Raw genomic sequence first — 57,671 nt, 5'->3', positions numbered from 1 at the left:
TGTGCTGGAGGGAACCAAGGATAAGGCGGCCGAAGGTGTGGCACGCGGTGCCTACATCTTGCGCGAGGCATCCTCCGGCACGCCGGAGGTGATCCTTCTGGCGACCGGCTCCGAGGTGCAGCTGGCCGTAGAAGCCGCTGAGACTCTCGAAGGTGAGTCCATCCCAACTCGCGTGGTCTCCGTTCCATGTATGGAATGGTTCCTCGAGCAGGATCAGGCATACATCGATTCCGTGCTTCCTCCAGAAGTCACTGTCCGCGTGTCCGTGGAGGCCGGTATCGCCATGCCGTGGTTCCGCTTCACCGGCACCAAGGGCCGGAACGTGTCCTTGGAGCATTACGGTGCTTCCGCTGACTACCAGACATTGTTCAGGGAGTTCGGTATCACCGCAGACGCTGTAGTTGCAGCAGCGAGGGAATCCCGCGAGGCCTAACCGCAGCGTGACTGACGCTGTGTAACCCTCCCCTCCCTGTCGAGGCGGAGGGTTTTTCATTACCATCGAACGTTAGCCCCCGTCGTGAAAGGTCAGCATGAATACTCCAGTGTCACCACGCATTCCGCAGCCCGAAGCCCTCACCCCTCCCCAGCCGGTGAGCGATCTGGAACAGGTGGGAACGTCTGTTTGGCTGGATGACCTGTCTCGCAATCGGATTGAGTCCGGCAACCTCGCCGACGTCATTGAGAACAAGGGCGTGGTGGGAGTGACTACCAACCCAGCGATCTTCGCCAAGGCGATGTCCCAAGGCACTGCCTATGACGCGCAGATCAGTGAACTGTCCGAACAGAAGGTTCCAGCCAGTTCCGCAGTGTTTGCCATGGCCATTGACGACGTGCGCGCAGCCTGTGATGTCTTCGCGCCTATCTTCAACGCCACCGAGGGCAAGGACGGTCGCGTGTCATTGGAAGTCGATCCACGTCTAGCAGGTGACCGCGAGGCTACTGTTGCCCAGGCCAAGGACCTTGCCGGAGCGGTTGAGCGCGACAACCTCATGGTGAAGATTCCCGCCTCGGAAGAATGCCTTCCAGCCATCACCGATGTGCTTAGTGCCGGAATTAGCGTGAACGTCACTCTGATCTTCTCCGTGGCACGTTACCGCCAAGTTATGCAGGCGTTCGTCGACGGAATCAAGCTGGCAGAGAGCAATGGACATGACATCTCCAAGATCCACTCCGTGGCCAGCTTCTTCGTGTCCCGCGTGGACTCTGAAATCGACAAGCGCCTGGACACGATTGGCAGCGATGCAGCCAACCAGCTCAAGGGCAAGGCCGGTATCGCCAATGCACGGATGGCCTATGCAGCTTTCCAAGACATCCTGGTGAAAAACCCGGAATGGAAGACGCTTGAAGACAAGGGAGGACGTATTCAGCGCCCGCTGTGGGCGTCGACCTCGGTGAAGAACCCGGACTACCCAGACACCATGTACGTGACCGAGTTGGCCGGACCCAACACTGTCAACACGATGCCTGAAGACACCTTGGATGCGACCATCGATCACGGCGAAGTCCACGACGATGCACTGGCACCGAACGTGGACAGTGCCCAGCAGATTTTCCACGATCTTGATGAGATCGGCATCGATCTGTGCGACGTGTGGGAAGTCCTCGAAGACGAAGGTGTGCAAAAGTTCGTGGACTCGTGGGACGAGCTGCTGCAGACGATTAGTCTCCAGCTGAATAAGTAATATAGTTATCGGCATGTTAACTCCGGATCCCGAGCAGTGGCACAACCCCCTGCGTGACGAATTCGATAAGCGTCTCCCCCGCATTGCAGGTCCTTCCGGCCTCGTGATCTTTGGAGTGACCGGCGACTTGGCGCGCAAAAAGCTCCTTCCTGCCGTCTATGACCTCGCCAATCGAGGTTTGCTCCCCGCTGGCTTCAGCATGGTGGGCTACGGACGCCGCGATTGGACCAAGGAAGAGTTCGAGGCCCAGGTCAAGACGGCCGTCCAGGAGCGCGCTCGTACCCACTGGCGCGAAGAAGTATGGGAGCGTCTGGCGGAAGGCATCTTTTTCGTCAAGGGCGATTTCGTCACTGACGAGGCCTTCGATGATCTCGCGGCCAAGACCCGCGAGATCGACGAAACCCGTGGTACCGCAGGGAACTGGGCGTACTACCTGTCTGTGCCTCCCGAGCACTTCACCAACGTCTGTAACCAGTTGGAACGCAGTGGCCTAGCCGATGGCAACGAATCAGGTGGATGGCGCCGCGTGGTCATCGAAAAGCCCTTCGGGCACGACGAACGCTCCGCCCGCGAGCTCAACGAAATCGTCAACAGCGTATTCCCCGAGTCCAGCGTTTTCCGCATAGACCACTACCTAGGCAAGGAAACAGTGCAGAACATCTTGGCGCTGCGCTTTGCCAACCAGTTGTTCGATCCGCTGTTTAATAGCCACTACATCGACCACGTGCAGATCACGATGGCAGAAGACATTGGGTTGGGCGGACGCGCCGGCTACTACGACGGCATTGGCGCCGCACGCGACGTGATGCAAAACCACCTGCTGCAACTACTGGCATTGGTGGCTATGGAAGAGCCGGTGGAGTTTAGCCCTACCGAGCTGCAGTCTGAAAAGCTCAAAGTGCTCCGAGCGACCCACCCCGTGGGGCCTTTCTCCAAGTCCACCGCCCGCGGCCAGTACACCAGCGGTTGGCAGGGTTCTCAGCACGTGGTGGGCCTGCGTCAGGAGGAAGGATTCGATCCGGAATCCACCACCGAAACCTACGCAGCTGCCACGTTCGAGATCTCCTCACGCCGTTGGGGTGGCGTGCCCTTCTACCTGCGTACCGGCAAGCGCTTGGGGCGCCGTGTCACGGAGATCGCGCTGGTATTCAAAGAAGCACCTCACCTGCCGTTCGGCCCCGGACAGACCACCGCCCAGGGCAACAACATGCTGGTCATTCGCGTACAGCCGGATGAAGGCGTGTTGATGCGCTTTGGTTCCAAGGTGCCTGGGTCCGAAATGGAAGTCCGTGACGTGAACATGGACTTCTCCTACTCCGAGGCCTTCACAGAGGAATCCCCAGAGGCTTACGAACGCCTTATCTTGGATGTACTCCTTGACGAAGCGAGCCTGTTTCCTACCAACCAAGAGGTGGAACAGTGCTGGCGTATTCTCGATCCGATCCTCGAGCACTGGGCTCTGCACGGACGCCCAGACGACTACCCGGCGGGCACGTGGGGTCCACGCTCTGCAGACGAGATGCTGCAGCGTAGTGGGCGGACGTGGCGTCGACCTTAACGGTTCACACACAAGCACCTACACACCGCACCGATCACCCAAGGACAGCGAGCACACGTTCATGATCATTGATCTGGCCAACACCAAGACCCACGCCATCACCACCCGCCTGCGGGAACTACGCGAAGAGCGCGGCGAGGTGGCCACCGGCCGCGTCTTGACGTTCATCGTGGTGGTCAACGCTGCCGAAGGGCACTCCGCCCACCTCGACCGGGTCATTGAATCCACCTACGACGCCTCCCGCGAGCACCCTGCACGCGTGATCGTGCTGGTCAGCCACCGCGATGTGGAGGAAACCCGCTTGGATGCAGAGATCCGCCTGGGCGGCGATGCCGGCGCCTCAGAGATCATCGTGATGCACCTCAACGGCGAGCTCAGCGCCCAACGCGCCAACGTTGTCACTCCCCTGCTGCTGCCGGATACTCCCGTGGTGGTGTGGTGGCCCGCGAATGCGCCACGTAATCCGTCGGCCGACCCGATCGGCGCCCTGGCGACTCGTCGTATCACCGATTCCTTTTTCGACGCAGACTCCGATGCCATCTACCGCCGTCGCATGACCTACACGCCGGGCGATTCGGACTTGGTGTGGAGCCGGATCACCCTCTGGCGAGGATTGCTGGCATCCACGCTGGATCAGCCGCCGCACGAAGAAATTCTCAGCGCACAGGTCCACGGTCCTGAGGGCGAACCCTCGATCGACATTGCCGCAGGGTGGCTCGCCGACCGGCTGGATGTCCCCGTGACCAGGCACGTGCGGGACACGGACTCCTCCCGGGACTGCGTGTCTGTGTACAAGGTAGAACTGCAGCGCACAGATAGCTCCATCGTGGTGGAGGAAGTCAATGCCACCACCGTGTCTGTGACCGTGAGTAGAGACGGCGAGGACAAGCAGTCCTTCGTCACGATGTCCCGCCGCGTGACCGGTGATTGCCTAGCTGAGGAGCTGCGCCATCTGGACCCCGATCGCGCGTTTGGGCACGCCTTGCGCGGTTTGGTGAGAGTCAACCGTCCGGACCGACGCGGTATGTACAGTAAGGCTATGCGCGCCAACAGCGAGTACTTCGATGGCCCGGCACATGCAGGAGATTCTGCGTACGACCAGGCGTCCATGCGCTAGCTTTACTAGTTACTGGCTGTGGGCGTGGCCGTAATTGCCTTGGGAAAGGAAGATTGTCATGACCCAGCGGACTGTTAAGCGCTTCCGGGATGACGATGCCGTGGCGACTGGCGTGGCCCGGAGCTTGGTCCACACTATTTCTGAGCTGCAGCGCAACGGTGGAACTGTCACAGATGATGGCATGGTGCGATTGGTACTCACTGGTGGATCCGTGGGTATCGGGACTTTGCGCCAGCTGCTGATGCTTGACCATGCGGCCAAGGCCAGCGCGGAAGACTTCCCCGTGGCGGCGATCGATTGGGATCGCGTCATCATCTTCTTTGGTGACGAGCGCTTTGTTGCCGCCGACGACGCTGAGCGTAACGAGGTGCAGGCGCGTCAAGCGCTGCTGGATCACGTGGATATGCCCCGCTCGAACATCATCAGCTACGCAGCTCCCGCTGCGGACGAGGCTTTCGATGGCGATGCCTTGGACCGAGCGGCCGTGTCCTACGCACACATGATTGAGCGTGAGGCTCCGGACGGCTTCGATATTCACCTGTTGGGCATGGGTCCGGAAGGCCACGTCAACTCGCTATTCCCCCACACTCCGGAGTTGCTGGATCCGCAGTCTGCAGTAGCTGCGGTACGCGAGTGCCCGAAGCCGCCCGCAAACCGAGTGACCTTGGCGCTCCCTGCGGTAAATAGCTCTCAGCGGGTGTGGCTGGTGATTGCCGGCGCAGAAAAGAAGGAAGCCGCCGAGCACGCGCTGGCGGCTGATTCCAGTGGCCAGTGGCCTGCAGGAATGGTTTCCGGAACAGCAGAGACTGTCCTATGGGTGGACGCGGCTGCGGATCCGGAAAGCTAGATTGCAGCAAAAAAGGGGCAGGAAGATTTTTCTTCCTGCCCCTTTTTTGAGGTGCCGATTAAAGGTTGAAGTTCAGCACCAAGTTCAGTCCGACGATCGACAGGAACCACAACACTGCCGCGACGATGGTCAGGCGGTCCAGGTTCTTCTCAGCCACCGTGGAGCCGGACAGATTGGATTGCATTCCGCCACCGAAAACGGCGGACAGGCCGCCACCCTTGCCCTTGTGCAAGAGCACGGAGAATCCCATGAGCAGGCTGGTGATCACCAAAATGATCTGCAGTGTGAGGATCAATGTCCTACCTTTGTTTCACATCGTCGACTATCAACTGGTTCATGTTATCAGCAAACGCGCCCATGCCGCTAAGAATGACGCGGGCGCGTTGTGCAGGATTGGGTTCGCTCTAGCCGGAGTTGCGCAGCGCGGTGGCCAGACCGTTCATCGTCAGCTGGATCCCGATGCGGATCTTATGGGAATCATCGCCCTCGCGGAAGCGCCTCAACAACTCCACCTGCAACAGGTTCAGCGGAACCAGGTACGGGAAGCGATTACGCACAGAGTTTGCTAGTTCCGGGTTCTCCGCGAGCAGAGAGTGCTGATCAGTGACCTTTTGGAACACATCCACCGTGGTGGTGTACTCCTCGCGGATGATTCCAAAGATCCGGGCAGCATCCTCCTTATCGGCCACCAGTGAGGAATAGAGCTCGGCCAAGGACATGTCTACCTTCGCCATCACCTGCGCCATGTTGGCCATCACAGATTGGAAGAATGGCCACCGCTGATGCAGTTCGCGCAGGAAAGCCAAGCGCTCCTCTGGGCTTCCTTGAACCGACGTGCCCGATTCCAACCACCGGCTGATCGCGCTACCGACTCCGAACCAGCCCGGCAGCATGACGCGAGACTGTGACCAACTCAGCACCCACGGAATGGCGCGCAAGTCGGTGATTGCTTCGGTCTGCTTCCTGGAAGACGGACGCGAGCCGATGTTCAAGCTACCGATCTCCTCCAGCGGCGTGGACGCAGTGAAGTAGTCGATAAAGCCCGGATCGTTGTGCATCAACGCGGCGTAGGAGGTCAGCGAAAAGTCGCTGATTTCCTTCATCGTGGCGTAAGCCCGTTCGGTGTCCTCTGGTGCAGGTATGGGCAGCAGGCTGGCCTCCAGCGTGGCTGAGGCAAGCGCCTCCAAATTCCGGCGGGCATTCGCCCTATCGCCGTACTTCGCGGAGATGATCTCGCCCTGTTCCGTGATTCGCAGAGATCCTTGGACAGCACCTTCGGGTTGGGCGAGGATGGCGTCGTAAGAAGGACCGCCACCACGACCCACCGTGCCGCCGCGGCCATGGAAGAGACGAAGCCGCACGTCGGCCTGCTTCGCAGCCTGGACGAGTTCCAGCTCGGCATCGAACAGGGCCCAGTTGGCGGCGAAATAGCCACCGTCCTTGTTGGAATCCGAATAGCCCAGCATGACTTCCTGCTGGTTATCCAACTGGGAGACGTACGCACGGTAGAAAGGCAGGGCCCACAGTTCCTGCATGATGCCAGCACCAGCCTGCAGGTCCTCGATGGTCTCGAAAAGCGGGATGACATCCACCGACCCGGTGGGATGTTCGCCCTGCGCGTTGAAGAGACCGGCTTCCTTCAGCAGGATCATCGGCTCGAGGATGTCAGAGACGGAGGTGGTCATGGAGACGACGCAGTGCGGCACCGCTTCCCTACCGAAACGCTCCGTGGCAAAAGCTGCAGCGCGGAAGATGCCTAGTTCACGCTCAGTAACTTCGGACCATTCTGCAGCAGAATCCGTGAGCGGACGCGGGTGAGACAGCTCGGCGACCAGCAAGGACACCTTCTCCTTCTCGTCCAATTCGGCGTAGTTGTCCGAGACCCCAGCACGGGAGAAGAGTTCCGTGAGCACTTCTTCGAAGGTCTCAGAATTCTGCCGCAGATCCAGACCGTAGAGGTGGAAGCCGAAGCTGTGCACGGAGGAGACCAGCTCGGCGAGTGTATCGTCAGCCAGCGTGGGATCGATACCTGCGCGCAGGGAGCGATCCACCACCGCGATGTCCGTCAGGAATTCCTCCGGATCCGCGTAAGGCTCATGGCTTTCGTGCACGCCACCGGGCATGATCGGTGTTCCCAAATTGCGCACGGCCGTGGCGGCGATGCGGCCGCGCATACCGTGCAGTGCGCGCCGGTAGGGCTCGTCGATGCGGGAAGGAACGTCGTTGTGCCCCCGCTCCGCCAATGCCTCCAACTCGCGTGTGACCTCAGAAATGCGGGTGGACAGGCTTAGTTCCTGTTCCAGCTTGTAGAGGATCTTGCCGTAGCGCTCGAAGATTGTTTGCGCGGCCAGCGATGTGGCTTGCTCCACTGTCTCCGCGGTCACGTATGGGTTTCCATCGTGATCGCCACCGATCCACGAGCCGGGGCGAATCATCGCCGGGGCGGAAGTCTGATCCCCGAACCGCTGCTTAACGTTATTAACCACGTCTCGGTTAATGGCGGGGATCTCTTCGAGCAGGCTCAGAGAGTAGTAACGCAGACCCACCTTGATCTCGTCCTCGATGCGCGGGCGCACGCTGCGGATCAATGCCGTCTGCCAGAGAACGGTAATGCGACGGCGAATGAATTTGGTGATCTCATCCAGTTGCTGCTGGCTGCGGGCCGTGGTGCCCGCGTTGAGGATGCGTCCCCGGCGCCGCATGTAGTGGGCGATGTCCGCCTGCACGTCAAATACTGTCCGACGTCGCGTCTCCGTGGGGTGCGCGGTCATGACCGGTGCCACGTAGATGTGTTCCATCGTGTCGGAGACGGCTTCCGGCGAGACCTGGTTTTCCTCGAGCTTTTTCCACGTGTATTCCAGCGTGGACGGTGGCGCTGGCTTGCCCTCATCGATGGCTATATCCCGTAAGCGCTCTGCGTAGAGATCCTCGGCGAGATTGGCCAACAACGCGAAGTGAGAAAAGGCACGAATGACCGGGAGCGCGTTTTCCACCTCCATGTTGGCGAACTGCTCGGCCAGCTCAAGAGCGCTGAGTTCGCCGTAGCGCACATCCAAGGAGGTGGTGCGGATGTTTTCGATTAGGTTGAAGACGTACTCGCCCTCTTGTTCGCGGATGACATCGCCCAAGATTGCACCCAGGTAGCGGATGTCTTCGCGAATGGGTGGGTTGATGGAAGGAGCCTCGGAAGACTCCGTCGCAACTGGAATGATCGTTCCCGGGATCGTTTGATGTTCTGGAGTTTCTGCGGCCATGAGGTGTCCTTCCACCTGGTCGTGTGAGGGTGCGCCCCCAGATTGCCGTGGGCGCGGGCTAAACTAGTGCAGGTCTATTGCACGGCCTTGGCGGCCGCGGCCACCAGACCAGCGAAGTCTTTGCCGTCCAAGCTGGCGCCGCCGACGAGTCCACCGTCGACGTCAGGCTGCGAAACAATCTCGCCCACGGAATCGGACTTCACGGAGCCTCCGTAGAGAATGCGCAGATCCTCGGCGGTCTCGGCGCTAGCCATCTGGCCGATGAGTTCGCGGATAGCCTTGCACACTTCTTGTGCGTCAGCGGCAGAAGCTACCTTGCCGGTGCCGATTGCCCACACTGGTTCGTAGGCGATAACCACCTGAGCCAGCTGCTCGGCGCTCAGTCCCTCGAGAGAGGCTCGTGTCTGATCCACCACGTACTGGACGTGTTCCCCTGCTTCGCGAACCTCCAGCGGCTCGCCCACGCAGACGATGGGCTGCATTGACTGGGACAGGGCTGCCTTGGCCTTGTTTGCCACAACTTCGTTGGACTCGTTGTGGTACTGGCGACGCTCTGAGTGCCCCACGACCACCCACGTGCATCCCAGAGCGGAGAGCATGTCCGCGGAAACTTCGCCGGTGTACGCACCGGACTTGTGCTCGGAGATGTCTTGTGCACCGTAGGTGATGAGCATCTTGTCTGCGTCCACCAGGGTCTGCACGCTGCGGATGTCGGTGAACGGAGGAATGAACGCTACGTCCACGTGGTCGTAATAATCCTTGGGCAGGGAGAAGTCGAACTTCTGCACCACGTGGATTGCTTCCTTGTGGTTGAGGTGCATCTTCCAATTGCCCGCGATCAGTGGGGTGCGCTTAGCCATGCGGAGCTCCTTCTAAGAGGTGTGTCAGAGGTTCACGAATTGTGTGAAGTGAACGAGGGATTAGGACTCAAGGACGGATACGCCCGGGAGTTCCTTGCCCTCGAGGTATTCCAGGGATGCGCCGCCACCGGTGGAGATGTGGCTGAAGCCTCCTTCATCTAATCCCAGGGTGCGTACGGCCGCTGCGGAGTCTCCGCCGCCGACCACGGAGAATGCGCCATTAGAGGTTGCGGAGATGATGGATTCCGCCACTCCCCGGGTGCCTGCGGCGAAGTTCTCGAATTCAAATACGCCCATGGGACCATTCCAGAAGATGGTCTGAGCCTGGTTCAAGATCTCCGCGAATTCCTTGACGGACTCGGGTCCGATGTCCAGGCCCATCCAGCCTGCGGGAATGGAATCCACGGCTACCGTGCGGTGATCGGCATCCTTGGCGAAGGCCTCCGCCACTTCTACGTCCTTCGGCAGGACAATGGAATCTCCAAAGCGATCCAGCAGATCCTTGCAGGTATCGATCATGTCTTCCTGCAACAGTGATCCGCCAACTTCGTAACCTTGCGCGGCCAAGAAGGTGAAGCACATTCCGCCACCGATGATCAGGTTGTCCACCTTAGGAGCCAAAGCTTCGATCACGCCGAGCTTGTCAGACACCTTGGAGCCGCCGAGTACCACGGCGTAAGGGTGTGCTGGCTCGTCAGAGACCTTCTTAAGTACCTCAAGTTCGGTCTCCACCAAGCCACCGGCGTAGTGAGGAAGCTTCTTGGCGACGTCGTACACAGATGCCTGCTTGCGGTGAACTACGCCGAAACCATCAGAGACGAAAGCGCCGTTGTCTGCGGTCAACGCAGCCAAAGCGTCTGCAAACTCGGCACGCTCGTCTTCCAGCTTGGAAGTTTCGCGAGGATCGAAGCGGACGTTTTCCAGCAGCAGAATATCGCCATCATCCAGTCCGTTAGCGCGCTCGTGCGCATCCTCACCGGTGACATCGGCGGCGAGTGGCACGTACATATCCAGGCGCTCAGACAGAGCCTCAACGACAGGAGCCAAAGAGAACTCAGGGTTAGCCTCGCCCTTCGGGCGGCCGAGGTGAGCGGTGACGATGACGCGAGCGCCGGCATCGAGGAGTGCGCGCAACGTCGACACGGAAGCATCAATTCGGCCGGGATCGGTGATGTTACCGTCGGACAAAGGAACGTTGAGGTCAGAACGCACGAGGACGTGGCGTCCTTCAACGCCCTCTGCGATGAGATCCTGAACGGTCTTGACTGCCATGTCTGCTCCTTGAAATGAAGTGTGTGTGCGACTTCAGCACGAGCCGAAGGTCGAGTTCTTTCGTTTACGCCCCTTTAGTCTACGAACTATCGGGACGACGGTGCGGTTGCCACCACGTATGGGTGACGATGTGTGAATAATCGCTAAAAGAAATCCGAGGTAAAGGCACCTCCCGAAACCTAGCTTCGGTCAGTTCTTTCCTCGGAAGTCGCCCAGTAGCGAGGCTGTTCCTGCCACGCTGCCAAGCCTGCGATGTAAGTGAGTCTCTTAGAGACGCTCGCCCACGTAGACGGTCAGATCAACGAGACGGTTGGAGTAGCCCCACTCGTTGTCGTACCAAGACACAACCTTGACCTGGTTGTCGATGACCTTGGTCAGTCCGGAATCGAAGACGGAAGAGTGTGGATCCGTGACGATGTCGGTGGAGACCAGTGGCTCGTCGTTGGAGTAAGACAGGATGCCCTTCAGCTCGCCCTCGGCAGCCTTCTTGAGAGCAGCGTTGACAGCCTCGACAGTGACTGGCTTCTTCGCCTCAAACGTCAGGTCCGTGACGGAACCGGTGATGACGGGAACGCGCACCGCGTAACCATCCAGCTTGCCCTTGAGCTGTGGAAGAACCAGAGCAACAGCCTTGGCAGCGCCGGTAGAGGTAGGAACCAAGTTGACGGCTGCAGCGCGGGCGCGACGAAGATCCTTGTGCGGAGCATCGTGCAGGCGCTGGTCACCAGTATACGCGTGGATGGTGGTCATCAGACCACGCTCGATGCCGAACTCGTCATCCAGCACCTTGGCCATAGGAGCCAAGCAGTTAGTGGTGCAGGATGCGTTGGAGATGATGTTGTGCTTCTCCGGATCGTAATCAGTGTGGTTCACACCCATCACGAAAGTGGCATCCTCGTTCTTCGCAGGAGCGGAGATGATGACCTTTTTGGCACCGGCATCGATGTGGGCCTTGGCAGCCTCTGCGTCGGTAAAGAAGCCGGTGGACTCAATGACCACGTCAGCTCCCAGATCTGCCCACTTGAGGTTCTTCGGCTCGCGCTCCGCAGAAACGGCGATACGCTTTCCGTCGACGGTGATGGACTCATCGTCGTAGGTAACGTCCGCATCCAGGCGGCCGACGACGGAATCGTACTTCAGCAGGGTGGACAGGGTCTTGTTGTCGGTGAGGTCGTTGATACCAACGATCTCAATCTCGGCTCCGTTTGCGCGTGCTGCGCGGAAGAAGTTGCGACCAATACGGCCAAATCCGTTGATACCTACGCGAATTGTCACGTCGTGGGCTCCTATTCAATGTTTGAGTTTGAGGTCATCACTGCACATTTTGTCTTGCATGAACTACTCAGTGAATCTCTTCTCACAGTTACACTTTCGACACTACCTAGGTCACAAAAGGTCTGCAGAAGAACATGCACCCGGTTTCGGGCGACAGTGTGCAACCCCAGATATCCACCACCGAATGGAGCATGGGAACTAATCTAGTACTAATCCATATCGTGGAAAAGTTCCTCCGTCACCGCGATGTTCGTATCTTCCACTCCCAGCTCTTCGGCGCGCTTGTCCGCCATCGTCAACAGGCGGCGGATACGCCCGGCAACGGCATCCTTGGTCATGGCCGGCTCGGCGAGTTGCCCCAGCTCTTCCAAAGAAGACTGGCGGTGCGCCACACGGAGCTGGCCAGCTTGAGCCAAATGCTGTGGCACATCGTCGCCCAGCAGTTCCAGGGCACGTTCGACGCGAGCAGCAGCAATAACCGCGGCCCGGGCAGAACGGCGCAGGTTGGCGTCGTCAAAGTTCGCCAAACGGTTCGCCTTTGAACGGGCTTCGCGGCGCATGCGCTGCTCTTCCCACTTCAACCGCGTATCGCGGGCACCCATGAGGTTGAGCAAGGCATCGATGGAGTCTCCGTCGCGGACGATGACGCGGTGCACACCCCTAGCTTCCTTCGTCTTGGCCGTGACATCGATGCGCCGAGCGGCCCCCACTAGCGCCAGTGCCGCCTCGTTGCTTGGGGTGGTGACCTCCATGGCAGAGGAGCGTCCGGGCTCGGTCAGCGACCCGTGCGCGAGGAACGCTCCACGCCACGCAGCCACGCACTGATCACGCGTGCCGCCGATGATGAATCGCGGCAAGCCACGCACGGGGCGCCCCGCACGGTCAATCAATTCCGCGCGGCGTGCCAGCTCCGTGCCCCCTTGCGCCCATCGCAGCACGTAGCGGGAATTTTTCCGCAGGTTATTTGAGCTAATGACCTGGACTTCCGCCTCGAGGTTGAACAGCTGCTCCACGAAGCCCGCGATGCGCCGAGCGGTGGCCGAGGAATCGACTTCTGCTTCCACCACGATCTGCCCGCCCACCAGGTGCAGTCCTGCGCAATAGCGCAGCAAGCTGGAGACCTCGGCGGTCATTACGTCTGTACGACTGACGTTGACTTGAGCTAGTTCAGCCTTAACCTCTGCGGTAAGAGCCACGATTGGCCACGTCCTTTCGAAGAATTGTCGATCTTGACGGTATCACTAGCCGTTGTTGGCCAAAGTGCTGGGCAACGAGTCAATCGGTGTGGACAAGATCTCTTGGAAGACGGCCGCCATTTTCGCTGGCTTATGTCTATCCCCGAAGCGTCCGCGCGCATCATCTTCGCGGACATCGCGGTAGATAACCTTGGCGCCCAGAGCTTGTGCCGCCCGCTCCACGTGCGTGCGCTGGGCAGGCCGTGGCATGACAGTCATGTCCACCACGATGACGTCGATAGCCAACGATTGCGCGTGCTGGAACACCATGTGAATGTGGTGCTCCATGGACATGCCCGCGGTCTCTCCTGCTTCGGCCACCAGGTTCATGATCAATACCTTGGGCGCCTTGGCTGCGTTGAGCGCGTCCACGAGGCCGGGCACAAGGATGTGTGGGATGACGCTAGAAAACCAGCTGCCCGGTCCTAGCGTGATGAGGTCCGCGTTCTCAATCGCAGTCACCGCCTCGGGTGTGGCTGCTGGCCGGTGCGGGATCATGCGTACGCGCCGTACCTGCCCCATGGTGGTGGCCACGGCCACTTGTCCGCGCACCGGGACCACCTCGCGGGGATCCTCCTCCAGTCCGGATACCTCCGCTTCCAGGTCCAATGGTTCAGGGCACATGGGCAGCACACGTCCCTTGACTCCCAGCAGTTTGCCCATCTCATCGAGCGCACGAACGAGGGAACCCAGAACCTGTTCCAGGCCGCTGATCATGAGGTTTCCCACGGCGTGGCCCTTCAAGGCGCCGTAGCCACCGAAGCGGTGTTGGATTGCCTCTTCCCACAGCCGCCCGCCCTCCGAGTCCTCGGTCAAGGCAGCCAGTGCCATGCGGAGGTCGCCGGGTGGGATGGATCCCAATTCTCGACGCATGCGTCCGGAGGATCCGCCGTCGTCTGCCACAGTGACGATGGCTGTCACATCGTCAGCGACTACTCGCGCCCCGCGCAGGGTGTTAAACAGACCGTGTCCGCCGCCTAAACTGGCAATACGAACCTGACCGGGATGCTCAGAAAGTTCACCTTCAACTGCCTTATCGGGAGCATTGTGGGTCGCCGAAGTATGGCTAGATCGTGACGTGTTCATGGTGTGTTCAGCGCTCCACATCTCGGTGCAGTACGCGAACGTCCACGCCGTTATCCTTCAACCGGTGTGCCATTTCTTCTGCAACGGCCACGCTTCTGTGCCTGCCTCCTGTACAGCCCACGGCGAAAGATACGTACTTTTTGCCTTCGCGCTGGTAGCCCGGAAGCATCGAGGTCAGCATCCTTTGGGCGGAATCGAGGAAGTCCACTGCGCCTGGCTGAGTCAGAACGAAGTTGGAGACTTTGGGATCCAAGCCACTGAATTCGCGCAGATCTTCTTCCCAGTGTGGGTTCGGCAGGAAGCGGGCATCTAGCAGGACATCTACGTCATTTGGAGCGCCGTGCTTAAAGCCGAAGGACTGGATGTTTACGCGAACGGACTGCTGGTTCATGTTGGAGAAATACTGCTCCAACACTCGGCGGAGATCGTGCACGCTGGTGTTGGTTGTGTCTAGGACAATGTCCGCCCGGTTGCGGATGCTCTGCAGCAGCGCGCGCTCCCGATCAATGCCCGTTTGGACGGTCCCATCCCCCTGCAAAGGATGGGTACGACGTACCGTGTCGTAACGCTTGATGAGCTCGGTATTGGTGGCGTCGAGAAAAAGAACAATCGGCCGGCGACCGGACGCGTTGAGCTTGTCCAGAACGTCCGACAGGCTGCCGGCAAAATCGCGGGAGCGCACGTCGGTGACGATGGCGAGACGCTCGATCGGGGAATCGTCCTCGAAACTCATCTCGGCCATGCGCACGATGAGCTCGGGCGGCAGGTTTTCTGCCACGTACCATCCCAGTTCCTCGAGGGCTGCGGACGTTGCGCGTCGCCCAGCGCCGGACATACCCGTGATCAAAATCAACGACGGCATGGCAGCAGGGTCGTGCGTCTCTTGATTCACCGAGTGTTCGTTCGCCGGGTTGTGCTCAACCGAGTCCTGATTCACCATGACCCCGAGCTTAATCGGAATTTTGCGCTGGTTGGTGCAGAGCGTCGTAAATCTTCTGCGCCAGGCTCGGGCCGAATCCGTTCAGTGCGGTGAGATCCTCCACGCTGGCTTCCTTGACCTTTGCTACGGAGCCGAAAGTAGACACCAATTGCTTGCGGCGGGCCGGTCCCAAACCGGGGATATCGTCCAGCTTGGAGCGTCGCATCCGCTTGCTTCGCTGCTGCCGGTGGAACGTGATGGCAAAGCGGTGGGCTTCATCGCGCAGGTATTGCACCAGGTAGAGCGCATCTGAGGTGCGCGGCATGATCACCGGGTAGTCCTCGCCCGGTACCCAAATCTCTTCGAGTCGTTTGGCGATGCCCACCAAGGTGACATCCGTGACGCCCAATTCGTCCAAGACTTGTTGCGCTGCGTTGACCTGGGGCAGGCCGCCGTCGACGATGAACAGTTGCGGTGGGTAGGCGAATTTCTTTGTCGACGCCACCTCGAGCTCTTCTTCACCTTCCAGAAGATCTCCACCGTCGTCCCCCATGGGCATGGCCGCCTGGTCCTCGTGGTGGCGCTTGAAGCGACGTCGCACCACTTCGGCGATAGAGGCGACATCGTTGGAGTGGCCGTCTCCTGCGGCTTCCTTGATCTTGTAGCGGCGATAGTCAGACTTCTTCGGCAGTCCGTCCTCGAAGACCACGAGGCTGGCCACCACATCCGTGCCCTGAATATGAGAGATATCCGTGCACTCGATGCGCAGCGGAGACTCGTCCATCCACAGCGCTTCTTGGAGCTGCTGCAATGCAGCTGAGCGGGTGGTGAGGTCACCAGAGCGCTTGAGTTTGTGCTGGGCCAAAGCTTGCTTGGCGTTTGACTTCGCCGTTTCCATGAGGGACTTCTTGTCTCCCCGCAAGGGGCGGCGGATGGTCACTCGGGAGCCGCGCAGCTCAGTGAGCCACTGGCTGAGCTCATCCGCGTTATCCGGCACGGATTCCACCAGCACCTCCCGAGGCACCGGGGTGACCTGTACATCTCCGACCAAGTCCCCCAGCTCCGCGCGGGCCGCAGGATTGATGGCCGCGGCCAGTTCCCTATCGACGGGCTGCGAAGAGGCTCCAGCAACAGCAGACTCTGTAGCGCGGGCCAGCTCGGCCTCGTCCCCATAGAACTGGGTGAGGAACTGGCCGGTCAGGTCGGCGTCGGAGACTTCATCGCGCTCCACGACCCACCCACGTTGACCGTGAATGCGACCGCCGCGCACGTGAAAGATCTGCACGGCGGCTTCCAATTCATCTGAGACCACAGCGATAACGTCCGCGTCCGTGCTGTCCGAGAAGACTACGGCCTGCTTCTCCATGGCCTTGTCCATTGCGGCCAACTGGTCGCGATAGCTGGCGGCCCGCTCGAAATCGAGATCCTCCGCAGCTGCCTCCATTTCCTTGCGAACGCGGCGCTTCACCGGCTCGGTATTACCGGCCAAGAAGCTCGAGAACTGATCAACAAGCGCCCGGTGATCCTCCACGCTGATATTGCCCACGCACGGTGCAGAACAGCGATCAATGTAGCCCAATAGGCACGGGCGGCCGAGAGCAGCATGGCGCTTGTACACCCCGCGAGTACAGGTGCGGATGGGAAACACACGGGTCAGGGATTCCAGAGTGTCACGGATCGCCCAGGCCTTGGGGTATGGGCCGAAGTAACGTACACCCTTGCGGCGGGGACCGCGGTACACGAAGGCGCGGGGAACTTCTTCCTTCGCGCCGATGGCCAACATCGGGTACGTCTTATCGTCCCGGTACATGACGTTGAAGCGCGGGTTAAAGCGCTTGATCCATGTGTACTCGAGGTTAAGGGCCTCGAACTCACTGGAGACCACAGTCCACACCACGCGATTAGCAGTTTGCACCATGGCGCGGGTGCGGGGATGTAGCTGCGAAAGGTCTTGAAAATAATTGCTCAGGCGGGCGCGAAGATTCTTCGCTTTGCCCACGTAGATCACGCGATCGTGCGCGTCACGGAACGTATAGACCCCCGGATCCGTGGGGATGGTCCCCGGTTCCGGTCGGTAATCAACGGTACTTGCCATAGACGTCTCTGGATTCGAGTCTGTGGGGCTAATCGAGCGGCATGTAGCGGTCTTCCAGCTGACGGAAAGACTCGACAGTGTCTGCGATGGTCTCGCGGTCCCGGATGTGCATAGCCATCATCGGCACGAACTCAAAGTCCGGCAGCTCCAAGCGAGCCGTCTGCGCCTGGGTGGGGAAAGACAGTCCATGGACGATATCCCACGGGTAGAACTGCGCGTTGGCAATGTTGCGCACCTCCACGCCTTGGGCGCTGACCCGCACGCGTGGGCGAAGCAGGGTCAGGCAAACAAGGGAAAAGATCAGGCCGATGCCGATGAATCCCAGACGGTCCGTCAGAGTCACCGCCACGCCGGTATCGCCAATACCCACTACCACGGCGAGGAAGATGTGAACAAGCATCACCACAGCCACGCCCGCGTACGCGAGCTTTTTCAGAAACGGAGAAGTAACCACCAGCAGCCAGTCATCACCAGTGCTGGATTGCGGCGCATGGGCATTCTCTGCTTCGGTAGGCATCGAGTGGTGCTGTCCAATCTCCGAGTTATTCACGGCATTCACGTTACTCCCGATCCGATGCAAGGAAAAAGTCCCGCAGAACCAATCGGATCGGGGTGGGGATGAGCTGCTAGCTGTTGGCGATCTGCTTGAGCGTCAACGCCGCCTGGATTGCGGCGAGAGCAGAATCTGCTCCCTTGTCTTCTGCTGCGCCTTCTCCGCCTGCACGGTCGATAGCCTGCTGCTGGTTTTGCACCGTCAGCACGCCGTTGCCCACGGGTACCCCAGAATCGATGGGAATTCGGGTCAGACCGTAGGTCACGGCATCGCAGACAACGCGGAAGTGCTCGGTTTCGCCTTCGATGACGCAGCCGGTGGCCACCACGGCGTCGAAATGCTTGACGGCTTCTGCCACCACGACGGGCAACTCGAGTGCTCCCGCAACCCGCCACTCGCTCACGCTGGCACCGGCTTGCTTGGCGCGGTTGATGGCGCGGGTGTGCAGCGCATCGGTGATTTCGGCGTTCCAAGTGGCGCTGATGACTGCTATGCGCATGCCGGCTGCTTCGCCGTCGCGGACGTGCAGTTGAGACAGTCCGTCGTGTGCCATCGGGGTCCTTTCGGTCAGTGTGTGCGGGGGTGGTGGGGTCTATTTCTTCGACGCCCACCTCGTGGCTTATTAGCTCAGCGAATCCAGCTGGTGCCCCATGCGGTCACGCTTGGTGCGCAGGTATTCCACGTTGTTGGGGTTGGCCGGGAGCTCCACGGGGACGCGTCCGGTGATGTTCACGCCATAGGCAGTGAGCTTGGCTTTCTTGTCCGGGTTATTGGAGATCAGCTGAATAGATTCAGGGCCGAGATCCTGAATGATCTGCGCCGCCGCGGAGTATTCCCGCAGGTCCGCGGGGTATCCCTGGGATACGTTGGCATCCACCGTGTCTTGCCCCTCGTCCTGCAGTACGTAGGCGCGGAGCTTGGGGACCAGACCAATCCCACGGCCTTCGTGGCCACGGATGTAGATGAGAATGCCCTGGCCTTGCTCGGAGATATAGCGCAATCCGGCATCCAGCTGCTCACCGCAGTCGCAGCGCAGGGATCCGAAAACATCGCCGGTGAGGCACTCGGAGTGCACGCGCACGGGTACGTCTTCTTGGCCGGAGACGTCTCCAGCGACGAGGGCGACGTGCTCGATGCCGTCGACCAGGCTGGTGTAACCCACGGCTTGGAATTCGCCGAGCTTTGTGGGCAGTCCGACCTCGACGCTACGCTCCACCACGGGAGTGTTAGCGCGGCGCCACTCGACGAGCTGCTCGATGGAGATCAGTGCGAGATCGTGCTTGTCCGCGAAGCGACGCAGCTCCGGCAGGCGTGCCATCTCAGTGGGGTTTTCTTCGCTGACAACTTCACACAGCGCACCGGCGGGGCGCAGGCCGGCAGCCTTGGCGAGATCCACGGAAGCTTCGGTGTGTCCGGCGCGGACCAGCACGCCCCCGTCGCGAGCGCGTAGAGGCACCACGTGACCCGGACGGTTCAGATCGGTGGAGACGGACTCAGCAGCAGACAGCGTGCGCAGCGTGTGGGCACGGTCGGTTGCGGAAATACCCGTGGTGACGCCCTCGGCGGCGTCCACGGTCACGGTGTAGGCCGTATTGCGCACGTCCTCGTTGCGGGCGACCATTGGGGGCAGACCTAGGCGGTCGCAATCTTCATTGGACATGCCCACGCACACGTAGCCGGAACTGTAGCGAACCATAAAGGCAACGAGTTCGGGAGTAGCAAGCTCGGCCGCGAAGATTAGGTCGCCCTCGTTTTCCCGATCTTCGTCGTCAACCACAACGACTGCCTTGCCCGCGGCGATATCTGCGATGGCGCGCTCCACATCATCCAACATGGTGGACGATGACGTGCCCTGAGGAGTGTCTTCCATTTCTCTAACCTTATCTACGTACAAGTCCGGACGCGCATTGGGTCCGCTCTCAGCGTTGACCGTTCAACCGCTCCACGTATTTTGCCAAGACATCGCACTCAATGTTGACCGAGTCTCCGATGCTCAAGTCCCCCAACATGGTGTCCTCCAAAGTGGTGGGAATCAGCGAGATTCCAAACCATTGCTGCTGCTCGCCAAGCTCAGAGGCTTCAGCCACGGTCAGCGAGGTGCCGTTGACAGCGATGGAACCCTTTTTCACTAGGTACTTCGCCAGCTCTGGGTTATCCAATGTGAAGCGAAAGATTTCCCAGTTCTCACTAGGAGTGCGATTCACCAAGGTGGCAGTGCCATCGACATGCCCTTGCACCACGTGTCCGCCGAAGCGAGATTGGTGTGACATCGCCCGCTCTACATTCACGCGAGAACCTTCTTCCGCGGAACCAAGAGCGGTGTAATCCAAGGTCACCTGCATGACGTCGGCCCAAAAACCCTGCGCATCGAAATCGGTGACGGTCAAACACACCCCATTGATCGCGATGGAATCGCCGTGATGTGCATCCTCCATGACCTCTGGAGCTGTCACGTGCATGCGGATGGAATCCTCCGCACGCTCGATGTCAGAGATGCGTCCGATGGTTTCGATAATTCCTGTAAACATCTATCTAGCCTTCCGTGCTAGCTCTTTGTGGCTGGTTCCCGAGGATCCCGCCCGCCGTCAACGGGATAACGTCCATAGCGTATCGCGTCCCAAGACACGCATCTGTCGCGGATTCAGTTCCCGAATATCGGACATGGACGTGCTCAAGTTAACCGGCGCAATCATGCTGGGTTGTCCGGCGCGCAGTAGTGATGGGGCTTGATAGAGCTCAATGCGGTCCACTACCCCAGCGTCCAAAAAAGCCGTGGTGATGTGGGGTCCGCCTTCCACCAACACGTCGACCATTCCGCGGGAATGCATTTCCTGCAGAACCACCCGCGGATCGTGCTCCCGCAGGTGCAATGCCTGGCCTGGAGGGTGGTGGATCGCGGCGTCGTCGGGAATGGAACGCCATCCCATGACCACCCGCAACGGCTGCTGCGGCATCGGCTGACCAGATTCATCGCGTGCGGTGAGGCGAGGATTGTCCGCAGCCACCGTGCCCGTGCCCACCACGATGGCATCTCGGCGCGCGCGATCCTCGTGGACGTACCTGCGAGCAGCCTCGCCGGTGATCCACTGACTGGTGCCGTCTGTGGCGGCGATGAAGCCGTCGATGGTGGAGGCGAGTTTCAGCGTGACGTGCGGGCGAAGGTGCACCGCAGACGTCAGCCACGTTTCCACCGCGAAGATTGGCACCCATTGGGTGGGAGGTTCGTCTTCCTTGTGTGTTGGGCTCAGTGCAGGTCCATTGACCTCGACGCCATGCGCACGCAAATAGTCCGCTCCGCCCTGTGCCTGCGGGTTGGGGTCCGCAAAGAGGTAGTCCACCCGGGCCACACCAGCTTCAGCCAACGCATGGGAACACGGACCGGTGCGGCCGGTGTGGTTGCATGGCTCGAGAGTGACTACCGCCCGGCTCCCCCGCACGTCCTCGCCGTGAGTCTGTGCGTCTGCCAGTGCCATCACCTCGGCATGCGCGCCACCGGCTGGCTGCGTGGCGCCCTGGCCAATGATCCGGCCTGTGTCATCGAGCAGGAGGCAACCGACTGCTGGGTTGGGCGAAGTGGTTCCTGCCACCGCCCACGCCAACTCGTCAGCGTGGAAGAACAGGCGCAGCTCCTCGGAGCGGGAGGCACCGAGGTGGTTGAGCTCTACAGACACTTACTGACCATCGGCGAGCGCAGCCTGGGCTGCCTCGCGGATCGCGGTGACCTGCGTGGCGGGCGCCTCGTGGCCAAACACACTGGAGCCGGCCACAAAAACATCCACGCCCGCTTCGGCCGAGGGTGTGGTGGATTCGATTCCGATACCGCCATCGATCTCGATGAGGGTGGAGAGACCATCCGCATCGATGCGTTCGCGCAGTGCGCGGACCTTGTCCAGCACCTCAGGCATGAACTTCTGTCCACCGAAGCCAGGCTCCACGGACATGACCAGCACGATGTCGAACTTCTCCAAGTGATCCAGCAAGGGCTCCACAGGAGTATTCGGCTTGATGGAAATGCCTGCCATCGTTCCCACGCCACGCAGCTTGTCTGCCAGTGCTACTGCCTCGTCGACATCCTGCACGGCCTCCAAATGGAAGGTGACGGACTGGAAATCATTGGCGTAGTCCGGTGCCCAGCGGGCGGGGTCCTCAATCATTAGGTGCACGTCAAGGTGCTTATCCGTGTGTGGAACCAGCGACTTTGCCACTGGCAGGCCAAAGGAGAGGTTGGGAACAAAATGCGCATCCATGACGTCGATGTGCAGCCATTCCGCGTTGTCCACGCGAGCGATTTCCTCGGCCAAGCGGCTAAAGTCCGCGGCCAAGATTGACGGGGCGATGATGGTCTTTTGACCGGCAGGATTCTCAGACATAGTTCCTCAGTTTACGCGGGGGTGTAAATGGGCAAGGGCTTGCGCAGCGCGGCGATGAACATCGCGTCCGTGCCGTGCTTGTGTGGCCACATCTGGACAAAAGGTCCCGCGGCGGAAGCGCCCTCGTTGGTCAACTCCGGGAGGACGTCGAACAGATTGAGCGTCTCCAATCCCGTCTCCTCGGCCACGAAACGCACCACCGCGGAGGTCTCCTTGAGGTGAGGAGAGCACGTCGAGTAGATCACCACTCCGCCCGGTGCGGTTGCCTTGATCGCAGAGCGCAGTAGCTCTCGTTGCAACGAGACCAACTCCGGAATATCTGTGGCGGCCTTGCGCCAGCGCGCTTCGGGCCGCCTGCGCAGTGCGCCCAAACCCGAACATGGCGCATCTACCAGCACGCGGTCGAAGCCTTCGTCAGGTGCGTCGAGGCCAGCCACGGAAGTCACGTCGCGGCCGTCGCCGGTGTGCACGCGCACGGGCAATCCCTTGGTGGAGTTCTTCACCAAAGTCGCACGGTGCGAGGCCAATTCCACCGCATCCACGGTGGCCGAGTCTCTCTGAGCCCACGAGCCCAAGAACGCGGTCTTGCCTCCCGGACCTGCACAAAGGTCCAGCCACCGGCCGGCATCATCACGGTTCAGAGGAGCACGGGCCAGCGCCAGGGCGATCATCTGACTGCCCTCGTCTTGGACGGAGGCTAAACCGTCGCGCACAGGCTCAAGTTCTCCCGGGGCACCCTCTTCCAGGTAGACCGCGTAGGGAGACCACGTGCCCTCCTCGCCACCGGTGACCAGCGCAAGTTCTTCCGCGCTGATCTGCCCAGGGCGCGCGGCGAGGTGCACCACCGGGCGCTTGTCATCGGCCTCCAGAGCCGCCTCGAGTTCGGGGTGGATTTCCTGTGCATCCGCGCGGTGGTGCAGTGCATCGTTGAACGCTTGCGCGATCCACGCGGGGTGGGCGTTGCGCAGCGCCAGGTCCTCCAATTCCGATCCCCCAGCAACCTTGTTGATCCACTTTTCCGCGGAGGTGCGGGTGATAGTGCGCAGCACGCCGTTGATGAAGCCGCTGGCCTGGCCGGCGGCATTGGCCTTCGCCAGTTCCACCGAGGTGTTGACCGCCGCATGGTCATCCACGCGCGTGCGCAGGATCTGATATACACCCAAGCGCAGAATATCTAGCGCCACTGAGTCGATCTTGTCCACTGGGCGCCCCGCTGCCTCGGCGATGATCGCATCCAGCAGCCCGGTGGCGCGCAGCGTGCCGTAGGTCAGCTCTGTGGCAAACGCTGCATCGCGACCGGTCAGGTTCGCGTCCTTGATCGCGCGTGGGAGTACGAGGTTGGCGAAGGCCTCGTTGACCGTCACCTCGCGCAGCACCGAAAGCGCCACGTCGCGCGCCTTATCGCCACTGCCTGCCTGCCTTGCCTTAGCCTGACGATGCTCCGGCCGACGCTGTTGGTAGCCTTTCGAAGCCTTGCCGTTGCGGTCGTTGCGCCTCGTTGAGTTCTTTCCCGACGCCGACCTCTGCCCTGATCGGCCGTCATCGGAGCTGCCAGCCGTGCGCTTGTCCGGTGAGCTGTTGCGGCCAGACTGATTAGGCCCAGACTGATTGCGCCCAGAGCTGTCGTGTCCAGCGTTTTTGCGTTCTGGCTCCTGCGGCTGCGATGACTCAGCGCGCGAGCGAAATCCTCCCATTAGTGATCCTCTTCCTGACCGGATTGTGCAGCGTCGAACTGCGGGCGTTGTTCCATGAGCTCTTGCTGACCGCGTGCCCAGTCGGCAGCGTTCATCATCTTCTTGCCGGGTGGCTGAATCGCGGTGATCTCGAGGACGTTCTGGTCTCCCGCGCCCACGATCACGCGCTTGTTACATACGCAGATCTGCCCGGGCCTCAGCGCGGGCACTTCTTCCCCGTCGGACCATGGAAGCATCATCCCGATCTTAAATCTCTGCTCGTTCAGCAGCGTCCAGGCTCCCGGTGCTGGTGTGTGGGCACGCGCCACGCGCTGAATGACGTCCGCTGGTGCGCTCCATTCGATTCGGGCATCGGCAGAGTGAATCTTGCCTGCATGGGTGGCCAAAGATACATCTTGCTCTGTCAGCGTGGCCGTGCCCTCATGCAGCGAAATCAACGTGTCCGCCAGCAGCTCCCGGCCCTGCAAGGTCAGGCGCGTCAGCAGATCATCGGCCGTGTCCGCAATGCCAATCTGCTCGTCATAGGAGCTGAGCATCGGGCCGGTATCCAGACCCTCTTCGATGCGAAAGATTGTGGCGCCCGTGATGTTATCTCCGGCAGCGATGGCGGCCTGCACGGGAGCTGCTCCCCGCCACCGCGGCAGCAGAGAAAAGTGCAGGTTAAGCCAACCGAACTCGAAAGCATCCAGGAGATCAGACGGAATCAGGTTGCCATAGGCCACCACGGCCACGGCAGTCACTCCCTGATCTGCATAGCTGGCCAAGACAGCGCGCGGATCTTCTGCCTGCTCCACACCGGTCTTCAAGGACGGCCACTTATGCACCGGGATGCCGTGCTCGTCGGCTACTTCAGCGACCTTGCTGGGGTGCAGGCTGCGCCCCCGGCCACGGTTGGCATCAGGTTGGGTGATCACTCCGACCACATCGAGGTTTGCGTCGTCAATTAAACGACGCAGCGCATACGCGGCGGGTTCGGGCGTGCCTGCAAACAGGATCTTCATTGCGCTCATGCGTTCTGGAACCAATCGGCCGTGCGGATGGCGGACATCGCTTCCTTGCGTTCCTCCGGCGACAAATGCTTGAGGAACATCACGCCGTCGAGGTGGTCCGTTTCGTGTTGAACGCAGCGCGCCAACAGGCCTGTGACTTCGCGGTCCACTGGCTCGCCGTCCACGGTCAGTCCCTGCACGCGGACCCGCTCGGCGCGTGTCACGGTACCGCCGATTCCTGGAATAGACAGGCACCCTTCGGTGCCGGTTTGGGTCTCGTTATCGATCGCCGTCCACACGGGGTTGATGATGTGGCCGCGGTCGCCTTCGCAGTCGTAGACGAATACGCGCTGGGTCACCCCCACCTGATTGGCGGCAAGGCCAACGCCACCATAAGCATCCATCGTCTCCAACATGTCTGCTACCAGCGTCTTTGTTGCTGCCGATCCCACCTTGTCCTCGGCAATGGGGTCCGAGACAGTGCGGAGTACGGGGTCGCCAAAGTAACGCATGGAAAGCTCAGTCATAGCGACAAGGTTAGCCGATGCGTACTGGGTTCATAATCACCCGTAGCGGCCCGGCGTTCTTCTGCGTGGCGCGTACCGCCTGCGCCGTCTTCAGCGCACTGCCCAGAGCAATCGCATCTTCGTGGGGAACGCGCACGATGAGTCTGCGCGCGCTGTCTGCCTCCGACTTATCCATTCCCGCGGGCAGCCGCACTCCAGGGGGAAGCTCCACTGGGCCGAGCAGTTCGGTTGTCACAGGTAGTTCTGCCAGGTCGATGAGGTTTTCGATGCTGGCTGCGGTTCCATCGACTGCAGCCACGGTTGCTGCCGGGGGAAAGTGAGCTTCCTTTCTCGACGCCAACTCCGACATCGCCGCTCTTTCCGGATCCCAACGGATGACCTGCTGCACGGAATGCAATGACGCATCCGCGGTCAGTACGGCCAGACCACCGTGTGCGTGTGGTTTGACCAGGGAGATTGCCTGCATCCACTGGCGCACGGCATTCTCGTTGGCCCGCAGATCTTCTTTACCCAGTACAATCCATGGATCCAGCATCACCGCAGCGCCGTAGAGGCCGACGAGGCTGTTCTTATCCTGCGGTGCTACTCGAGGTTCGGCACCCGGGGTGGCCACCACGATGCTGGGTTTGTGGGGAACTTCGACCCGCACCGACTCCCCGCCGCTGGAGATGATGGGCACCCCCGGAAAGGCGTGGCCCAGCTCTTCGACCGTGCGGTCCTGTCCGATGACGGACATGCGAACCGAATTATTACCGCAGGCCGAGCAGGTGAATTGACCTGCTGATGCGCCGCACCACCGGCAGCGAGGAACGGCAGCCTCCCCGGAGGCGGGCAGTTCCAGAGGACCATTGCAATGTCGGCACCGAGCTGGCGTGCGACAGCGAGAGCACGACAGCGCCGGGGCATAGCCCCTACGCGGAACCTGGACGAGTACTGGTTCGCTCGCATCGAGCGCGTGCCGGATGGCATGGAAGGCCAAAGTGGGCACTCGGGAGCCACGAGAATAGGCCTCGCGCTCGCGCTGCAGATCTGTCTCCCCCAACGCCCTGATCAGCGGAAGATGTTCGCCGACTGTCGGTCGCGGTACGGAAATGGACTGCATCTGTCCTGCCTCAATCCACTGCTGGATCTCTGCCGAGCGATGCACCCCGACCGTCACCAGGGCGGCCTCAGATTCCTCCGCGCGGAGCTTGGCCACGTCCCTGGCGTGCAAGTACGGCGCACGCGGATCCACCAAGTTGTCATCGGACTCCCCCAGCACCACGATCAACTTCAGGTTCTGTACCGGAGCCAGAACCGCTGAACGCGTGCCCACAACCAAGCGAGCCTGCCCGTGCAGAATAGAGAGGAACCTCCGGTAGCGTGCGTTGGGGCCTTCCGCGGCCGTCATCTCCGTGATCTGCGCCGCCGATACCCACGTCCGAAGATAGGCCCCCACGCGGTCGACTACCTTTTGCGTGGGCGCGACGATCAAGACACCAGCTTGCTGCCCATTCCACGCTGTGGCGGCGGCAAGAACCGCCGCCAGGAAAGCGGAATCCTCACCCGGCAGAGTGAGAACACTGGCGGAATTGGCCGTTCCGTGAATCACGGAAGAGACGTACTCCGGACCATTGCTGTAGCTGGAGAAGGCGGAGTTGGCGTCGGACAAAGAGGACTCGCACAACTGCTCCACGGGAACCAACGAACCATACAGATCCACCCACGAACGCCCATCGCCAAACAAGCCCGCCTTTTCCGCGGCGGCGTGGCGGGGCGGGATGGCCATGCGCACGATATCCGAGCGGATGCCTGCGCTGCGCTCAGCAATTTGATCGATCAGGCGAAACATATGCTCGTCGCACACCACATCAGGGCTGATCAAGCGCTCGATCGGACGCAAGCTGCCCGCGTGATCGCTAGTACGGCGGCGCTGAACCACCAGCGCATCCACCAAACGGCCCGCGAAGCGAACACGGACGCGCATCCCCGGCTGCACCGTGCTCTGCATTGCCTCTGGGATGGAGTAATCGAAAAGCCGATCCAAATGCGCAACGCCCAACAAAGGCAGAACCCGGGCGATGGGTTCCGACAATGCAGGGCGTTGGGTAGTCACGGTCACCTAGTGTAACGAGTGGCCAGACAGCGCTGGTTCAGGTGCAACGCATGAGGCAGAAAACCACCCGCGAGCAGCTATCGACCCAGTGCGGCCTTGAGCTCATCCACGCGATTGGTGCGCTCCCACGGCAGGTCCACATCCGTGCGACCAAAGTGCCCATAGGCAGCGGTTTGGGCGTACAGCGGACGCTTCAGATCCAGCTCGCGCAAGATCGCGGTAGGACGCAGATCAAAAACCGTCAACACGGCCTGCTGGATCTGCTCGTCGGTCAGATCTGCAGCTGCGGTACCGTGAGTATCCACATACAGGCCCACCGGCTTGGCGCGGCCAATGGCGTACGCGATCTGTACTTCTGCCTTTTCCGAAAGACCGGCGGCCACGATGTTCTTCGCCACCCAGCGCATCGCGTAGGCACCGGAACGGTCCACCTTTGAAGGATCCTTACCGGAGAATGCGCCGCCGCCGTGGCGAGCCATGCCGCCGTAGGTGTCCACGATGATCTTGCGGCCGGTCAGACCAGCATCGCCCATGGGGCCACCCAGCACGAAGGAACCGGAAGGATTGACCAGCAGGTTCACATCGGCGTGCACCAAGTGCTGGATTCCGGCCTCGGCCACACAGTGATCGAGCACGTGATGCTTCAGCGAGGCAGCCAAGCTCTGACGCTGCGCCTCGCCCACCCAGGACTCGTCGTGCTGCGTGGAGATCACCACAGTATCCAGCTTGACGGGCTTTCCCGCTTCGTCGTAGGCGAAGGTGACCTGGGTCTTGCCGTCCGGGCGCAGGCCCGGAACGATGTTCTCGTTGCGTACCTCCGCCAGGCGGTGCGCTAGGCGGTGAGCCAGGGAAATAGGCAGAGGCATCAGCTCTGCGGTTTCGTTGGTGGCGTAGCCGAACATGAGTCCCTGATCGCCTGCGCCCAGCTGATCGTCTGCGTCTAGCTCGCCGGTCGAGTGCTCCCGGTGTTCGATGGCGGTGTCCACGCCCGCGCCGATCTCCGGAGACTGCTCACCGATGGAGATGCTCACGCCACAAGTCTTGCCGTCAAAGCCCATGTCAGAGCTGGTGAAGCCGATCTTGGTCAGCGTATTGCGGACAATTTGGGGGATCTCCACATATGCCTTGGTGCGCACCTCTCCCACCACGTGCACGAGCCCGGTGGTCACAACCGTCTCTACTGCCACGCGAGCCTCTGGGTCCTGCTCCAAGAGGGCATCCAGAATGGAATCGGAGATGGCATCGCAGATCTTGTCTGGATGCCCCTCAGTGACGGATTCGCTGGTAAACAGTCGCAGGGACAACGTAGAGACCTTCTTTACTGTGTTGATTGTTCGCGTGGGCTATCGGCTATGGGTGGCAGCTTAGGTCACGGCAATGATTTAAGAACAGAACTTAGATACTAGACCAAGCTGTCTGTATTTGTCATTAATGTGGGGTCAGCAGGGTTTCTGCTTCGTCGAGGATGCGCGCAGCCACATCCAATTTAGGTCCCGAAGGCACGTCAATCACGGTGGGATCTTCCCGGCCTTCCGCACCTGGAGTATCGCGAGCGCTCAGCAACCAGCCCGCATTGTCCTCCTGGCCAAAGACCTTGCCCTCTCCCACCGCATTGCACATCAACAGGTCGCAACCCTTGCGCAGGAACTTGCGCTTAGCGTGCTCGAGAGGACTACTCTTCTCATCCCCCGTCTCCGCAGCAAAGCCCACGATGACCGTCTCGGAAGGGATCTCCCCCTCCCTCCGTGCCTGAACGAGGCCCGCCAGGATGTCCGGGTTCTCGGTCATCTTCAACGTGGAGAAATCGTGGTCGCCGTCCTTCTTCATTTTCGACGCCGCCACTGACTCTGGCCGATAGTCCGCCACAGCCGCAGCCATAACCATCAGATCTGCGTGGGGCGCAGCTTCCTGTACCGCGGCTTGGAGTTCCAGAGCAGTGCGCACATGCACTACCTCTGCCCCACTGGGTGTGTGCAGTACATCCGTGCTAGCGGAAATGAGGGTCACGTCAGCGCCACGTTGCGCGGCGATATCAGCCAGCGCGTATCCTTGGCGTCCAGAGGACGCGTTGGTGAGAAAACGCACGGGGTCGATCGGCTCTTCAGTGCCGCCTGCGGTGACCACCACGCGCTTGCCCACCAAGGATTGCCGGAATATCTCGGCGTGTTGGTTGCGTGCCACCGCCAGTGACAGTGCCCCGATGTGATCGGGTTCAGGCAACCGGCCTGGACCGGAATCCTTCCCCGTCAGACGGCCATGTGCCGGCTCGATGACGGTGATGCCGCGCTCCCGCAGGGTGCGGACATTAGCTTGTGTTGCAGCGTTCTCCCACATCTCTGTGTGCATTGCCGGAGCGAGGACGATCGGGCATGTTGACACCAAGCAGCTCGACGTCAGCAGGTCGTCTGCCCGTCCGGTAGCCAGACGCGCAAGTAGGTCGGCAGTCGCTGGAGCGATGACAATCAAGTCAGCCTCTTGGCCCAGGCGCACGTGCTGCACCTCATCCACATTGTCAAAAACATCGGTGGACACGGGATTGCCACTCAAGGCCTCGAACGTCGCTGCGCCAACAAACTTCAGTGCGCTGCGCGTCGGGATAACGTGCACTTCATGGGAGGATTCCTTGAAGTAACGAACCAGGTGGGCAGCTTTATACGCTGCAATGCCGCCCCCAACGCCTATTAAGACGCGGAGCGGCATTTTTTGCGCAGAGCCGTTGGGTGATCCGTTGGTTGAATTACTCACACGGACAGCCTAGCGGGTCTAACCCTCGGTGTGCTCCAAGAGATCCTGGTTGATCTCGCGCAGAGCAATGGACAAAGGCTTTTCCTGCACGTCTGGGGTCACCAGCGGGCCAACAAACTCGAAGACTCCCTCATCGATGGTCTGGAAGTAATCGTTGATCTGTCGCGCACGCTTAGCGGCTAAAATCACCAGCGCGTACTTAGAAGAAACCTTGGTCAGGAGCTCATCGATCGGCGGGTTGGTGATTCCTACTGGTGGATCGAACACCGTCTCGTTCGAGTTCACGTCCTGATTTTCCACGTTGTACACCTTCTCTTTTAAAATACTTCAAGGGGCTGTGCGGTTCTCACGCACGCAGCGGGCTGGTTAGGAGCCCTGGAGGATTCCAGAGATCTCAGCTACTGCCGTATTGAGGTCGTCGTTAACCACTACTCTGTCGAACTCATCCTGAGCGGCCATCTCAACGCGCGCGGTTTTTAACCGGCGGTCGATCACATCTTGGCTCTCGGTGCCACGTCCAGTCAGCCGGTCTACCAGGATCTCCCACGACGGTGGGGCTAGGAAGACCAGTTCCACGTTTGGCATGAGGCGCTTGATGTTGCGCGCGCCCTCGAGGTCAACCTCGATGAGCACGGGGCGGCCCTCAGCGATTGCTTCTTCCACTGGAACGCGCGGCGTTCCTGAGAGCTGCAAGCCCCCATGGATTTCCGCCCATTCCAGCATCTTGGAGGCCTCGATGGCCTCACGAAAATCCTCCCGGGAAACGTAGATGTAATCCTGCCCATCTACTTCTCCCGGACGGGGATCGCGAGTGGTCATCGACACACTGAAGAAGAGTCGAGGGACGTCGTTTCGCAGCTTGGACACAACAGTGGATTTACCCACTGCAGATGGTCCAGCCAGAACAACGACCCTCCCCTCAGCTGTGTCGTTGGTCACCGACTTACTCCTCGAAGCCGAAGTGCTCCAGGAGTGCGCGACGCTGGCGGTCGCCCAGGCCGCGCAAGCGGCGGGTAGGAGCGATCTCCAGCTGGTTCATGATCTCCTCTGCCTTGACCTTGCCCACCTTTGGCAAAGATACGAGCAGTGCGGAAACCTTCATCTTGCCCAGAATCGGGTCGGTTTCAGCGTCCTTGAGCACCTGCTTGAGATCGGTGCCGCCTCGCTTCAGCTTCTCGCGCAGCTCCGCGCGTGCCTTACGAGCTTCTGCAGCCTTCTTGAGTGCTTCTGCACGCTGCTCCGGGGTCAACTGGGGAAGTGCCACGGGATCCTCCGTTGTAGGTTCTAGTCGAATGTCTTGTACGTAACTACGTCTAGGGTGTTGCAGAAACTCATGGGAGTAGCAGCAACGATGCTGACGAACTTACACGAAGTACTCGGTAAGTTCGTACAGGCAATACTCAAGGCGAGTTATCTATGCCGCAATTCAGCGATCTGTGTGCCGAATCTGAGTGTTTACCCTCGTGACCACGAGGATCACCGTGCGCTCAACAGCCCTAACCCGAGAAAGTGTACCACTACTCATCAGCGCTATTTCAAATAACTAGCACGCATTTCCATCACTGCGTCAGATATTTCGCCCACGTCAGGCCCTCGCTTGAGCACTCCGCGGGAAACATTTGGACATGCCAGTGCCTCGGCGGCACCGGCTATTCGCTCCACATCTGCGAACGATCCGCCCTGGGCTCCCACTCCCGGCATGAGAATCATGCCACCAACTTCATCGAGTTGAGGTGGATTATCCACGGTTGCGCCCACCACCACGCCCAAGTTGCCAGGACCCTCATGAACAGCATTTCGCTGCGCAACCTGGTTGACGATGCTTTGTGCAAGGGTGACCCCGCGCACGTCTGCCAGCTGCACAGAGGGAGCCTCAGGATTCGACGTAGCAGCCAGAACAATCGCTCCCCTATGAGATTGTTCCGCCGCCTGCATTACCGGCTCCAAGGAACCGAAGCCCAACCATGGCGATACCGTGACCGCGTCTGCGCACAAGGGCGAGCTGTCATCCAACCACGCAGTGGCGTAGCCAGCCATCGTGGATCCAATGTCACCGCGCTTAGCGTCGGCAATAACCAATACACCAGCAGCGCGCAACGCGGACAACGCACGTTCCAGAACTGCGAACCCGGCCGAACCGAAACGCTCATAAAACGCAACCTGCGGCTTGACCACACAGGCGGTCTCTGCGAAGGCCTCCACGCAGATGTCCGTGAACTGACGCAGGCCATCAACGTTGGCCTCCAAGCCCCAGTCCTGCATTAACTGTGCGTGTGGGTCGATCCCCACGCACACTGGGCCGTATGTGGCCGCGCGCTCGACGAATCGCTGACCGAACGTGCCCTCCGGGCGGGAGTGGGCTGGAGAACCAACCATGAAACAAGTGCCTTTCTATATGAAAACGAGGGGCGCACAGGCCCCTGCGTCATTCACACGCGAGAGCCGTGCAGATCGATCAATTAATGCTGCAAATCCTGGATTGCTCGCACCTCGGTGTCAGCGCCCTGGAGTGCCGCGATGCCCTGAACAGCGGCCACACAGCCCTGAACAGTGGTGATCGCGGCGACACCCATGTTCACTGCGGCAGCGCGGATGTCGTAGCCATCGTGACGTGCACCAGCAGAACCTGCCGGAGTGTTAAGGATGAGGTCCACCTTGCCCTCGTTGATGTAGTCCACCACAGAGCGTGCTCGATCCTCGGACTCTTCGTTGATGCTGGACAGCTTGGCGACAACCTCACACGGCACGCCGTTGCGCTTGAGCATCTGGGCGGTGCCCTCGGTGGCGAGAATCTCGAAGCCTAGGTCGGCCAAGCGCATGATCGGAAGCATCAAGGTGCGCTTGTCGCGGTTAGCCACGGACACGAACACCGTGCCGGAGGTGGGCAGGGAACCAAATGCGCCCTCCTGAGACTTCGCGAAAGCTGTGCCGAAGTCAGAATCAAGACCCATGACCTCACCGGTGGACTTCATCTCGGGACTCAGCAGGGAATCCAACACCTTGCCGTCTGGGCTGCGGAAACGGTTGAACGGCATGACCGCTTCCTTCACCGCAATGGCATGCCCCAGTGGCAGCGATCCACCGTCGCGATCGGTCGGGATCATTCCCTCGGACTGCAGCTCCTGCAGGGTGCTTCCCAGCATGATGCGCGCGGCAGCCTTGGCCAGTGGCGTACCGGTGGCCTTGGATACGAATGGCACAGTGCGGGATGCGCGAGGGTTGGCCTCGATAACGTAGAGGATGTCGTCCTTCAGCGCGAACTGAACGTTCATCAGGCCCTTGACACCAATGCCGTGAGCCAGCGCCTGGGTGGAGCGGCGCACATTCTCGATGTCCTCAGGTCCCAGCGTCATTGGAGGCAGGGCACATGCGGAGTCACCGGAGTGAATGCCGGCTTCCTCGATGTGCTCCATCACGCCTGCGAGGAAGACCTCTTCCCCATCGCACAGCGCGTCCACGTCGATTTCGATGGCGGAGTCCAAGAAGCGATCCACGAGCACTGGGTGGTCATCGGTGATTTCGGTGGCGCGAGAGATGTAGTCCTCGAGGGATGGCTCGTCGTAGACGATTTCCATGCCGCGGCCGCCCAGCACGTAGGACGGACGCACCAGCACGGGGTAACCGATGCGGGATGCGACGTCCCGAGCTTCTTCGAAGGAGGTAGCGGTGCCGTATGCAGGAGCAGGCAGTTCGGCCTTCTCCAGAACCTTGCCGAATTCGCCGCGGTCCTCAGCCAGGTTGATGGCCTCCGGCGACGTTCCGACGACAGGCACACCGGCATCTGCCAGTCGCTGTGCCAAGCCCAGTGGGGTCTGGCCGCCCAGCTGCACGATGACTCCGGCGATCTCGCCGGACTCGGCTTCCGCGTTGTAGACCTCCATGACGTCTTCGAAGGTCAGCGGCTCAAAGTACAGACGATCTGCAGTGTCGTAGTCCGTGGATACGGTCTCCGGGTTGCAGTTGATCATGACGGTCTCGTAGCCCACACGGGACAGCTCGAGCGCAGCATGGACACAGGAGTAGTCGAACTCAATGCCCTGGCCGATGCGGTTCGGGCCGGAGCCCAGGATCAGAACCTTCTTCTTTTCCGTCTGCGGGGTCACCTCAGTCTCGGCTGCGGGATCCAACTCGTAGGAAGAGTAGTGGTATGGGGTCTTGGCCTCGAACTCAGCGGCGCAGGTGTCCACGGTCTTGAAGACTGGACGCACTCCCAGGGACCAGCGCAGCGAACGCACGCCGTCCTCCCCTGCCAATTCTGGCCGCAGCGCGGCGATCTGCCGGTCAGACAGGCCCAGGTACTTGGCTTCGCGCAGCAGCTGTTCGTCCAGTACCGGCGCATTTTCTAGCTGGTTGCGGAAATCAACCAGAGCCTGGACTTCCTCCAAGAACCATGGGTCGATTTTGGACGCCTCGTAGACCTCGTCGATGGTGGCACCCAGGCGCAGGGCCAGCTCAACGTCGTACATGCGACCCTCGGTCGGGCGGGTTAGATCTTCCAGCACCGCGTCCTTGTCGGTGGCGCGCTCGCCAGCGAAGTACTCGTCAGCGGTGGTCCAGAAGCCGGTCTGCTTGGTCTCCAGGGACCGCATGACCTTATTCAAGCCGGTGATGTAGTTCCGGCCGATGGCCATGGCCTCACCCACGGACTTCATCGTGGTGGTCAGCGTGTCATCAGCACCGGGGAACTTCTCGAATGCGAAGCGAGGAGCCTTGACGATCACATAGTCCAGCGTCGGCTCGAAAGCAGCTGGGGTGACCTCGGTGATGTCATTACGCACTTCATCCAAGGTGTAACCGATGGCCAACTTTGCAGCCAGCTTGGCGATTGGGAAGCCCGTGGCCTTGGAAGCCAGCGCAGAGGAACGGGACACACGTGGGTTCATCTCGATGGTGATGATGCGACCGTCATCTGGGTTGATAGCGAACTGGATGTTACATCCGCCGGTGTCCACGCCCACCTCGCGCAAGATGGCTAGGCCCTGGTCACGCATGGTCTGAAACTCGCGGTCGGTCAGCGTCATGGACGGAGCCACGGTCACGGAATCACCGGTGTGCACGCCCAGAGCGTCCACGTTCTCAATGGAACAGACAACCACCACGTTGTCCTTGCCATCACGCATCAGCTCCAGCTCGAATTCCTTCCATCCCAGGATGGACTCTTCGATCAGCACGTTAGCTTCCGGAGAAGCGGCCAGGCCGCCGCCGGCGATGCGGTTGAGGTCTTCGTTGTTATAAGCCAAGCCGGAGCCCAGGCCACCCATGGTGAAGGACGGGCGAACCACCACGGGAAGTCCCAGCTCAGCCACGGCTGCATGCACTTCGTCCATGTTGTGGCACACGGCGGAACGAGCGGAATCGCCGCCGATCTTGGCCACGATGTCCTTGAACTTCTGGCGGTCCTCGCCGCGCTCGATGGCATCGATGTCCGCACCGATGAGCTCCACGCCGTATTTGTCCAGGATGCCCAGGCGATCCAGCTGGATCGCAGCATTCAATGCGGTCTGTCCACCCAAGGTGGCCAGTACGGCGTCGACCTTGTGGCCAGCGGCCTGCTCTGCGGCGAAGATCTTTTCGATGTAGCCCGGCTGGATGGGCTCGATGTAGGTGTGATCCGCGAACTCCGGGTCCGTCATGATCGTGGCGGGGTTGGAGTTGATCAGGGTAACTCGTAGGCCCTCTTCCTTGAGGACGCGGCAGGCCTGGGTGCCCGAGTAGTCAAACTCACAGGCCTGACCGATCACGATGGGGCCGGAACCGATGACGAGTACGTGCTTGATGTCTTCCCGACGTGGCATGGAATGAATCTCCTAGTTATTGATTGAGGTGATGACTTAAGTGAGTGAGGTACTCGTCGAGTTAAGACGCGGACTGTTCTTGGTCTAGGCGCTCTACGAACTGGTCGAACAGAGAGTTGGAATCGTGCGGGCCGGCGGCGGATTCTGGGTGGTACTGCACGGAGAAGGCAGATCCATCCTTGAGGGCCACGCCCTCCACCACGTCGTCATTAAGGCAGGTGTGCGTGACCTCAGCGGGTCCGAATGGGGTCTCGAACTCCTCGCCCGCCGTGCCCTTGAGCGCGAAGCCGTGGTTCTGGGCGGTGATATCGATGCGACCGGTGCGGTGGTCGATCACGGGCACGTTGACGCCGCGGTGCCCGAACTTGAGCTTGTAGGTCTCCATACCCAGGGCGCGGCCCAGGATCTGGTTGCCGAAGCAGATGCCGAAGAATGGAATCTTGGCCTCGAGGACCTTCTTGACTTGTTCGATGGTTACGTCAGCGGTAGCCGGGTCGCCGGGACCGTTGGACACGAACACGCCGGTCACCGAGTATTCCTTCATTAGTTCCTGCACCCGCTCGAAGGTGGTATCCGATGGCACCACCACGGTGCGCACGCCGCGGCGGGAGAATTCGCGTGGCGTGTTGGTTTTGATTCCCATGTCGTAGGCGATCACCGTGTGCTTGTGCGCGCCCTCGGCGTCGATCACATACACATCGTCGGTGGACACATCGGCTGCCAGGTCTGCACCCACCATGGTCGGTTGGGCCTTGACCTGGGAGAGCATGTCCTCGTCGGTGGTCACGGCCTCGCCGGAGAACAGTCCGGCGGCCACGGAGCCTTGGTCGCGGAGGTGGCGCACCACAGCGCGGGTGTCCACGCCCTGGATGCCGATGATGCCCTGTTCCTTCATCTCTTCTTCGAGGGAACGGTCTGCGCGCCAGTTAGACACGCGACGGGACAGGTCTCGCACTACCAGGCCGGCGATCCAGATCTTGTCACCGCGGGACTCGGAATCTTCGTCGTTCCATCCCGTGTTGCCGATCTGTGGGGCGGTCGCCACCACGATCTGCTGGTGGTAGCTAGGGTCCGTCATGGTCTCTTGGTAGCCGGTCATGGCGGTGGTGAACACGGCCTCTCCCAGCGTGGATCCCTCCGCGCCGAAGGCCCGTCCCCGGAAGATACGACCGTCAGCTAGTACGAGGGCTGCTGCAGTGTTCGTCATTGTTGTGTCCTGTTCTCTTTGTTTCTTTGTGTCCGACGCCAAGCCTGTCTCTTGCCTGGCGCCCATGACTATCTTTCGGGGGTTTAGGCGGTGACTGCTTGTCCGTCTCGGCAGGTCACTGCTCCGCGGAGCAGCGTGGTGCTGATGCGAACGGGCATATCCATGCCTTCGTACGGGGTGTTGCGGGACTTCGATGCCATGTCTTCACCGGTGGCGACCCAGCTGCGCTGCGTATCGACCACGCAGAGGTTGGCTGGTTCGTCCACGGCGATGGGACGTCCGTGTCCGGGCAGCTTGGTGATCTGAGCGGGACGCTCGGACATGACGCGCGCGATGAAGCGCCAGTCTTGGTCTCCGCCCAGCACGAAGATCTGCGCGATGAGAGCCAACGAGGTTTCCAGTCCCAGCATGCCGGGGCGGGCCTTATCGAACTCGCAGCACTTCTCTTCGGATCCGTGCGGGGCGTGGTCGGTGGCCACGCAGTCCACGGTGCCGTCGATGAGTGCCTGGCGCAGTGCGTCCACGTCGCGCTGTTCACGCAGTGGAGGGTTGACGCGGTTGACGCCGTCGTAGGTTTCTAGGCGCTCGTCGGTCAGCAGCAGGTGATGCGGAGTGACCTCGGCGGACAGCGGAATGTTCTGAGCTTTGGCCCACTTGAGCAGTTCCACGGTTCCCTCGGTGGAGGCGTGGCAGATGTGCAGGCGGCCACCGTAGTCGCGGGCCATGATGGCATCGCGCGCCACGATGGATTCCTCCGCCACGCGGGGCCATCCGGTCAGGCCCAACTTGGCAGCCTGCTCACCCTCGTGCGCCACCGCGCCTTCGGTCAGGCGGGGCTCTTCGCCGTGCTGTGCCAGCAAAACGTCCATGCCCTTGGCATACTCCATGGCTCTGCGCATCAAGCGGGGGTCATCCACGCACTTGCCGTCGTCGGAAAACATGCGCACCTTGGCGTCGGATTCGGCCATCATGCCGAACTCGGTGAGCTCGCTGCCTTCCAGGTTCTTGGAGATGGAGCCCACGGGGTGCACGTCGCATAGGTTGGTGTTTTGTCCCTTGTACCAGACGGTTTCGGCGATGCTCGGGTTGTCTGTCACGGGGGCCGTATTGGCCATGGTGAACACGGCGGTGAATCCGCCCTGGGCAGCGGCGGCGGAGCCGGTGGCGACGGTCTCGGTGTCTTCGCGACCGGGCTCACGCAGGTGCACGTGCATGTCTACTAGTCCGGGCAGCAGAATTTGGCCGTCGAGGTCCAGAGTTTCGCCGTCAGTGCTCAGCCCGTTACCGATCTCGGCGATCTTGCCGTCGCGGATCAAGACGTCCGTTGGCTCGCCTTCGCCATAGATCTTCACGCCCTGCAGAAGCACCTCGTTGTCAGCACCCGTAGGGTGTGCTGCCAGGCGGCCCGTTGCTGGGTAAGCGGAATCATCGGCGGTACCCATAATGTGGGAGTTCACGGCCTGTCCTTTCGGCTGTACAGAATCGTTGTTGCTCATAGTTACTTCGCGCCCTCCAAGTCTTGGCCGGTGCCCACCAACAGTGAGAACAACACGGCCATGCGCACGTGCACTCCGGCGGTGACCTGCTGCAACACCACGGTGTTCGGTGCGTCAGCAACGTCGTCGTTGATTTCCATGCCGCGCAGCATCGGGCCGGGGTGCATCACGATGGCATCGTCGCGCATGGATTCCCGGCGTGCACGCGACAGGCCATAACGGGTGGCATACTCGCGGTGGCTCGGGAAGAACCCGCCACGCATGCGCTCAGCCTGCACGCGGAGCATCATCACCACGTCGGCGCTCTTGATCACTGAGTCGAAGTCTTGAGAGACTTCCACTCCCCAACTCTCTACGCCAAATGGCAGCAACGTCGGAGGGGCAACGAAGGTCACGTGGGCACCCAGCGTGGTGAGCAGCTGTGCGTTGGAGCGAGCCACTCGAGAGTGCAGAATATCGCCGACGATAGCCACGTGCTTACCGGAGATATCCCCCAACTTCTGGCGCATCGTCACGGCATCCAAGAGGGCCTGCGTGGGGTGCTGGTGTGAGCCGTCACCCGCGTTGATCACGGCGATATCGTCCACCCAGCGGGCCACTTGCTGGGCCGCGCCGGACGATGGGTGGCGCATGATGATCGCGTCCGCGCCCACAGCCTTCAGCGTCTGTGCGGTGTCTTTGAGGGATTCGCCCTTCTTCACGCTCGAGCTGGAAGCGGAAATGTTGATGACGTCCGCGCTCATCCACTTTCCCGCGGTCTCAAACGAGCTGCGGGTGCGGGTGGAGTTCTCGTAGAACAGGGTGAAGATGGTGCGCCCACGCAGAGTAGGAAGCTTCTTCATCTCCCGGCCCCGCAGAGTCTCTGCGAAGCGGTCTGCCTCGTCCAAGAGCTCTGTGATTTCTGCAGCAGAGAGGTCTCCGATGCTCAAAAGGTGCTTCATGATCTAGACACTCTCCTGTTCAGAAGTGCTGGTCCCGGCGACGTTAGCGCGGGTGAGTACAACCTGGTCCGTGCCATCGAGCTCTTCGAGCTCCACCACCACGTCTTCGTTCGCGGCGGTGGGAATGTTCTTCCCCACGTAGTCCGCGCGAATGGGCAATTCGCGGTGGCCTCGGTCAATCAACACGGCGAGCTGCACGTTGCGGGCACGCCCGATATCGCGCAAAGCATCGAGTGCGGCGCGGACGCTCCGTCCGGAGAAGAGCACGTCATCGACCAAAATGACCGTGGTGCCATCAATGCCCTCGTTGGGAACGGTGGTGGGCTTGAGCGCACGATGCTTCGATCCGCGGCGTAAATCGTCGCGGTAGAGTGTGATGTCCAAAGAACCGTGGAACACGTCCACGCCGGAAAACTCGGTGATCTTCGCTGCCAACCGTTTTGCCAGTGGCACTCCCCCAGACGGAATTCCTAGTAGAACAACCCGTGGGCTGTCCGGCCCGTCTAGTGCCGTTTTCTCAATGATCTGGTGCGCGATGCGCGCGACGGTACGGGAAACGTCATCTGCTGAGAGCAGCTGGGTTTCACCAGTAGCGGCCGTCGGGTTCATCGTGACCTCCTTTCCCGCCTCTCTGTGCGGTCAGTTAAAGGATGTCGGATAAGTGACTGGTAGACAGTGTAGCAAGACAGCTCACGCAGCGGAACTGTTGCTGCGTGAGCTGTCTCAATATTCGACGCAAGGCTCACCACATCACCCGCGCCCATCTGGAATTACTGCTGTTCGCCGGACGAGGGCTGGTTCGGCGTGGAGTCATTCTGATCAGAAGCGGACTCCGGCTGCTCTGGTGAAGACTCAGCGGATTCGGAAGTGGACTCTTCGCCGACCACGTTGCCGATCAGGCTCTCCAGCTCAACATCGGACGGATCGCCCGAACCAGCGGCTTCTTGACTCTCGCGTTGTGCGGCTGCTGCGTCTGCCAGGCGGATGTCCGCATCGCGGCCAACACCGTCCAGGACCACGTTGACGTAGCCCGGAGCCTTATCGTGCGAATACTCGCTGGCTAGCTCCACGCCTTCCTTCATCGCTACCTTGCCGGGGACATCATCGTTGAACATGACCTCCCACGCAGATACGCGCAGTACAGCGCGGTCCACGGCGGGCAGGCGATCGAGTCGCCACTCGGAAGACAAATGGCTGGCGATGGACTCGTCCAGGGCGTCCAAGTGCACGGCCACGCCTTCGACGATTTGACGGGTGTACTCCGGAACCGGCTTGACCTGGTTTTCTGCATCCTTGCTCAACGAAACTCGCTCGTCGACGATGTCTACCGGATCAATGTCCCGGAATTCTGCCTCGAACAGAATGTCCACTGCACGGCGCCGCGCTTTGTAGCGCGACCCATGGCGCTTGAAATTAGTTTCTTTGCTCACGGTTGGCGTCGAAAAAACTAGCTGTTCACGCGGGAGAGGTACTCACCGGTGCGGGTGTCAACCTTGAGCAGGTTGCCCGTCTCGATGAACAATGGGACCTGGATCTCAGCGCCGGTCTCCAAGGTGGCTGGCTTGGTGCCACCGGTAGAGCGATCGCCCTGCAGGCCTGGATCAGTGTGCTCCACCTTCAGCTCCACTGCCACAGGAAGCTCGGCGAACAGTGGCTCGCCTTCGTGGAAGGAGACCTGAACCACGGTGTTTTCCAGCAGGAACTTGGCGCCATCGCCCATCATGTTTTCGGACAGTTCGATTTGGTCGAAGGTCTTATCGTCCATGAGAACGAAGTTGGAACCATCGTGGTACAGGTAGGTCATGTCGCGACGGTCGACCGTTGCGGTCTCCACCTTCACACCAGCGTTGAAGGTCTTGTCTACGGTCTTGCCGGAGACAACATCCTTGAGCTTGGTGCGGACGAATGCTGGGCCCTTACCTGGCTTCACATGCTGGAACTCGATGATCTGCTGGAGCTTGCCATCAATTTTGAGGACCAGGCCGTTCTTGAAATCCGAGGTATTTGCCACGGGTCATTCTCCTTTTAAAGACTTGTGCGTGATCATCGCGCGGGGTGTACGCAGCAACGACGATAACAATGTGTAAATCAACCGGTGAGTCAGTCTAGCACCGAGCTAGACAACGATGAGCTCAGTGGCCGAGACGTTGAGGCTTTCCGCGCCATCGGCCGTGATGATGTAGGTGTTTTCGATGCGCAATCCGGTATCGCCGGGCAGGTAGATGCCAGGCTCGACGGTCAGGGTCATGCCTTCCTTCAGCTTGTCTGCTTCATCCACGGTCTGGGCAGCGCGGGGTGCCTCGTGAACGTCCAAGCCCACGCCGTGACCTGTGGAATGCACGAAGTACTCCCCGTACCCAGCCGATTCAATGACTTGCCTGCACGCAGAATCTACTTCCCGCAGGCCAGTGCCTGGGCGCAGGATCGACTCGCCTGCTTTCTGTGAGCGGTAGACCGTGTCATAGAGCTCGAAATCTCGGTCTGTGGGTTCGCCTACGCACACCGTGCGCGTCTGGTCGGAAGCGTATCCATTCAGGTACACACCAAAGTCAACGGTCACCAACCCAGGCACGATGACGTCCTTAGATACCCCGGCATGAGGCTTGGAGCCGTTGATTCCAGAAGCCAGGATCGTATCGAAGCTCAAAGAATCTGCGCCTGCCTTGCGAAGACGGTTCTCTAGGTCAGCAGCGGCCTCGATTTCCGTCATTCCTTCGCGAATGCCTCCTTCAGCAATGAACTGCTGCCACACGGAATCTGCCAGCTGACCAGCGGCTCGAAGAGCTTGAATCTCGGCATCATCCTTAATCAGACGAGCCTGCTCCACTGCGTTGGAGATAATCTCCGGATCACCCAGGGCCCGGGCTTGCCCCAGCGACATGCTGGGCTCCACCCGGAGAGTCTGCTCGGTCTCCTCCTGGAAGCGGGCATTAAGCGCGCGAACGATGTTGGATTCCACCACGATCTCCACGTCGTCCGGCTCACCCGTTTGCAGCGCGATTTGCGTGGCGTAGCGACCATCCGTGGCCACAATGCCGGTGCCGTCAGCGCGCAGCAAAAATGCCCCATTAGAGCCACGGAAACCGGTGAGGTATTCCACGTTGCGCAGGTCGGTGATCAACAAAGCGTGTGCATGGGCCTCTGCGATGGTGTTGGCGACTGCCTTGCGACGTTCATGCAGCTGTTGTGCTCGGGTGGGGTCCATGTTGTGATTCCTCCTCAGGTCAGACGAGATAAGGGTTCAAGCCTAATGCTCTGCGAAGTAACGCAGTGCGGCGCGATATCCGAAGGTGCCCAGCCCGGCGATTACTCCCTTGGCGATGGGGCTCAGGTAGCTGTGGTGCCGGAAAGCTTCCCGTGCATGGACGTTGGAGATGTGTACCTCCACGAAGCCTTCGCCGTCAGCGATTTCCGCCAGTGCATCGCGCAGGGCCACCGAGGTGTGGGTGAATCCGCCCGGGTTGATGATTACTCCGTGACCAGCATCGGCGGCCGCGTGCACCGCATCGATGAGTTCACCTTCGTGGTTGGATTGCACGAAGGTGACCTCGATAGATAGGGACTCGGCTTCCTCCCGAATCTGGCTTTCGAGATCGTGCAGCGTCGTGGATCCGTACACCTCCGGCTGGCGCTTGCCGAGGCGGTCGAGGTTGGGGCCGTTGATGACCGTGATTGGACGAGCCATGGGTGTCTCCTCAAGCGATTGGGATGGGAATCTAAGCGGGGTGTGCAGTAGCTGCGTAGGCCTTCTCGAGCAGTTCGCGGGAAGGTCCCTCTAGGCGCGTCGGCGTGCCTGCCTCTTCGATCACCACGAAACGAATGGTGCCGTCCTTGTTCTTTTTATCGCGCGTCATGGCGGTGATCAAGGTCTCCAGATCAGCGTTGTTGTACGACGACGGCAACCCCACGGCAGCAAGAATCTGGCGATGACGATCCACCACGGTCTGATCCAAGAGTCCAGCAGCAAGAGCAAGTTCAGCTTCGAAGACCATTCCTACGGCGACTGCATGACCGTGACGCCACTGGTAGTTCTCGTGGTGCTCTACAGCGTGTCCGTACGTGTGGCCGTAGTTGAGGATTTCCCGCAAGTGAGACTCTTTGAGATCTTGGGCCACCACGTTGGCCTTGACTTGGATTGCGCGCTCGATGAGCTCCGGCAGGCTGCCGTGGGGATCGAGAGCAGCCGCTGGATCTTCCTCGTAGATGCGCAGGATTTCCGTGTCTGCGATGAAGCCGGCCTTGATGATCTCCGCGGAACCGGCGGTGAGCTCCAACTCTGGCAGAGTGTCCAGGACATCCAGATCCACCACCACAAGGGTGGGCTCGTGGAAGGAGCCCACCAAGTTTTTCCCGGCCTCGGTGTTGATGCCGGTCTTTCCACCCACCGCGGCATCCACCATGGCGAGCAACGTGGTGGGGCACTGAATGACCTTGATTCCACGCATCCATGTCGCGGCGATAAAACCAGCCAGATCGGTGGCCGCACCACCACCGAGGCCGATGATGACATCGTGGCGGGTAAGACCAGCACGGGCACACATGTCCCAGCATTCGCCTGCTGCCTGCAGAGTTTTGCCACTTTCCGCATCCGCAATCTCGTGCAGCGTGACCGTGATCCCCTGAGCGCTGAGCTCGGACTTAATGTGTGCAGCTCGCTCGGCCAGCGCTGGCTGATGGATGAGCAGTGCATTGTGCACACCGGTGGTTGCCTGGAGGATATGGGAAACCGTGGCAGCCACTCCCCTGTCAATCGTCACGTCATAGGGAGACTGCGAGTTCACGGTGATGGTCGGCATAGTTTCTTCCTGACTACTGCGGTGATGGGCTGTTGTAGATGCACGGCTAGCGCGCGGTGGGGTTGTTCTGATCCTCTTCGAGGTACTGAAGGATATCTGTGACTACTCGTTGCGGCTTCTTCCCATCCGAGTGCACTAGAAGGTTGGCAACTTCCTCGTAGAACTGGGCACGTTCTTCCAACAGTTGCTCATAGCGAGCGGCAGGGTCGCTGACATTCAGTAGCGGCCGAGAGGAATCTCCGGAGGTTCGACGCACGCCCTCCTGGGCGGTGACGTGGAGGTACACGACCCGCTGGTCGGCGAGGAGTGCACGGTTGGAAGCAGTGAGAACGGCTCCTCCGCCAAGAGAGACGATGCCGTCTGTCTCCATGGCCTCCGCGACTGCCTCTGCTTCTGCCTGACGAAATTGAGCTTCACCTAGCTGATTGAAGACATCGCCACAGGCTGAGCCGTACTTCTCCTCGATCATCAGGTCCGTGTCAATCGCGGAGGTATGCAGCGCGTTAGCGAGTCGCTTGCCCACCGTGGTTTTGCCACTGCCCGGCAAGCCCACCAGAACTACGCGAGGGCTCATGATTTATCCCAGGTCAAACGCTGACGTACCTGCTCGAGATACGCCTCGTAGTTGCGCTTGGTCTCTTCCAGCGAATCGCCGCCGAACTTGCGCAGGATCGCACGTGCCAGAACCAGTGCCACCATGGCTTCCGCCACCACACCGGCTGCGGGTACGGCCACTACGTCAGAGCGCTGGTGGATGCCGGTGGCTGCCTCGCCAGTGGCCATATCCACAGTCTGCAGAGCGCGTGGCACCGTGCTGATCGGCTTCATAGCTGCTCGGACGATCAGATCCTCACCGTTGCTCATGCCGCCCTCAATGCCTCCAGCGCGATTGCTCAAGCGATCCACGCCAGACGCGGACTCAGCGCGCACCATTTCGTCGTGGGCCTGGGAGCCAGGTCGGCGGGCTTCCTCAAACCCGTCACCGATCTCCACGCCCTTGATGGCCTGGATGCTCATCACTGCGCTGGCCAGCTGTGCATCGAGTCGATCTTCGCCTGAGGTGTGCGTGCCCAGCCCAATCGGCAGCCCCTTGACTACTACCTCGACGATGCCGCCCAGCGTGTCGCCGGACTTCTTCGCAGACTTGATGCATTCAATCATGGAATCTTCAGCCGCCTTGTCGAAAGCACGCACGGGAGACTCATCGATCGCATCAATATCGGAGAAGTCTGGCGTAGGACCGGTATACGGCTCGGAAGCACCGATGGAGATCACGTGGCTGAGCACCTCTACGCCGCACACCTCTCGCAGCACGGCGCGGGCGAAGGTCGCGGCGGCCACACGAGCTGCCGTTTCACGCGCCGATGCACGCTCCAGGATCGGACGGGCCTCCTCATGCTGGAACTTCAGCATTCCGGAAAAGTCTGCATGGCCAGGACGCGGGCGGGTCAGCTGTGCACCGCGCCCGCTGCTCATCTCCTTGGCTACTTCCTCATCAGACAGGTCAACAGGATCAGCAGACATGATGGTGGTCCACTTAGGCCACTCGGTGTTGCCGATCATGACGCTCACGGGAGAACCCAAGGTCAGGCCGTGGCGGACACCGGACAGGAATGTGACCTCGTCGGCCTCAAACTTCATGCGAGCTCCGCGACCATAGCCCAATCGACGGCGAGCCAACTGGCTAGCCACATCATCGCGGGTCACGTGAAGACCTGCAGGCAGGTTTTCCACAAGGGAAATGAGAGCTTGGCCGTGAGATTCACCAGCGGTAGTCCATCGAAGCATGAGGAACACTTTACAGGCTGTTTTCAGCGAACAAGTACATAGTCACCAGTGTGGTGGCCATAACCATCGCGGGACCCTGCGGCACATCCCGCCGCCGACCCACCGCGGCAGCGTACAAAGCGGCCAGCAATCCAGACATCATGACGCTGAAGAACACTGCCATGACTCCACCGCAGGATGCTGCGAGAACCCCCAAAGAACCCGCCAACTTTGCATCCCCCGCGCCAGCGGCATGGCGACGGAATATGCCCCCACTAGCCACAACGATGAGCCACCACGCAAGGCCCCCAAGCACTTGTGCGGAATGGTCAATGGTGCCTACGTGGTCTACTAACCCAAGCCCGATGAGCCCACACGAGCCCCAGGTCACGGCAACAGCAGGCAGCGAGAGGATATTAGGGATGAGGGATTTGTTGGCGTCGAACCACATAACGAGCCCGCCCCAACACGCCGCAATAAAGAAACCCCACGTACCCCACCCCATGAGGACAAAGTAACACGGCGCGAGGCGGAGCAAGCCACCAATTCAAGCGGCTGTGGAAAGCCTGTAGCTAGGCGCGGTGCGACATCACCGTGTTCAACATGTGGCCCTGTTGGGGAGCCTGACCAGTAAACAACTCGTACTGGCGCTCGGCCTGACCCGCTAGCATGCGCAAGCCATCCGCGTGCGGCAATGCGGCCTCAGCGGCGGCGGAGAGCAACGGCGTGGGATAAGGATCGTAGATCACGTCCACCACGGACTCCGCGCGCAACAGCGAAGGAACCAGAGGCTTCGCGCCCGCCGCAGGAATGGTGGAGATCACCACGGACGCATCAGCACACAGCTCGTCCACCTGGGACTCGTCGAAACGAGCCCAGGAAAACTCCATCCCAAAGGCCTCCACGAGGGACTGGAGATTCAACGCCCGCTCGGAACGAGCCAACACCGTCACGTGTGTGACACCCTGAGCCGCCAAGGCGGCCACTGCGGGACGAGCCGTGCCACCATTGCCCACCACGATGCCGCGAGTGCCTGCAAAGTTGATCCCGTGCTCGATGTGCAGATCCTCAAGGCACGCGGACACTCCGTCCACGTCGGTGTTATCGGCTAGCCACGTGCCATCGCCCTGCGGAACGAGGGTGTTGGCGGTGCCAATCGCAGTAGCCCGCTCGGTGGCTGCGTCCGCCAGTTCCAAGGCAGCGGACTTGCCAGGCATCGTGACGGAAAAACCGCGCACATCGGCACCAGAATTCTCAAGCAACGTGCGGATCTCCCACGCCTCGCCCGCATCAATGCGCACATAGGTAAACGGCAGCTGATCGTCCAAATAAGCGGAGTTGTGCAGCAGCGGGGACAGAGAGTGAGCGATGGGACGCCCCAGAACCGCGCACAGATTAGGCGCAGCGAGCGTGCGCCACTGTGCCGTGGAATCGAAGAACTCTTCCACGGAAAATACTGCGGGGAATTGCACGGCCGGAGGTTCAGACCCGGCCGGATTTACAGGGTGCTCCTGTGACATCGAAATGTTTCAGACCTAACGGTTGGAATCCAGCACGCCATTGTTGGCGGACTCTTCGATGGCTTGTTCGTGCGCGTCGAAATCGCGGTTGAACACGGTGCGACCATCAGTATCCACGGTAACGAAGTACAGCCAGTCACCTTCGGCGGGGTTCTCCATGGCGTGGACTGCCTGCAAACCTGGAGACGCGATTGGCGTGGCTGGCAAGCCTTCCTTGGCATACGTATTCCACGGGGTTTCCCGGTCGCGATCCTCGTTGGTCGTGGCCACTTCCTGCTCAGAAATGGAGTAGTTGACCGTGGAATCGAACTCGAGCTTTTGGTTGATCTCCAGGCGATTCAGGATAACTCGCGCCACCTTGTCAAAGTCACCTGCAGGAGCCTCGCGCTCCACCAGGGACGCGGCAGTGAGCAGTTCGTAGGGGCTCAAGCCCACCTTGTTGGCGGAATCCACCAGGCCAGTGCCTTCAAAGGACTCCACGGAATCCCCGATGATGTCCTGCATGATCGCCAAGGGCTCGGCGGTGGGGTCAAACAGGTGCACGCCAGGGGCAACCAGGCCTTCGATACGGCGTGGGTCATCCCCACGTGCGTTCACTGCATCGCGCGCCCATTCCGGAACGCCCAACTCTTCCGGAGAGGTTTGAGCCACCGCTTCGCGGAGCTGATCAGGCTTGACACACGTCTGCTCGTCCTGGCAGGTCTGCTTGGAGATCAGAGAGTAAATACCGTCGCGAGGCTCGCCACCCACCACGGTGACGTCATCCAGAGTCAGACCGTTAGGGATATCCACCACGCCGCGGCGCGACTCGTCATCAGTCAGCACCTGCAGCGCGTTGTCTGCAGACATCTTCTCCTGCATCGGGTAGTAGCCCTGTTGCAAGCTTGGCTGTTCCTTTTCCGCAGCAGACATCATTGCACGGCGCGAACCAACTACGCCCTTGTCCACCAGTTCGGGAGCCAGGCTGGATACGGAATCGCCGGCGTCCACGCGCACCATGACGATGTTTCCGTTACCCGCGCCTTCGTAGTCCCGCACAGCAACCACGTTGCGTTGGTACCACACGAATCCGGTCACGCCGACCAGTAAAATGACCAAGGCAATAGCCAAAGCTCCCGCCCATTGCCTGCGACGACGATACTTCGGTTGCATGTTGCGTGTTGCGGCCATGCGTGACGTGGCCCTTCCTCTTGATGACATATCTGGCCTATTGTTACACAGTCGTAATCAAATGTTTGCAAGCACGCGCCTGCGCGCGTCCAACCACCCTTGCAAAATATGCACTGCTGCAGCCTGATCGATCTTCTTGCGCCCCTTTTTCGCGGACACTCCAGATGCTTGGAAGGCTTGCGTCGCAGCCGTGGTGGACATTCTCTCATCTACCAGACGCACGGGAATGTCGCCGAGGTCTTCACGCAGATCGAGGGCGAAATCCTCCGCCAGGTAGGTGCTCGAGGTGTGGTTGCCACGCAAGGCCACGGGCAGGCCAACAACAACTTCAACCACAGAGTTATCTTGCACCAGTTCCACCACGCGAGCCACGTCGCTGCCGTCGACCGCTGCGGGGACTGTTTCCACTGGTGTGGCGAGGATGCAATCGGGATCGCTCATGGCCACCCCAATGCGCACGGAACCCACGTCGATTCCTAAACGTCGCCCGGCTCCCGGATCAGTAGCTGAGCTCGGCTTTTCCGTCTCGCTCATCGTGGGTCTCTCCTTCTTTATTCCCGACGCCAAACCTCAGTCAAAAGCGCTTATGCGCCCTCGATGACCTGTTTGACTGCTGAAAGTCCTGCGGAGATGCCCGCGGCTTCGGAGCCGGATCCCTGAGCCATCTGCGGCTTGCCGCCTCCGCGGCCGCCAACCTTCTCACCGAAGGCCTTGACGATGTCTCCAGCCTTGAGTCCGCGATCCACGGCCGCGTCCGTCAGCGCGGCGACAAAAGGAACCTTGTCGCCATCCTGGGAGGTAAACAGCACCACAGCTGGCTCGGAGCCGAGGCGTGCCTTGGCATCCATCGCGATGGTCCGCAGATCTCCTGCGCCCACGCCGTCCGGCAGCTGCTGCGCAACCACTGTCACACCATTGACGGATGTCGCGTTGGCCACCAGCTCGCCGACCCGGCTAAGCAGCTGTTGGTTGCGCAGCTGCTGCACCTGCTTCTCCGCGGCCTTGAGCTTGGCCGTCAGAGCCTCGATGCGATCCGGGATTTCCTCGCTGGGCGCCTTCAGGGAGGTCGCCAGTCCGGAGACCAGGTTCTTCTCGCGGGAGAGGTAGCCCATGGAATCCATGCCGGTGTATGCCTCGATGCGTCGGGTGCCGGAGCCTACGGAGGATTCGCCGAGGATGGCGATGGGGCCGATCTGCGAGGAGTGATCCACGTGGATGCCGCCACACAGTTCCATGGAGAACGGTCCGCCGATTTCCACCACGCGGACCTTAGATCCGTAGTTCTCGCCGAACAGCGCCATCGCGCCCATCTTCTTGGCCTCGTCTAGGGAGGTTTCAATGGTGATGACCTCGTAGTCCGTGTCCACGGCGCCGTTGGCAATCTGCTCGATATCGCGCAGTTGGGTATCGGTGAGCTGATCGCCGTAGTTAAAGTCAAAGCGCAGGTAGCCCGGCTTATTCAGGGAACCAGCCTGTACTGCGGTGGGGCCTAGTACCTGGCGTAGTGCGGCGTGGATCAGGTGCGTGCCGGAGTGAGCCTGGCGAGCCTGGTGGCGCCATGCGCGGGATACCTTGGCGGTGACCTTCTGCCCGGCTGCGATTTCGCCGCCGGTGATGGTCACGTTGTGCAGCCAGACCTTCTTGCCCACCTTTTGCACGTCGTCCACGTCCGCCGCGAAGGACTCTCCGCGCAGCTCACCGCGGTCAGCCATCTGGCCGCCGGCTTCTGCGTAAAACGGGGTTCGGTCCAGAATTACCTGGACGCGGCTTCCCTCGGAGGCACGTTCCACCAGTGCACCGTCCTGAACCAGTGCCAGAATAAGGCCTTCGTCCTCCAACTGGTCGTAGCCGGTGAACACCGTGGGGTGGTTATCCACGAAGGAGCGGTAGATGGACTCGTCCGCGTGACCTAGCTTCTTGGCCTGGTTATCAGCCTTCGCGCGGGCCTTCTGCTCGGCCATCAGGGAGTGGAAGCCTTCGCTGTCCACAGAAAGGCCGGACTCGGCGGCCATTTCCATGGTCAGGTCGATGGGGAAACCGTGGGTATCGTGCAGGGCGAATGCCACGTCGCCCGGAACCTCGGTGGATCCTGCAGCCTTAGCTTCCTCTGCGTAGGACTCGAACAGGTGAGATCCGGATTCCAGGGTCTTGAGGAATGCCTTCTCCTCGCCCACTGCCACGCTGCGGATGCGCTCCCAGTTCTCAGCGATTTCTGGGTATGAGGGGGTCATGGTCTGGCGCACGGTGTCCATGAGTACTTCCATGGTCTCCCCCTCAGCGCCCAAGAGGCGGGCGGAGCGAATGATGCGGCGCAGCAGGCGACGCAGGATGTATCCGCGGCCCTCATTGCCTGGGGTCACGCCATCCAGAATCAGCATCAGGCCGGTGCGGCAGTGATCCGCGATGACACGGAAACGCACGTCATTAGTTTGTGTGGAACCGTAGGTGGCGCCCGTAAGCTTTTCCGCTGCCTCGATTACGGGACGCAGCAAGTCCGTTTCGTAGACGTTGTCCACGCCCTGCAGCAGGCATGCGACGCGCTCGATGCCCATGCCGGTATCGATGTTCTTCTTGGGCAGCTGGCCGACGATCTCGAAATTGTCCTTACCGATGCCCTCGCCACGCTCGTAGCCCATGAACACGAGATTCCAGATCTCCATGTAGCGGTTGTCGTCGGCGATAGGACCGCCGTCCTTGCCATGTTCCGGTCCGCGGTCGTAGTAGATCTCCGAGCAGGGTCCACATGGTCCGGGAACGCCCATGGACCAGTAGTTATCGGCCATGCCCAGACGCTGGATGCGCTCGGCGGGAACACCCACCTGCTTTTCCCAGATCTCGGCAGCCTCGTCATCGTCGAGGTAGACCGTGACCCACAGCAGCTTTGGATTGAAACCAAAGCCGCCGTCCTCTACGGACTTCGTCAGCAGCGACCACGCGTTCTTGATCGCACTTTCCTTGAAGTAATCGCCGAAGGAGAAGTTGCCCGCCATCTGGAAGAAGGTGTTGTGGCGGGTGGTGATGCCCACTTCTTCGATATCCAAGGTGCGCACACACTTCTGGATGGAGGTGGCCTTGTCGTAAGGCGGGGTTTGCTGGCCCAGGAAGAAAGGCTTGAAGGGAACCATGCCCGCATTGACGAACAGCAGGTTGGGATCGTTCAAGATCAGCGACGCGCTGGGTACCTCTGAGTGGCCCAGGTTGACGAAATGCTCGGTGAAGCGCTGGCGGATCTCATGCGTCTGCACGGTGGGTGAACCTCGCTGGATATGTGTTGGCTGAAAACTTGAAGGTCAAATCTTTAATAGACATCGGTATTCTACCCGCGTGGCCGACGTCCTCGGACAATCGCCCGCAACGTTGACAGGCGCGAAGCGATGTCGCGCTCGTTTCCGTGGTCTGTCGGCTGGTAGTACTCGGCGTCCGTGATGTCATCGGGCAAGTACTGTTGCGTGACCACGCCGTAGGAATCGTCGTGTGGGTACTTGTACCCCACCGCGTTGCCGAGTTGTTTGGCTCCCGCGTAGTGGCCGTCGCGCAAGTGCGCTGGCACCGTGGTTCCTTTTCCTTGTTCGACGTCAGCAACCGCCTTGCGTACCGCTGTTGTCACAGCATTAGACTTAGGAGCCGTGGCCAGGTGGAGGACGGCTTGTCCCAGGGTCAGCTCAGCTTCCGGCATGCCGATGAAAGACACGGCCTGGTGAGCTGCCACTGCGGTGTGCAAGGCTGTGGGATCTGCAATTCCGATGTCCTCGCTGGCCAAGATCACCAGGCGCCGAGTAATGAATCGCGGGTCCTCGCCCGCCACCATCATTCGCGCCAAATAGTGCATCGCGGCATCGGGATCCGAGCCACGGATGGACTTGATGAATGCGCTGGTGACGTCATAGTGCTGGTCTCCGTCGCGGTCGTATCGGACCACCGCTTTGTCGATGCTGCGGGAGACATCCTCTAGGGTCACATGCTCTTCATCGTCTCGGGATTCAGCTGCGGCTTCAAAGTAGGTCAAGGCACGGCGTGCATCGCCGGCTGCCAGTGCTATTAGCTGCGAGCGGGCGTCGGAAGAAAGGGAGAATACTCCGCCGAAACCGCGCTCGTCTGCCGTGGCCCGGTCCAACAACATACCGATGTCATTGTCCGCCAACGGCTTGAGCTGCACCAACAAGGAGCGCGAGAGCAACGGCGAGACCACCGAGAAGGACGGGTTTTCCGTGGTGGCGGCCACCAACAGCACGGTTCGGTTCTCCACTGCGGCCAGCAGCGCGTCCTGCTGATTCTTGGAGAATCGGTGGACCTCATCGATGAACAGCACAGTGTTTTCGCCGATGACCAGCCGCTTGCGGGCCTTTTCGATGACCTCGCGCACTTCCTTGACTCCGGAACTCAGCGCGCTGAGTGCCTCGAAGTGCCGCCCGGACGTGGTGGAAATCAAGGAGGCGACGGTGGTTTTGCCGGTGCCGGGTGGGCCGTAGAGGATCACCGAGGTGTCGCCGCGGCCGTCGATGAGCCGACGCAAAGGGCTTCCCTGCCCCAGCACGTGCTGCTGTCCCACAACCTCGTCCAGAGTCCGCGGACGCATGCGCACCGCCAGTGGGGCGTGTGTGCCTGGATGGAAGTATTCCGTTGCCTTCGCCGAGCTGTTGGTGCTCTCGGTGGAGCTATCGGCGGAATCGAAGAGATCAGCCATACCGTCGCTGTAGCCTAGCGGTTCGCAGAAGTAGAAGTCATGGGATGTCCGCCCTGCCTCGCCAACGCCCGCTTGAGGCGCTGGGTGAAGCGAACGACCGGCTCGAAGTCCTCATTGTCGAAACGCAGAGCAAAGCGGTTGATCGCATCCACGGTGGTAGCCATATCGGAGGCCTGCTCTGGCAGCATCTCCAGCAGATCGCGCGGTGCGGACTGTGCGGGCTCCTCGGCATAGATCACGCGGCGGGTGGCCTTGCGTGACATCTGCTGGCCCTGGTGCAACATGTTCAGAGAAATAAAGGCCCAGCCGATCAGCGTGGCCATAAGCACGTGCGCCACTCTGTCCGCATCTCGCGCGGTCGGCCACACGTGACCGATTTCCGCAGTCCACGCGGTCAGGAACTCGGTGCACTCTTCGTCGGTCAGCGCTGGGGTGGTGTCATCTTGCGGGAAGCCAACGATCACGCAGGCCACATCCAGTGCGATATCGCGGAAGGAGGCCCACTCGAAGTCCAGGAACACCACTTGCTTGTGCACCATGATGTTGTCCGGGGTCAGATCGAACGGGGTGAACGAACGCACGTCAGGGCGGCCTTGCCGCTCCATTGCTTCCCGCGCAAACTTCAACACAGTCTCATCGATTTCGATGTTGTTGCCACGCACCAGATCGATGCCTTCGTTGATGAGGTTGGCGATGTCGATGTCCGAGTCCACCACGGTGCCCGGATTGATGTTGAACTTCTGGCACTGCCTCTTCAGTAGGGTCTGATAGCTGGCGGCATCGCCAAACGAGGTGGCGTGCATACGCCCCAGGGCTCTGCCCAGCTTGCGCACCGCAGAACGGCGTTCGGAAGCATCGGGCAACTGCAGAACCTCGGTGAAGTTCGCGCCATCACCAGCATCAGAAAGGATGAGCATTCGCTCGGCCACGTCATAGGCCAGAAGCAGCGGGCCTGGGCGAACCTTCTCCGGCAACGTGTTGGTGTACTGATAGGCCACGATCTCGCGGATCAGAGCCAGTTCATCTGCATCAAACTCAACCGGAGCATCGTCCGCAGTCTCAGCCTCTTCGACCTTAGGCAGACGCTTGATGACGATCGTGCGCTCTTGGAGAAACGGGTTAGGTGAAACCCGGCAACGCAGCACCAGAGACGCCCCACTGCCACCGAGATCCTCCGGGTTGGTGAGCTCTGGGCTGCCCCCAAAACGAGCGGCGAGGAGGCCTTCCGCTGCCTTGAGGGATTGCTCTGTTGAGTGCACGTCGCGTCCTGCTTCTATGTCTGGTCGGGTGAGTCTTGACTCTGTGTGTTCTGAGCCTGGCTTGCTTGGGCCTGCTTGTTCTGTGGCTTCTTCGGTTTGAAGTCCAGGCCGGCTTCCTTACGCTGCGCCGGCGTAATGGCCGCGGGAGCGTCCGTCAGTGGATCCACGCCACCACCGGACTTCGGGAAGGCGATAACGTCGCGAATAGAAGAGAAACCACCCAACAACGTCACGATACGATCCCAACCGAACGCGATACCGCCGTGCGGAGGAGCGCCGAAGGCAAATGCCTCCAGGAGGAAGCCGAACTTGTCCTGAGCCTCTTCGTCCGTGATGCCCATGACCTTGAACACCCGCTCCTGGATGTCCTTGCGGTGGATACGGATGGAACCACCGCCGATCTCATTGCCGTTGCACACGATGTCGTATGCGTAAGCCAGTGCCTCGCCTGGGTTCTCGTCGAAGGAATCCAGGAACTCAGGCTTCGGTGAAGTGAACGCGTGGTGCACCGCGGTCCAAGCAGAGTGGCCCAGAGCCACATCGCCGGAAGCGGTGGCATCGGCTGCAGGCTCGAACATCGGAGCATCGACAACCCAGGTGAAAGCCCAATCGCCGTCCTTGATCAGACCCAGCTTCTCAGCGATGGCGCCACGAGCAGCACCCAACAGCGCGCGGGAAGACTTGGTATCGCCCGCAGCGAAGAAGATGCAATCGCCCGGCTTGGCGCCCACGTGCTCAGCGATGCCCGCACGCTCGGCCTCCGTGATGTTCTTCGCCACGGGTCCGGACAGCTCGCCATCCTGGCCAACCAAGATGTACGCCAAGCCCTTCGCACCGCGCTGCTTCGCCCACTCCTGCCACGCATCCAGCTGACGGCGTGGCTGATCAGCGCCACCGTCCATGACCACGGCACCGACGTACTCGTTCTGGAACACGCGGAAGGTCGTGTCCTTGAAGAAGTCCGTGCACTCAGTGATCTGTATGTCGAAGCGCAGATCCGGCTTGTCAGAGCCGTACAGGCGCATTGCCTCGGCGTAGGTCATACGTGGGATTGGGGTGGTAATGGAGTAACCAGCTTCCGCCCACACAGCGGTGATGATTTCCTCGGCCAGAGCGATAACATCTTCCTGGTCGACGAAGCTCATCTCCACGTCCAGCTGAGTGAACTCAGGCTGGCGATCGGCGCGGAAATCCTCATCGCGGTAGCAGCGCGCGATCTGGTAGTAACGCTCCATGCCAGCAACCATCAGCAACTGCTTAAACAGCTGCGGAGACTGCGGCAATGCGTAGAACGTGCCCGGCTTCAGACGAGCAGGCACCAGAAAGTCACGTGCGCCCTCCGGAGTAGAACGAGTCAAGGTAGGGGTCTCGATCTCGGTGAAATCGTGCTGAGCCAGCACACCGCGGGCGGCATTGTTCACACGAGAGCGCAGACGCAGTGCATCGCCTTGAGTTTTGCGTCGAAGATCGAGGTAACGGTACTTAAGGCGCGTCTCCTCGCCTACCTCGCCGGCAGACGACGGATCGTCAATCTGGAACGGCAGGGCTGCAGCCTCACTGAGAACCTCCAGCGCGGTGACGTTGACCTCCACACCACCGGATGCCAGGTTGGGGTTCGCAGAACCCTCGGGGCGGGCCTCGATAACACCGGTGACCTTGATGCAGAACTCGCTGCGCAGGTTGTGCGCGCGCTCGGCAACCTCGGACTCGCGGAAGACCACCTGGGCCACACCGCTGCGGTCGCGCAGATCCACGAAGATCACTCCACCGTGGTCTCGACGGCGTCCGACCCAACCAGTCAGAGTTACTTCTTGGCCGATGTGGTCGGTGCGGAGTTCGCCCGCTAGATGAGTGCGCAGCACGTCGCCTTGCTCCTTAAATGTCTTTAAGTGTTTCGGAGTGAGGTCTCAAAGCGTTTTGTCTTGAGAACCTTTAAGAATCAGCCCTTCATTCTACCCTGAAGGCCAACACGTGTGGGCGGGCGGGTCAATCACCGCTCCCCTCACCTGCACTTGTGGCAACATCTGAACCGTGACGTTTAATAACAACCTCAATAACTATTCAGATGGCGTGAGTACCGGAGGAAGTGGCGGAGGCCGTGGCGGTGGTGGCGGAGGAAACATCCTCGTAGCACTGCTGGCCAGCAGCATCGGCCGCAAGTTCGGCATCCCCGGCATGATCATCGCTGCCGTAGTGGTCTTTTTCTTCTCCGGCGGATCCAACATGATCGGCGGCGGAGATAACGCCTCGCAGCAGGGAGAACAGCTCCAAGGCTGCGAAACTAAGGAAGATGCCAACTCTCGCGATGAATGCCGAATCGCTGCGACTAAAAAGTCCTTGGATGATTATTGGGGCGAAGCACTTCCAGCGAACGCCAATATTGATTACTCCAAGCCTCAAGTCCACATTGCAGAGGGCCGTATTTCTACCGGCTGCGGTGCCGCGAATATTTCCCAGAGCGGACCGTTTTACTGTCCCTCCGATAAGACCGTCTACCTGTCCACCGGTTTCTACGAACAGCTGAACAAGATGGGTGGTTCGGACGGTCCGTTCGCTCAGGAGTACGTCACCGCTCACGAGTTCGGGCACCACATCCAGAACTTGCAGGGCAACTTGGGTCTGTCTGATTATAACGACCCAGGTGAGGATTCCAACGCCGTGAAGATGGAGCTGCAGGCGGATTGCTACGCCGGATTGTGGGCATCTCACGCGGACAAGGGCGCAAACGCGCTACTGGAGCCAATCACGCAGGATCAGGTTCAGCAGGCCATTACTACCGCTCAGTCCATCGGCGATGACGCCATCCAGGAATCAGCTGGCCAGGAGGTCAACCCGGATTCCTGGACGCACGGTTCTTCCGAGC

51 protein-coding genes (2 of these 51 running past the window's edge) are annotated in these 57,671 nt (G+C 60.5%); 6 read left to right on the top strand and 45 right to left on the bottom strand.

Annotation, left to right across the window (positions count from 1 at the left end; all coding sequences use genetic code 11):
* The 5 genes from tkt to pgl form a co-directional block, all read left to right on the top strand.
* Nucleotides 1-433, top strand: the end of a protein-coding gene (tkt, locus tag CS919_RS06760) for a transketolase (RefSeq protein ID WP_099298722.1). The gene continues 1,652 nt to the left of window position 1, outside the view; 433 of the gene's 2,085 nt are visible here — the last part of the coding sequence; its start codon lies beyond the left edge, outside the window; it ends in the stop codon at nucleotides 431-433.
* Nucleotides 434-530: 97 nt separating this feature from the next.
* The gene (tal, locus tag CS919_RS06755) at nucleotides 531-1,682 is read left to right on the top strand and encodes a transaldolase (RefSeq protein ID WP_099298721.1); all 1,152 of its coding nucleotides are present in this window, start codon (nucleotides 531-533) and stop codon (nucleotides 1,680-1,682) included.
* Between the two features lie 13 nt (nucleotides 1,683-1,695).
* Complete coding sequence (gene zwf, locus CS919_RS06750; protein ID WP_099298720.1) at nucleotides 1,696-3,240, top strand: glucose-6-phosphate dehydrogenase; 1,545 nt, start codon at nucleotides 1,696-1,698, stop codon at nucleotides 3,238-3,240.
* A gap of 61 nt (nucleotides 3,241-3,301) precedes the next feature.
* A complete protein-coding gene (locus CS919_RS06745) occupies nucleotides 3,302-4,357 on the top strand; it encodes a glucose-6-phosphate dehydrogenase assembly protein OpcA (protein WP_099298719.1) in 1,056 nt (351 codons plus the stop codon).
* A 58-nt stretch (nucleotides 4,358-4,415) separates the two neighbouring features.
* Nucleotides 4,416-5,204 (top strand): 6-phosphogluconolactonase, encoded by a 789-nt coding sequence (pgl, locus tag CS919_RS06740; RefSeq protein WP_099298718.1) that lies wholly within the window; start codon nucleotides 4,416-4,418, stop codon nucleotides 5,202-5,204.
* 58 nt (nucleotides 5,205-5,262) lie between these two features.
* Here pgl and secG read toward each other — a convergent pair whose 3' ends face one another.
* The 45 genes from secG to aspS all read right to left on the bottom strand — a co-directional run bounded on the left by secG (nucleotide 5,263) and on the right by aspS (nucleotide 56,670).
* Nucleotides 5,263-5,499, bottom strand: coding sequence for a preprotein translocase subunit SecG (secG, locus tag CS919_RS06735; RefSeq protein ID WP_099298717.1), 237 nt, complete (start codon nucleotides 5,497-5,499; stop codon nucleotides 5,263-5,265).
* A 109-nt stretch (nucleotides 5,500-5,608) separates the two neighbouring features.
* Entirely contained in the window at nucleotides 5,609-8,458 is a 2,850-nt protein-coding gene (ppc, locus tag CS919_RS06730; protein ID WP_099298716.1) for a phosphoenolpyruvate carboxylase, read from the bottom strand.
* A gap of 74 nt (nucleotides 8,459-8,532) precedes the next feature.
* Nucleotides 8,533-9,318, bottom strand: a complete 786-nt coding sequence (gene tpiA, locus CS919_RS06725; protein WP_099298715.1) for a triose-phosphate isomerase — start codon at nucleotides 9,316-9,318, stop codon at nucleotides 8,533-8,535.
* A gap of 60 nt (nucleotides 9,319-9,378) precedes the next feature.
* A complete protein-coding gene (locus CS919_RS06720) occupies nucleotides 9,379-10,590 on the bottom strand; it encodes a phosphoglycerate kinase (protein ID WP_099298714.1) in 1,212 nt (403 codons plus the stop codon).
* Nucleotides 10,591-10,857: 267 nt separating this feature from the next.
* On the bottom strand, nucleotides 10,858-11,865 hold the full coding sequence (gene gap / locus CS919_RS06715) for a type I glyceraldehyde-3-phosphate dehydrogenase (protein ID WP_099298713.1): 1,008 nt from the start codon (nucleotides 11,863-11,865) through the stop codon (nucleotides 10,858-10,860).
* Between the two features lie 209 nt (nucleotides 11,866-12,074).
* Complete coding sequence (gene whiA / locus CS919_RS06710) at nucleotides 12,075-13,061, bottom strand: DNA-binding protein WhiA (RefSeq protein WP_099298712.1); 987 nt, start codon at nucleotides 13,059-13,061, stop codon at nucleotides 12,075-12,077.
* 45 nt (nucleotides 13,062-13,106) lie between these two features.
* Nucleotides 13,107-14,186: a gluconeogenesis factor YvcK family protein gene (locus CS919_RS06705; RefSeq protein WP_099298842.1), complete on the bottom strand. Its 1,080-nt coding sequence runs from the start codon at nucleotides 14,184-14,186 to the stop codon at nucleotides 13,107-13,109.
* Between the two features lie 7 nt (nucleotides 14,187-14,193).
* Complete coding sequence (gene rapZ, locus CS919_RS06700; protein WP_099298841.1) at nucleotides 14,194-15,048, bottom strand: RNase adapter RapZ; 855 nt, start codon at nucleotides 15,046-15,048, stop codon at nucleotides 14,194-14,196.
* Nucleotides 15,049-15,136: 88 nt separating this feature from the next.
* Nucleotides 15,137-17,200, bottom strand: coding sequence for an excinuclease ABC subunit UvrC (gene uvrC / locus CS919_RS06695; RefSeq protein ID WP_099298711.1), 2,064 nt, complete (start codon nucleotides 17,198-17,200; stop codon nucleotides 15,137-15,139).
* Between the two features lie 28 nt (nucleotides 17,201-17,228).
* The gene (locus CS919_RS06690) at nucleotides 17,229-17,717 is read right to left on the bottom strand and encodes a PH domain-containing protein (RefSeq protein ID WP_099298840.1); all 489 of its coding nucleotides are present in this window, start codon (nucleotides 17,715-17,717) and stop codon (nucleotides 17,229-17,231) included.
* A 109-nt stretch (nucleotides 17,718-17,826) separates the two neighbouring features.
* The gene (gene ribH / locus CS919_RS06685; protein WP_099298710.1) at nucleotides 17,827-18,306 is read right to left on the bottom strand and encodes a 6,7-dimethyl-8-ribityllumazine synthase; all 480 of its coding nucleotides are present in this window, start codon (nucleotides 18,304-18,306) and stop codon (nucleotides 17,827-17,829) included.
* 69 nt (nucleotides 18,307-18,375) lie between these two features.
* A complete protein-coding gene (locus CS919_RS06680) occupies nucleotides 18,376-19,623 on the bottom strand; it encodes a bifunctional 3,4-dihydroxy-2-butanone-4-phosphate synthase/GTP cyclohydrolase II (protein WP_099298709.1) in 1,248 nt (415 codons plus the stop codon).
* Nucleotides 19,624-19,672: 49 nt separating this feature from the next.
* Nucleotides 19,673-20,281, bottom strand: coding sequence for a riboflavin synthase (locus tag CS919_RS06675; protein ID WP_099298708.1), 609 nt, complete (start codon nucleotides 20,279-20,281; stop codon nucleotides 19,673-19,675).
* Nucleotides 20,282-20,338: 57 nt separating this feature from the next.
* Nucleotides 20,339-21,424 (bottom strand): bifunctional diaminohydroxyphosphoribosylaminopyrimidine deaminase/5-amino-6-(5-phosphoribosylamino)uracil reductase RibD, encoded by a 1,086-nt coding sequence (ribD, locus tag CS919_RS06670; RefSeq protein ID WP_234990853.1) that lies wholly within the window; start codon nucleotides 21,422-21,424, stop codon nucleotides 20,339-20,341.
* Entirely contained in the window at nucleotides 21,425-22,123 is a 699-nt protein-coding gene (rpe, locus tag CS919_RS06665) for a ribulose-phosphate 3-epimerase (RefSeq protein WP_099298707.1), read from the bottom strand.
* An 11-nt stretch (nucleotides 22,124-22,134) separates the two neighbouring features.
* Nucleotides 22,135-23,817: an RsmB/NOP family class I SAM-dependent RNA methyltransferase gene (locus CS919_RS06660; RefSeq protein WP_099298706.1), complete on the bottom strand. Its 1,683-nt coding sequence runs from the start codon at nucleotides 23,815-23,817 to the stop codon at nucleotides 22,135-22,137.
* Nucleotides 23,817-24,818, bottom strand: a complete 1,002-nt coding sequence (fmt, locus tag CS919_RS06655) for a methionyl-tRNA formyltransferase (protein ID WP_099298838.1) — start codon at nucleotides 24,816-24,818, stop codon at nucleotides 23,817-23,819. Before fmt ends, CS919_RS06660 begins: the two co-directional genes overlap by 1 nt.
* 5 nt (nucleotides 24,819-24,823) lie before the next feature.
* On the bottom strand, nucleotides 24,824-25,333 hold the full coding sequence (gene def / locus CS919_RS06650; protein ID WP_099298705.1) for a peptide deformylase: 510 nt from the start codon (nucleotides 25,331-25,333) through the stop codon (nucleotides 24,824-24,826).
* A 10-nt stretch (nucleotides 25,334-25,343) separates the two neighbouring features.
* Entirely contained in the window at nucleotides 25,344-27,428 is a 2,085-nt protein-coding gene (locus CS919_RS06645) for a primosomal protein N' (RefSeq protein WP_099298704.1), read from the bottom strand.
* 77 nt (nucleotides 27,429-27,505) lie between these two features.
* Nucleotides 27,506-28,732 (bottom strand): methionine adenosyltransferase, encoded by a 1,227-nt coding sequence (metK, locus tag CS919_RS06640; RefSeq protein WP_099298703.1) that lies wholly within the window; start codon nucleotides 28,730-28,732, stop codon nucleotides 27,506-27,508.
* A 124-nt stretch (nucleotides 28,733-28,856) separates the two neighbouring features.
* Nucleotides 28,857-30,128 (bottom strand): bifunctional phosphopantothenoylcysteine decarboxylase/phosphopantothenate--cysteine ligase CoaBC, encoded by a 1,272-nt coding sequence (coaBC, locus tag CS919_RS06635; protein ID WP_099298702.1) that lies wholly within the window; start codon nucleotides 30,126-30,128, stop codon nucleotides 28,857-28,859.
* A gap of 63 nt (nucleotides 30,129-30,191) precedes the next feature.
* Nucleotides 30,192-30,473 (bottom strand): DNA-directed RNA polymerase subunit omega, encoded by a 282-nt coding sequence (rpoZ, locus tag CS919_RS06630; RefSeq protein ID WP_099298837.1) that lies wholly within the window; start codon nucleotides 30,471-30,473, stop codon nucleotides 30,192-30,194.
* 66 nt (nucleotides 30,474-30,539) lie between these two features.
* Nucleotides 30,540-31,112 (bottom strand): guanylate kinase, encoded by a 573-nt coding sequence (gmk, locus tag CS919_RS06625; RefSeq protein WP_099298701.1) that lies wholly within the window; start codon nucleotides 31,110-31,112, stop codon nucleotides 30,540-30,542.
* 4 nt (nucleotides 31,113-31,116) lie between these two features.
* Entirely contained in the window at nucleotides 31,117-31,437 is a 321-nt protein-coding gene (mihF, locus tag CS919_RS06620; protein WP_099298700.1) for an integration host factor, actinobacterial type, read from the bottom strand.
* 266 nt (nucleotides 31,438-31,703) lie between these two features.
* On the bottom strand, nucleotides 31,704-32,549 hold the full coding sequence (gene pyrF, locus CS919_RS06615; RefSeq protein WP_099298699.1) for an orotidine-5'-phosphate decarboxylase: 846 nt from the start codon (nucleotides 32,547-32,549) through the stop codon (nucleotides 31,704-31,706).
* An 83-nt stretch (nucleotides 32,550-32,632) separates the two neighbouring features.
* The gene (gene carB / locus CS919_RS06610; protein ID WP_099298698.1) at nucleotides 32,633-35,968 is read right to left on the bottom strand and encodes a carbamoyl-phosphate synthase large subunit; all 3,336 of its coding nucleotides are present in this window, start codon (nucleotides 35,966-35,968) and stop codon (nucleotides 32,633-32,635) included.
* A 61-nt stretch (nucleotides 35,969-36,029) separates the two neighbouring features.
* Nucleotides 36,030-37,175, bottom strand: a complete 1,146-nt coding sequence (carA, locus tag CS919_RS06605) for a glutamine-hydrolyzing carbamoyl-phosphate synthase small subunit (RefSeq protein WP_099298697.1) — start codon at nucleotides 37,173-37,175, stop codon at nucleotides 36,030-36,032.
* 83 nt (nucleotides 37,176-37,258) lie between these two features.
* Nucleotides 37,259-38,617 carry a dihydroorotase gene (locus CS919_RS06600; RefSeq protein WP_099298836.1) on the bottom strand — a complete coding sequence of 453 codons (1,359 nt, stop codon included), beginning with the start codon at nucleotides 38,615-38,617 and terminating at the stop codon, nucleotides 37,259-37,261.
* A 56-nt stretch (nucleotides 38,618-38,673) separates the two neighbouring features.
* A complete protein-coding gene (locus CS919_RS06595; RefSeq protein ID WP_099298696.1) occupies nucleotides 38,674-39,612 on the bottom strand; it encodes an aspartate carbamoyltransferase catalytic subunit in 939 nt (312 codons plus the stop codon).
* A 3-nt stretch (nucleotides 39,613-39,615) separates the two neighbouring features.
* Nucleotides 39,616-40,221, bottom strand: coding sequence for a bifunctional pyr operon transcriptional regulator/uracil phosphoribosyltransferase PyrR (gene pyrR, locus CS919_RS06590; RefSeq protein ID WP_099298695.1), 606 nt, complete (start codon nucleotides 40,219-40,221; stop codon nucleotides 39,616-39,618).
* 161 nt (nucleotides 40,222-40,382) lie between these two features.
* Nucleotides 40,383-41,042 carry a transcription antitermination factor NusB gene (gene nusB / locus CS919_RS06585; RefSeq protein WP_099298694.1) on the bottom strand — a complete coding sequence of 220 codons (660 nt, stop codon included), beginning with the start codon at nucleotides 41,040-41,042 and terminating at the stop codon, nucleotides 40,383-40,385.
* A 17-nt stretch (nucleotides 41,043-41,059) separates the two neighbouring features.
* Complete coding sequence (efp, locus tag CS919_RS06580) at nucleotides 41,060-41,623, bottom strand: elongation factor P (RefSeq protein WP_099298693.1); 564 nt, start codon at nucleotides 41,621-41,623, stop codon at nucleotides 41,060-41,062.
* Between the two features lie 105 nt (nucleotides 41,624-41,728).
* Complete coding sequence (locus CS919_RS06575; RefSeq protein WP_099298692.1) at nucleotides 41,729-42,817, bottom strand: M24 family metallopeptidase; 1,089 nt, start codon at nucleotides 42,815-42,817, stop codon at nucleotides 41,729-41,731.
* 42 nt (nucleotides 42,818-42,859) lie between these two features.
* Nucleotides 42,860-43,297, bottom strand: a complete 438-nt coding sequence (aroQ, locus tag CS919_RS06570; protein WP_099298691.1) for a type II 3-dehydroquinate dehydratase — start codon at nucleotides 43,295-43,297, stop codon at nucleotides 42,860-42,862.
* A gap of 31 nt (nucleotides 43,298-43,328) precedes the next feature.
* Nucleotides 43,329-44,408, bottom strand: coding sequence for a 3-dehydroquinate synthase (aroB, locus tag CS919_RS06565; protein ID WP_099298690.1), 1,080 nt, complete (start codon nucleotides 44,406-44,408; stop codon nucleotides 43,329-43,331).
* A gap of 46 nt (nucleotides 44,409-44,454) precedes the next feature.
* Complete coding sequence (locus tag CS919_RS06560) at nucleotides 44,455-44,982, bottom strand: shikimate kinase (protein ID WP_099298689.1); 528 nt, start codon at nucleotides 44,980-44,982, stop codon at nucleotides 44,455-44,457.
* Complete coding sequence (aroC, locus tag CS919_RS06555) at nucleotides 44,979-46,196, bottom strand: chorismate synthase (protein WP_099298835.1); 1,218 nt, start codon at nucleotides 46,194-46,196, stop codon at nucleotides 44,979-44,981. The genes CS919_RS06560 and aroC overlap by 4 nt, the downstream gene beginning before the upstream one ends.
* Before the next feature lie 10 nt (nucleotides 46,197-46,206).
* On the bottom strand, nucleotides 46,207-46,680 hold the full coding sequence (locus tag CS919_RS06550; protein WP_143341764.1) for a prepilin peptidase: 474 nt from the start codon (nucleotides 46,678-46,680) through the stop codon (nucleotides 46,207-46,209).
* 67 nt (nucleotides 46,681-46,747) lie between these two features.
* The gene (locus CS919_RS06545; RefSeq protein ID WP_099298687.1) at nucleotides 46,748-47,695 is read right to left on the bottom strand and encodes a shikimate dehydrogenase; all 948 of its coding nucleotides are present in this window, start codon (nucleotides 47,693-47,695) and stop codon (nucleotides 46,748-46,750) included.
* Between the two features lie 15 nt (nucleotides 47,696-47,710).
* Complete coding sequence (gene mltG, locus CS919_RS06540; protein WP_194187392.1) at nucleotides 47,711-48,865, bottom strand: endolytic transglycosylase MltG; 1,155 nt, start codon at nucleotides 48,863-48,865, stop codon at nucleotides 47,711-47,713.
* A gap of 57 nt (nucleotides 48,866-48,922) precedes the next feature.
* Nucleotides 48,923-49,399: a Holliday junction resolvase RuvX gene (gene ruvX / locus CS919_RS06535; protein ID WP_099298686.1), complete on the bottom strand. Its 477-nt coding sequence runs from the start codon at nucleotides 49,397-49,399 to the stop codon at nucleotides 48,923-48,925.
* A 50-nt stretch (nucleotides 49,400-49,449) separates the two neighbouring features.
* On the bottom strand, nucleotides 49,450-52,110 hold the full coding sequence (gene alaS, locus CS919_RS06530) for an alanine--tRNA ligase (RefSeq protein ID WP_099298685.1): 2,661 nt from the start codon (nucleotides 52,108-52,110) through the stop codon (nucleotides 49,450-49,452).
* A 71-nt stretch (nucleotides 52,111-52,181) separates the two neighbouring features.
* A complete protein-coding gene (locus CS919_RS06525; RefSeq protein WP_099298684.1) occupies nucleotides 52,182-53,549 on the bottom strand; it encodes a replication-associated recombination protein A in 1,368 nt (455 codons plus the stop codon).
* A 14-nt stretch (nucleotides 53,550-53,563) separates the two neighbouring features.
* Nucleotides 53,564-54,808: a phosphotransferase gene (locus tag CS919_RS06520; protein ID WP_099298683.1), complete on the bottom strand. Its 1,245-nt coding sequence runs from the start codon at nucleotides 54,806-54,808 to the stop codon at nucleotides 53,564-53,566.
* A gap of 14 nt (nucleotides 54,809-54,822) precedes the next feature.
* Nucleotides 54,823-56,670 carry an aspartate--tRNA ligase gene (gene aspS, locus CS919_RS06515; protein ID WP_099298682.1) on the bottom strand — a complete coding sequence of 616 codons (1,848 nt, stop codon included), beginning with the start codon at nucleotides 56,668-56,670 and terminating at the stop codon, nucleotides 54,823-54,825.
* Between the two features lie 169 nt (nucleotides 56,671-56,839).
* On the opposite strand from aspS, the gene ypfJ reads away from it, so the two are divergent.
* Nucleotides 56,840-57,671, top strand: the 5' portion of a protein-coding gene (gene ypfJ, locus CS919_RS06510) for a KPN_02809 family neutral zinc metallopeptidase (RefSeq protein ID WP_099298681.1). Its footprint extends 74 nt past the window's final position; only the first 832 of its 906 coding nucleotides appear in the window; it begins with the start codon at nucleotides 56,840-56,842; the stop codon falls past the right edge of the window.

This window comes from Corynebacterium dentalis (assembly GCF_900232865.1).
In the GTDB taxonomy this organism is placed as follows: Bacteria; Actinomycetota; Actinomycetes; order Mycobacteriales; family Mycobacteriaceae; genus Corynebacterium; species Corynebacterium dentalis.
The sequence above is the reverse complement of the archived record's forward strand: the minus strand, read 5'-3'. Positions and strand labels throughout refer to the sequence as shown.

What these genes read in the sequence shown, in the direction of transcription:
- tal (WP_099298721.1), top strand. Translation starts at nt 531, where the DNA reads ATGAATACTCCAGTGTCACCACGCATTCCGCAGCCCGAAGCCCTCACC.
- zwf (WP_099298720.1), top strand. Translation starts at nt 1,696, where the DNA reads ATGTTAACTCCGGATCCCGAGCAGTGGCACAACCCCCTGCGTGACGAA.
- CS919_RS06745 (WP_099298719.1), top strand. Translation starts at nt 3,302, where the DNA reads ATGATCATTGATCTGGCCAACACCAAGACCCACGCCATCACCACCCGC.
- pgl (WP_099298718.1), top strand. Translation starts at nt 4,416, where the DNA reads ATGACCCAGCGGACTGTTAAGCGCTTCCGGGATGACGATGCCGTGGCG.
- ppc (WP_099298716.1), bottom strand. Translation starts at nt 8,458, where the DNA reads ATGGCCGCAGAAACTCCAGAACATCAAACGATCCCGGGAACGATCATT.
- tpiA (WP_099298715.1), bottom strand. Translation starts at nt 9,318, where the DNA reads ATGGCTAAGCGCACCCCACTGATCGCGGGCAATTGGAAGATGCACCTC.
- CS919_RS06720 (WP_099298714.1), bottom strand. Translation starts at nt 10,590, where the DNA reads ATGGCAGTCAAGACCGTTCAGGATCTCATCGCAGAGGGCGTTGAAGGA.
- CS919_RS06705 (WP_099298842.1), bottom strand. Translation starts at nt 14,186, where the DNA reads ATGAACACGTCACGATCTAGCCATACTTCGGCGACCCACAATGCTCCC.
- rapZ (WP_099298841.1), bottom strand. Translation starts at nt 15,048, where the DNA reads ATGCCGTCGTTGATTTTGATCACGGGTATGTCCGGCGCTGGGCGACGC.
- uvrC (WP_099298711.1), bottom strand. Translation starts at nt 17,200, where the DNA reads ATGGCAAGTACCGTTGATTACCGACCGGAACCGGGGACCATCCCCACG.
- CS919_RS06690 (WP_099298840.1), bottom strand. Translation starts at nt 17,717, where the DNA reads ATGCCTACCGAAGCAGAGAATGCCCATGCGCCGCAATCCAGCACTGGT.
- ribH (WP_099298710.1), bottom strand. Translation starts at nt 18,306, where the DNA reads ATGGCACACGACGGACTGTCTCAACTGCACGTCCGCGACGGCGAAGCA.
- CS919_RS06680 (WP_099298709.1), bottom strand. Translation starts at nt 19,623, where the DNA reads ATGGAAGACACTCCTCAGGGCACGTCATCGTCCACCATGTTGGATGAT.
- CS919_RS06675 (WP_099298708.1), bottom strand. Translation starts at nt 20,281, where the DNA reads ATGTTTACAGGAATTATCGAAACCATCGGACGCATCTCTGACATCGAG.
- rpe (WP_099298707.1), bottom strand. Translation starts at nt 22,123, where the DNA reads ATGTCTGAGAATCCTGCCGGTCAAAAGACCATCATCGCCCCGTCAATC.
- CS919_RS06660 (WP_099298706.1), bottom strand. Translation starts at nt 23,817, where the DNA reads ATGGGAGGATTTCGCTCGCGCGCTGAGTCATCGCAGCCGCAGGAGCCA.
- fmt (WP_099298838.1), bottom strand. Translation starts at nt 24,818, where the DNA reads ATGAAGATCCTGTTTGCAGGCACGCCCGAACCCGCCGCGTATGCGCTG.
- def (WP_099298705.1), bottom strand. Translation starts at nt 25,333, where the DNA reads ATGACTGAGCTTTCCATGCGTTACTTTGGCGACCCCGTACTCCGCACT.
- coaBC (WP_099298702.1), bottom strand. Translation starts at nt 30,128, where the DNA reads ATGCCGCTCCGCGTCTTAATAGGCGTTGGGGGCGGCATTGCAGCGTAT.
- pyrF (WP_099298699.1), bottom strand. Translation starts at nt 32,549, where the DNA reads ATGGTTGGTTCTCCAGCCCACTCCCGCCCGGAGGGCACGTTCGGTCAG.
- carB (WP_099298698.1), bottom strand. Translation starts at nt 35,968, where the DNA reads ATGCCACGTCGGGAAGACATCAAGCACGTACTCGTCATCGGTTCCGGC.
- carA (WP_099298697.1), bottom strand. Translation starts at nt 37,175, where the DNA reads ATGACGAACACTGCAGCAGCCCTCGTACTAGCTGACGGTCGTATCTTC.
- CS919_RS06600 (WP_099298836.1), bottom strand. Translation starts at nt 38,617, where the DNA reads ATGGGTACCGCCGATGATTCCGCTTACCCAGCAACGGGCCGCCTGGCA.
- CS919_RS06595 (WP_099298696.1), bottom strand. Translation starts at nt 39,612, where the DNA reads ATGAAGCACCTTTTGAGCATCGGAGACCTCTCTGCTGCAGAAATCACA.
- pyrR (WP_099298695.1), bottom strand. Translation starts at nt 40,221, where the DNA reads ATGAACCCGACGGCCGCTACTGGTGAAACCCAGCTGCTCTCAGCAGAT.
- CS919_RS06575 (WP_099298692.1), bottom strand. Translation starts at nt 42,817, where the DNA reads ATGGACCCCACCCGAGCACAACAGCTGCATGAACGTCGCAAGGCAGTC.
- aroQ (WP_099298691.1), bottom strand. Translation starts at nt 43,297, where the DNA reads ATGGCTCGTCCAATCACGGTCATCAACGGCCCCAACCTCGACCGCCTC.
- aroB (WP_099298690.1), bottom strand. Translation starts at nt 44,408, where the DNA reads ATGCCGACCATCACCGTGAACTCGCAGTCTCCCTATGACGTGACGATT.
- CS919_RS06560 (WP_099298689.1), bottom strand. Translation starts at nt 44,982, where the DNA reads ATGAGCCCTCGCGTAGTTCTGGTGGGCTTGCCGGGCAGTGGCAAAACC.
- aroC (WP_099298835.1), bottom strand. Translation starts at nt 46,196, where the DNA reads ATGCTTCGATGGACTACCGCTGGTGAATCTCACGGCCAAGCTCTCATT.
- CS919_RS06550 (WP_143341764.1), bottom strand. Translation starts at nt 46,680, where the DNA reads ATGGGGTGGGGTACGTGGGGTTTCTTTATTGCGGCGTGTTGGGGCGGG.
- CS919_RS06545 (WP_099298687.1), bottom strand. Translation starts at nt 47,695, where the DNA reads ATGTCACAGGAGCACCCTGTAAATCCGGCCGGGTCTGAACCTCCGGCC.
- mltG (WP_194187392.1), bottom strand. Translation starts at nt 48,865, where the DNA reads ATGGCCGCAACACGCAACATGCAACCGAAGTATCGTCGTCGCAGGCAA.
- ruvX (WP_099298686.1), bottom strand. Translation starts at nt 49,399, where the DNA reads ATGAGCGAGACGGAAAAGCCGAGCTCAGCTACTGATCCGGGAGCCGGG.
- CS919_RS06525 (WP_099298684.1), bottom strand. Translation starts at nt 53,549, where the DNA reads ATGGCTGATCTCTTCGATTCCGCCGATAGCTCCACCGAGAGCACCAAC.